Here is a 42,024-nt window from a genome sequence, read left to right on the forward strand (position 1 = left end):
GTTTGGAAAGGGGTCTAATGAGATATGATATTATTTATAAAGTAGCGTATCTCCCATTGATGAGTTAATCAACCTCACATTTTCTTTTATAAAGGCGCACATTATGGCTATAGATATTTTCTTAAAAATCGATGGTGTGAATGGCGAATCCAAGGATGCAGGACACAAGGATTGGATTGACGTTCATAACTTTACATGGGGTGCCAGTCAGCCTGCCACTCTAACCACAGGTGGTGGTGGTGGTGCAGGCAAAGTCAACTTCCAAGACCTAAAAGTAACAGCCGCTATTGATAAGGCAGCTCCTACCGTTCTCAAACACAGTGCCATTGGTCGGCACATCCCCAAAGTGGAAATCTCAGTTTGCAAGGCAGGTGGCGAACAGATTGAGTACTCTAGAATCACACTAGAAGACGTCATGGTAACTGGCGTTGAGTTCGTCGGTTCCAAGGACAATGAAGTTCTTTATGTGAATTACTCATTCCAAGCCGTCAAAATCAAAAACCAATACTGGGAACAAACCGAGCGTGGCGGTCGTGGTGCCGAAACTCAAATGGGTTACGACATCAAACAAAACAAAGCCATCGGCTAATCAGCCATTTCACCTTTTTAAAACACAACCTTATATTAATATTAGGTTGTGTTTTTATATCAGTATAGGTCACCTTATGATTATTGATAACATCACTCACCATATAGAGACACTCATTAGCCAGCTTAAAAAAGATCCCATGAACCTAAATGCCAGACTGGCACTCATTCAATGTTATTGCCTAGAGGCGGATTGGCAAAAAGCCTTGAACACCACCGATAATTTTCTAAAAATCCATAACGACCCACACGTCAAATCCCTACTCAAACAAAACATTCTTTGCGAGATACAGCGAGACGAAGTGTTTAAAAACACCAAAGCACCGCTTGCTTACCCTGATACAGCTTTTCCTAACAATCAGACCCTGTTATTACAAGCCTTCTATGGCGGTAACGATAATATGGTGGATATTTTCAGGCAGCTCATTGATGAGTGCGACTTTTGGGCGACCGTCACCACGTATGACGAACAGAGTTATCAAGATTCATGGATTGACAGTGATTTTAGATTGTCTAGTGTCTTTGAGATATTTGTGGATGCTCATTACTACTGGTTACCCGCCAATAACATCCAATCCATTCATTTTTGGCGACACGAAGTACTAACAGATATTTTGTGGCGACGTGCCAAAATAACCCTGCAAAACCAACAGGAAATCTCAGCCTTTATACCTGCCAGATATCCTATTTTAACCGAGGTATCAGAAGACATCAAACAAAACAAACGCACCCAATGGGAACAAATGTCTAAATTATCATGGGCAAACGGTCAGAAGACATTGACATCAGGCGATGTGGATATCCCCCTGCTTGATATTGATGTCATCACAAGAGGGTAACTAATGGCAAACAATACCGCAAGTATCTATGACAGGCTCATGCAGTACACCTCTGGTGCTAGCATCTCTCACAGTCAGTTAAGAGAGTTTGTGATTCGGGATTTGCTCTCTTTATTAAATACCGCAAGTTACTACACAGACAACCACGCCTATTTTAGCCAAAACGAAACCTATCACTGCGTCATGAATTATGGCATACACCCCTTATCAGGTAAAAGAGCCTCAGAGATTAACTGGCTTGATGTAGAGAGCAACATCACCGCATCCATCAGAGCCTTTGAAAGTCGGATACTGCCAGAAAGCTTGGAGGTAAAATGCCTAACAAAGCACGCCGATGACATCCTACACAATCAAGTAAGCATACAAATCACAGGACTAATACGCTCAAGCCCACATCCCGAGCGATTTGTATTAACCACCAAACTAGACTTAGAAACAGGCAGTTTTAACCCAACATAATATCTAGGAGCATGTCATGAACCGCAACTTTTTGGAAAAATACCATCAAGAACTAAAAAATTTTCGTGAAGCCAGTAAAGAATTTGCCAAAGAGCATCCTGCCGTGGCAGGACATCTTGGGTTATTAGCACCAGAGATAGAAGACCCTTATGTTGAAAGATTGATTGAAGCAGTGAGCTTCTTAACTGCTCGCATCAATCTAAAAATCGATGAGCAATACCCCAAATTTCTAGAACACATCTTTCAAGTCATCCAACCAAGTTTTAATAAGGTCATACCCAGCTGTGCCATCGTCTCTTGTTACACCAATGAGAACACTCCCTTTATCATTCCTGCTCAGAGCTCCGTATTCACGCATGCCAAAAAAAAGAATACAGCTACCTGCAACTTTTCCACCTGTCATCCGCTACAAATCACTCCTTTTCACATCCAAAAAGTCAATTACATCAAGACCTTTAAAAACAATCACCTCTCCCAAGAACGCCAAAAAGCCAGATTAGACATCATTTTTAGCTTTCCAAAAACACTGTCCATTAAGGACATTGACTTTTCTTGTATTCATTTTTACATCAAAAATACCGACCATTATACCGCCACAGAGCTATTATATCACCTATCAACCAAAGCCACTTCTCTTAGTATCAGTCAAAAAGACCATAAAAGCATCTACTCCCCCAAAATTAAGCTTACCGGCATGGATTTTAATCTTGACATATCCAATGATAGAAAAATCAGCCATTTAAAAGATGTGGTGGAATACAGCATACTGCCTGAAAAGACCTTGTTCTTTACCATAAACGATTTACAGGCTATCATAACAGATTGCCTAAAACGACATAAAAAAACCTCCTCTGATGACATGGTGGAGTTTACTTTATCGTTTGGCTTAAGTGACTTTTCTGATAATATCGACAAATATCTCACCCATGATTGTCTAGACCTAAACAGCATGATTATTAGCAATCATTTTATCAAAAAAACACGTTTTGTCATCAACCAAAATACCAACGAACAACACATCGTCATGGACAAAATCAGAGCCAAAGATTTTGAAATTATCTCCATAAAATCCATGGAAGGATTTAATTCAGTCAATACCAAAATAAAATCTTTTGAACCCATCTACAAAGTTGATGGTTATCACACCTTGGAGAACACCCAAGATGTTGGCTTTTATACTGACACCTATCGCTCAAACCAACTAGCCTCTACGAACAACTCCTACAAGGGTAATGAATGCTATGTTACCATCACCAATCAATATCAGCACATCACTCAGCACGACCTAAATCAACTATCGGTTGAGGCTTGGTGTAGCAACCGAAGTCTGGTCAGAGACATCAGCTGGACGCTTGATGAAGATTTGCAGCTCGATGACCGATTCAAGATTACCAAAATCGTCAGGCAGTGTCGTTTCACCGAACCTCTGGACTCACCCTCTCACACTGTCGCCCAGTGGCGACTGATGAATCTAATCGCCTCTAATTTCATCATTGATGATTTGAATAATGTAGAATCACTAACCAACCATATCAAAGACAGTCTGCTGACCATTCATGAAATGTCAAAAAATCAATCTTTTAAAGCACAGATTGATGCAATCATTAGTATTACAGCCTGCAAAACTCACGAAAGCCACAAACGCAATCGCAAGCTCATCCCCTTAAATGGCTTACATTTTGAAATCATCATAGATGAGGCAGTCATGAGTCATGCCCATCCTTATATTTGGGGCTGTGTTTTGCTCAGTCATCTAAAAGGGTATTCGCCCATCAATCATTTTACCAAACTAACATTACGCAATAAAAAAAGTGAAATTATTGCCACATTAAGTTCTTTGGAGTAAACATGTCGCCTAATCCATCCATCCCAACACCGCCTTTAAACACCGATGACATGCAACTGTTTGCTCTACTTAGATACCTACAACTACACGCCAAACTTACCAAAAACATCGGTGATGAAACACAGCTTGGAGAGCATAAGTTGCGCTTTGGACAACTTGCCAAACTGTCATTTCAAGAAAAACAAGTGCATCAAATTGCCACAGAAGGTAAATTTCTCAAAGTCAAGATAAAAGGCTTTGGCATGCTAGGGACAAACGGTGCCCTACCCTTGCACCTATCCGAGACGATTTATGAGAAGAATTTACACGAAAAAGATCATACCTTTAATGATTTTTTAGACATCTTTCATCATCGTCTAATCAGCCTATTTTATAAAGCGTGGCTTAGCTCAGAACCTGCGGTCATGCTTGATAATAAGAGCAACCCTCTATTTAGTGAGCACATCGCTGGCTTTGTTGGCAACCAGCCTTTGGCTGATGAAGGCATGGAGGGACTGTTAAAATACAGCCAGTTTTACTATTCTAGTTTATTACTAAACCAAAATATGCCTACACACAACCTTGTGGAAATATTGCGTGGCTATTTTGATGTTCCCATACAGATTGAAGAGAATATTGGCGAATGGATTCCTGCCGAAGCACACACCACCACCCTTTCTTCTCAACTTTTAGAACCTTTAGGTTCAGAACTTTTGATTGGTACACATTATTTTGATGCCACTCAAAAATTTCGAGTCATCATCGGGCCTGTGAGCACTGCCAAATATTTGGACTTTTTAAAAGGAGGGCATCTATTTGATAAACTCATCAGATGGGTCGTCCGATACACCAAACACAGCCATCAATTTGACATCAAAATCATTGTCGATAAAGACGACATCCACCCCAGTCGCCTAGACACTTCGCACCCACTAGGGCGTAACAGTTGGCTTGGGCAACCCAGAGAAAACCCCCATATCATCATAGATATTGATTAGGGCGTACTATGACTTTTATCATCGCCATACAAGCCAAAGACAGCATCGTGGTCGTCAGTGACACATCAAGTTTCTACATCACTGATGACGGTCGTATAAAGCCACATTCTCACAAGAGACTGCCTAAACTGACACTGGACAGCCATCAAAATGTCCGTACCGCCAATGGCATTAGCCAACTGTCAGACATGGTCTTTGATACCATAGCAAGCAACCAGGAGCTTCATAAGTTAAGACGACAGCTTGCCAAGGTTAGTGATGTTTATTTGGCACATTTTAAAAACTCTCCAGCATTGGTGGAGCAAATTCAGCTAACCACAATATACTGCTCATTACTGCTAGACACAGGACCTAGACTACAGCTAATAAAATTGAATTTTACTACGGAAACCGTTCGCCCTAAACTTGTCGAAGGGTCGGTTTCCGTTATGGTTCGACAGGCTCACCACGAACGGGAACCGTAGTACTTTTTCATTTTGTAGAGTGTATATAGCATACACACCGATAGCATAGAGAGATTCGAGGATAACAGCATAAGCATACTCAGCGCCAAACACGCAGACCCAACAAACATACTCCTAGAATTACAACAGCTCCAAAAAAGCATAAAGCCTGTCAAGGAGTTTGTTGATGAGTTGTCTTGCATATCGCATTACCTAAGACTCATTAAACCTATTTTCAAAAAAACCCACGCTCTTGGTGACAGCAGTATGGATTTTCATGTATACTTTGGTGCATCTACTGGCTATTATTTTGAACACATTCCAAACACCTACTAAGTTAAATCCCAAAGGAGACCATCTATGGTAGCAGGCTCTAAACTACTCATCAACGAACACGGCATCTTCATCACCACCCCAAAAACCTTCCAAGTCAAGAGCAATGAGAAGGTGATGATGAGTGGAGAAAAAGTGTCATTTAGACTACCAAACATCTTATTAAAACCCGATTTATCAGAACTGGAAAAAGTAAAATTGACACCAAACCAACTAACAGCCAGTTTAGGTATTTTGGGTTGTATTGAAAAACAGGGTGGATTTTCTGAATGCGGGGAATTATTTATTGACAACATTAAAATCCAAGAATTTTGGCTGTCACTTGATAATAAAATTTATTACATACCACCAAAGAATATTGCAAACTCAAAGACAATAACTATAGATGGTATTGATTATCAGATTGAAAATGAGTTAACGATTGTTGGAAGCATGGCTGATACCTTGGATTCGTTATCCCAGCAATTTGAGAATCTAAATCAATTAAAGAAAGACTATATTAAATCTCTTTCCAAACTAAAAATAAACCCTTGTAAGTATTAGGGTTGAAGTTTTTAAAAATCTACAAAAATCAGGGTTTGGAAAGAAGTCTATTGCAAGATTTGGTCAGGATAATGCCAATGTGATACTTATGAATGGGTTAAATAGATATTTGATTGTTTTGGAGCATATTCATACCTTAAATTGGGAGCAGGCAGAACTTGCAGAGTTTTATCAAAAAATTTCTGAGTCTCAATTAAATTTTAAGGATTCTGTCTGATGAGCAAAATTGACTATGTATTTTTTAAAGAGACGGGCGTACATAAAGTGATTTTAAAAGGAAAAAAGGTTAGAATGACACCCATTGTGCAATATGGCATATATTTACCCGACCCTTTTAGTAGCACGGTTCACCGAGCATCTTCAGAAAAAATGGGGGATTTTGATGCGTGCATTAATGGGCAATGGTATGGCTATAACATTGGTACAAATGCCAATCAAGGGCTGTCTATTCTTGCCAATGATGAGGTTTATGGTATGCCTTCATCTGGTCTTTGGAGTGTCTCTCAAACCCTTGATTATCAATGGATAGTAAAAGAAGGAGACCCAACAACACAGCATCATACAGGGATAGGGGGATTATGTCCCTTGATTATCAATAAGCTACTTTATGGAGAAAAAAATGTGTATACCAAAAGTGATTTAAAAGATGTTGTATTATATGGAGAGCCTAAACCAGAGCATAAAAAATATCTGTTGCAAAGAAGCTCTAAGAAGTTTCACGATTTAAATCTAGCTTCAAGATCGGGAAAAGCTGGTTTTGGCATTAAGTCCAACGGTCATGTGGTTATATTTTTGGAAGAAGATAAAACCGCAAAAATGAGCTATTATAAATTTAGAAACTTATTTGAAGGTGAGGGCTGTATTAACGCCTTTGCTTGTGATGGCAGTGATTCTGTGTTTTTATATTTAAATAAAAAATGGAAAGTTAGAGCGGCTCTTCATAAAGACAATACCCAAACTTCTGGTATAGGATTTAGAATTGATGATTAATATTAAAATTTTATCACACGCCATTCTTATATCCATTTGGATTATTACCAGTTTTTATTGGGTTAGTGTACTTCATACTCGTTCTGTATATGAATTTATTTGGGTTTGGTGCTCTAAATCAATATCTAATTTTTTTGATTTTTATTATCTTGGATTTTTGTTAAACCTGATGGTCTTAACTCCTGTTGTTTATTTATTGTTGATTTTAAATAAAAAAGTAAAATTATTTTTATTAAAAAGATTTAAAATAATACTTTTTTCTCTTTGTTTTCTTGTGGTTTTATACAATGGAGACTTTATTATTTTTGATGTTAGATTTTATCCATTTAACCCCCATATTAATGAAACTGTCTATTGTGAGTATTTTAATTATTTTTCTGATAACTATTTACAATCTGGGGGTTGTGATGTTCCCAATTAGAAATACAAGGATTTAGAATTGATGATTAATATTAAAATTTTATTACACGCCATTCTTATAGCTGCTTGGATTATTACCAATTTTTATTGGGTTAGTGTACTTGATGGTTCGTCTATTTATACTTTTATTTAGAGTTGGTGCTCCAAGTCCATAGTGAATTTTTTTGAATTTTATTATCTTGGATTTTTATTAAACCTTATGGTTTTAACTCCTTTTATTTATTTACTATTGATTTTAAATAAAAAAGTAAAGTTATTGTTATTAAAAAGATTTAAAATCATATTTTTTATATCTTTGTTTTTGGTCTTTTTAAATACTTTTGATTTTTTGCTGTTTGATACTAGACTTTATCCATTCAATACCCATCCTAATGAAACTGTCTATTGTGAGTATTTTGCTTTTTACTCCGATAACTATTTACAATCTGGCGGTTGTGATGTTCCTGATTAATACCTAAATTTATTTAACATACAAGTGATGTTAAACTTTTGACACCATGAATAAAAAACCGTATTTATGAACGCAAATACAAAACCACCACCGCCCCCAATGCACAAAACCCCAATCACAATAAACAAACAGCAATCTGTCCTCACAATCAAGATGGAGCGATAGAAGTAGCGAAATACATTGTCGGTGAGATTAAGAGAAACGTAAAATCCTTGGTTGCTCAAAAAATTCGTTATTTAATAGAGAGCGAACCTTTATATGTGGGTCAAGTAGATGTTAATGAAATGAATTATATAAATGCCTTAACATTGTGGACAGAAAAAGTTGGGGATAAAAAAGACTGGGATCACAAACCTAAAATCAGCAACAAATCAGAATTGAAAGCTGTCGCTGTTCATCGTGTAAGTGATTTAACTGGCAGGTGCTTAACAAGTCACTACCATAAGTATAGAGATTTTGACTATTTTTATGACGTATGGTCAAACATTCATTATGGCTATGTCGGTCTTAGTGTAGGGTTTGATGAAAACACTCTACTTTTAGGTTCAAATACTCAACAATTTTTTCAATCATTTCTGAAGACAGGTACGCCAGATGATATTACTACAATGAAAATTAGCTTTGAATTGCATAAAAAATTTGGAAAATATGCTGAGAAATTAAAACCACAAGATGTATTAGATATATTAGATAAAACACCCCAATCTAAGTTTCCAACATCTAAAAAAACTCATATTTGTCATGACAAGACTGCTCAGAGATGTAAAAAATGAAAATTGCGAATCATAATATTAAGAAATACAAGAAGTATAGATTTTTGATTTTGATACTGGCTTTGATATCCATGAAAATATTAATAAATTTTTTTGATACAGAATTCAAGATTATTAATCATACACCATATCCCATTGCTTACAATAATTACGAGATAATACACCGTAATTATGACCATGACTTTACAGAATTTGAATATAAAAGCTACAAGACTTATTACGCCATTGAACGCAATGACTCAGCTACTGTTAAATTATATAGAAAATATTGGTTTAGTCAATCTCCATTAGTTGTAAGCTTGAATCTACGATATCATAGCCAATACATAACCAATGAGAACATTAATGATTTGATTGGTGTTAGTTTTAATCAACTTCCTGTCACTAGACATCAGAAACCTCACTGCGGTTACAAAATAGATGTCTACCCAAATCGCAAAACCATTGTGACGCCAACCAATAAGAAATTTTGCATCAAACCGATGTATTATCATGAGAATTTTAATCTTTATGCTACTCAAAATTAAAATCACCCAACAACATGGAGGAGGTGCAATTCGCTATCCCGTCAATAGTCGCAGAGGTGGCACTGCTGTGTCATTATGGACGGAAATGGTTAACACTAAAAAACCTTGGGATCATAAGTGGCAACTTGTGTGAGATAATAGGTTTAACAAAAATAGCAAAATTACTGTACATAGACCAACTCAAAAAGGTACACCCTCTGAAAGTCATTACCATAAATATAAGAATTACGATTATTTCTATGACGTATGGTCAAACATTCACTATGGCTATGTTGGGCTTAGTGTTGGGTTTTCCGAGCAGGCCTTACTGTCAGGATCTTGGGTGCAACAAGCTGGGAGTGATATTATATCTGCATTCAAAGAAAGAAGATTGCCAAGAGCAGATACTCTAGATGACAATACTGCAATGAAAATTGGCTTTGAGCTTTATAAAAAACGTGGTAAATTTGCTGACAAATTAACCCCTGAAGATATATTGAAGATTTTGCATGACACAGATATCAGTAAAATGCCAGAATCAAAACAAATCCATTGGTGCAACAATCCAAGCAACCCAAATAGGATTAAAAAATGAAAAAATTAAATTTAGTAAAATTAATACAGAAATATAAAAAAACTTCTTTTTTTATATTTTGCATCATAACAATGTATTTATACGTAAAATTATCTATATTTTTTTACGATACGGCATTTGAAATACACAATAAAACAGGCAAACAAATTTCTTTCTCAAATTTTCAATACAAACATAAAAATGAAGATAGTTTTGATTTTGAAGATGAGGATGAGTATAAAAGTTTTAAATATTATTATGACATAAAAAGGAATGGAAAATCAAAATCTTTCTTAAATCCAAAGTATCGCCATGAACAAAATCAGGTTTACGTTTCTATTGAAACAAGATATGGCGGAAAAGATTTAACTAACAATAATATTTATGAACGTTTTCATGTAAATTTTTCTACAAAACCAATAGAAAATCATCAAAAACCTTCCTGCTCTTTTAAAATAGAAGTTTATCCTGATAAAACTGTGGTAACACCAACCTATAAGCGGTTTTGCAAAAAGCCGATGTATAACTATGAGAATTTTAATCTTTATGATATTTAGGTGTGATATTTAGTATAATAGACCTCTTGCGAAATTACGATTTTATTGAGCTTGTCAAAATTCTAAATCAAATAAAATCAAGGTTTGCAAGCCAAAATTTTTGAATTTCGCAAGAACTCTAATACAAAACAGTCATAGCTCATATAGACAAACTGAGCAACTCTGTAATAACCATCTTCAATCAAAATTCACTCCCCTATATTCCTTAAGTCTCAAACAACAAAAAAGCCCAAACCTTTCGATTTGAACTTTTTAAAATTTGGAGCGGGAAACGAGATTCGAACTCGCGACCCCAACCTTGGCAAGGTTGTGCTCTACCAACTGAGCTATTCCCGCATGTCAGCGTTTGCTGTATGGGTGCGTATTATATAGCATTTTTGGCAGACGTCAAGCACTTTTTTAAAAATTTTTAAAAAAATTCAAAAAAAATTTAGCCGTTATAAATTTTTAAAAATAAATCAACGACTTAGCACATCCAAAGTCACGCCCCACGACAGAAAGTTATCAATCTCATCAACAAGCCCTGTGAACAGCTTCTCTTTTTGCATGTCCAGCACCCAGTGCGTCGGACTGTGCAGGGTGAATTTGATGTTGGATTTTTGGATGTCGGTGCGAGTGTGGTGAATCGCCACCGCCAAACGCAACAGCAGTGCCAGCTTGGTCATTCTGTCAGTACTGATACTTATCAACGCCTTATGGTCGTTTGCGGTGATTTTTCGGCGATGATAACGTACCATGCCCGCCAATCTGGTCTGCTCCATCTGCGAAAACCCTGCTATCTCGCCAAACTCCAAGATATACGCACTATGGCGATGATAGCTACTATGTCCGATACTCATGCCAATCTCATGCAGGAGTGCCGAGCGTCTGAGCAGGTCGTGGTCGTTTTGGTTTAACCCCAGTGGCTCTTGGGCGACATCAAAAAGCAGACGGGCAGTCTTGGCGACCCGTTTGGCTTGTTTTTTGTCTACATTAAACTTATCAATGAGCTTCATCACCCCACCATCACGGGCGTCATTGCTATCAAAGCGTGAGAGCATGTCATACATAACCCCTTCACGAAGAGCCCCATCAGAGTAGCTCATCGCCTTGACCCCAAAGGCCTCCATCACCGCCAACAGTATCGCCACGCCAGCAGGGAAAATCGCCTTACGATGAGCCTTAACTCCTTGTAAGTCAATATGTTCAATATGCCCAGCATCCATCAAATGCTGTTTTAGAGCCAATACCGCCCCTTTGGTAATCAGTCCATGTTTGATAAGCCCAAGTCCTGTTAATGCCCCAAGCACCGCCTTAATCGTCCCTGATGAGCCAATCACTCGCTCAAAGCCCATTTTCTGATAACGCTTGATGTGCTGAGCCATCTCTTTTTTGGCAGAACGCATGGCATGCCCAAAGGCCTTATCATTTATCACGCCATCTTTAAAAAACTTCTGCGTAAAGCTCACCGCCCCCATCTGTGCCGACTCGGTCAGGAGCGACTGACCACCCTGCCCGATGATAAGCTCAGTTGAACCACCACCGATGTCAATGACAAACCGAAGTTCATCACTAGGGTTTGTGTTCGCCACGCCCAAATAAATAAGGCGAGCTTCTTCACGCCCTGAGATGACTTCAATGGGGCAAGGCAAAATCTGATTTGCCTTGGCAATAAACTCATCGCTGTTGGTCGCCTGCCTTAGGGTGTTGGTCGCAACCACACGCAGACGCTCGCCTGCCACATTATCCAAGCGACCCATAAAGCGAGACAAGCAAGCCAGCCCACGCTCTTGGGCGTCGGCACTTAAATGACCTTGCTCATCCAGTCCTGCCCCCAGTTGGACTTTTTCGGACATGGACGCAATTTTTTTTAGCTCGCCATCTTTGACATAGGCGATTGCCATGTGAAAGCTGTTTGACCCCAAATCAATGGCACATAAGAGTTCATCATCGATGATACTTGACATAACTGTCCTTTGGCTGTATGGCTAAGTGGATAAAAGTGATAAATTTGTCAGATTTATTTTAAAAGATTTAAAAGGCTTTTAAAATTTGGCATTGCCAATATCTGCACACCCATTTTTAATATACTTTTAACATATTTTTAAAAAACTCTAAATCATGGTCACGCCCAATTTTAAAATCATCAAACCAATCGCTCTTTGGGAAATAGGATTTTAAAGGTAGAACCTTGACCCAACACCGAATCGATGTGCAAGCTCGCCCCATGTTTGTGCAGGACATGTTTGACAATGGCAAGCCCAAGTCCTGTCCCACCTGTGGCACGAGAACGCCCGCTATCAACCCGATAAAACCGCTCGGTCAGGCGTACCAAATGCGTCTCTTCAATACCAATGCCATTATCAGCAATGCTTAGCAGTCCGCCATCTGATGTCTCTTCCCACAAAATGCTAATCTCGCCCTGCCTGCCTGTCTCGGTGCTGTCTGTGGGCGTGTATTTCATGGCGTTGATGACAAGATTTAAAATGGCACTGTACAAATACTTCTCAATGCCCAGCACATGACGTTCGGTGTCTAGATGTACGTCTAGCAAATGCCCAAACTCTTTGTTGGTCGCACGGGCGTCATCAAAGACCTGCATGAGCAATCGGGGCATGTCCACCGCCACTTGTTGCTCGCTGTCATCATGTTCTAGTCGTGACAGCATGAGCAGGTCATTGACTAAGTTATTCATCCGCCGTGCTTGCTCGCTCATCAAGGCAAAGCCCCGTTGCCATTTGGGTTCTAGACTTGGAGCGTTTGAGAATGTCTCGATATAGCCCATCAGTACCGTCAAAGGCGTTCGCATTTCGTGCGACACGTTGCCCACGAAGTCAGTTCGCATTTGTTCTAGATGATGAATGTAGGTGTGATTGGCGACGGTCAAAAGCACGTGGTTGTAGGCGTTATTAATCCTAGCGAGTGTAACCTTATAAATCTCGCCACGGTAAATCTGCCCGAAAAATTCAAAGGCTTGTTTGGCGGATTTGGCAGTAGGCTCGGCAGGTTTGGTGGTGTTGGTTAGGTTGGGTTGGTTGGTTGGATTAGCCGATTTGGCAGATTGATAAATGGCGTGAAAAATGTCAGGGAATTTTTCCAAAAATTCATGATTTAAAATCAGCGATGACACCTTAGCACCGATAATCGGCTTATCCACATAAGCAGTTAAGATAAACAGTGCCGATGAGTTATACCACACTATGCGTTCGTGTTCATCTAATATCATCAGCATGTCATCGGATGATTCTAATATCTGATAAAAATCATCGGATAAATCAGGAGCTGCGTCTAACTTTGCATTGACAGCCTTTGCATTGACAGCCGATGACCGACCGACAACATCTGCCGTCGTATCTGTCTTATCAAGCCCTTTCTTATCAAGCCCTTTATCGTCCAACATGAAACTTGCCTTGCTTTTGTTATATCATTTTGATTTTTAAAATATTTTTATTAATCATTGACTAGAAAACCGATAACCCGTCCCACGCACCGTCTGAATCAGCCCGTCCACGCCATGCGGGGCAAGCACCTTACGCAAACGGCGGATATGCACGTCAATGGTACGCTCATCAATATACACATTACCACCCCACACATGGTCTAATATCTGACTGCGACTGTACACTCGCTCAGGATGGGTCATGAAAAATTTTAACAGCTTATACTCGGTGCTACTGACCGCCACAGGCGACTTAGCGACCGACACTCGCTGACTTTTGTCATCAAGGCACAGCTCGCCCACGCTCAGCACTTTATCGGTTGGCATGCTACGGCGTAACACCGCCTTGACACGGCTCACCAGCTCTTTGGTGCTAAATGGCTTGGTCATGTAATCATCCGCCCCAGCGTCTAGCCCCAGTACTTTATTATCTTCTTCGCCTTTGGCGGTCAGCATGATGATGGGAATGTCATCGGTACTGCTGTCCTTTTTGAGCAAGCGACAAAAATCCACCCCCGATGTGCCTTGGGGCAACATCCAATCCAATATCATCAAATCAGGGCGAGCGTCCACAATCTGACGATGAGCCGTCTTGACATCATACGCCGACACCGTCTCAAAATCCGCCATCTGTAACGTCGTGGCAATCAGCTCGTTAATGGCAGGTTCGTCTTCAACGATTAAAATGGTAGGCATGGGTTATCCTTAATTCATACAACAGCCCATATAGGGCATTGCCAAAAAATAACAATGCTATAACAATAACACAAAACATCACAAAAGTGGGTAACTATTTGCAACCTACTCCCCCACAACATCACGCACCACACTCATCTCGCTATGGCGAATGTCCGTACCGCTACTGGTATAGATGACAAGCTCTGCCACGTTACGGGCATGGTCGCCCACCCGCTCCAACGCTCGCAATACCCACAGCGTGTGCATAATCTCGGACGATTTTATCTCATCTTTGTCCTGTAATGCCACCAAAAGCTCGCCATACTCGCTATCTACAAGCTCGTCCATCTGCATGACATCAAAGGCAAAACGGCTGTCATGATTATTAAAGGCTTCCAGAGCGTCCAGCGTCATCATACGCACATTGTCGGCAAGGGTGTGGACATTGGCATGAATGGGCGTGTCATATAGGGCAATGCGAGCGATTTTTACCGCTTCATCGCCAATCCGTTCAAGGTCAATCACCGCCTTACTCATGCTCATGATATACCGCAAATCCACCGCCGTGGGCTGACGCATGGCAACAAGTTTTACCACCTTATCATCAAGCTGTCTTTCATAGTCATTGATTGTCTTGTCCGACTCAATGACCGCCCGTGCCAGCTCCTTGTCGCCATCGGATAGGGCTTTGATGGCTTTACCGACATTACTGATTGCCAAATTGCCCATGGTTAGGAGCAATTCTTTGGCAACGGTTAATTCGTGGTCGTAGGATTTTGAAGTGTGTTTTTCCATTATTTTTTCCAAATTTTAATTAAAAATTATCAGCATTGTTAATTATATTTTTCAAAAAATCATTTTTAAAGTTAAATTTTTTATAATTAACATTTAAATAAAAACAAATCAACCATACCGCCCTGTAATATAATCTTCGGTCGCTTTTTGTTTGGGGTTGGTAAATATCTCTTTGGTCTCACCCATTTCAATCATATCACCTAGATACATATAAACAGTATAATCAGAACACCGTGCCGCTTGTTGCATATTATGCGTAACAATGGCAATGGTATAATCTTCTTTTAAATCATCAATCAAATCTTCAATCGCCCCTGTGCTAATCGGGTCAAGGGCAGACGTTGGCTCATCAAGCAGTAAGACTTCGGGGCGAGTTGCCACGGCACGGGCGATACATAGGCGTTGCTGTTGTCCGCCTGATAAGGACAGCCCTGACGCTTTTAGCTTGTCTTTGACTTCATTCCATAGGGCGGACTTTTTTAGTGCCCACTCCACCCTGTCGTCCATCTCGGATTTTGAGAGTTTCTCGTAGAGTTTTACCCCAAAGGCGACATTGTCATAAATGGACATCGGAAAAGGCGTAGGCTTTTGGAACACCATACCCACTCTGGCACGGAGTAAGTTCACGTCCACCGATTTGTCCAAAATATTCTCGCCATCTAGAATAATCTGCCCGTCTGCTCTCATGCCTTGATACAAATCATACATTCTATTAAACGTGCGAAGTAAGGTAGATTTGCCACAGCCTGATGGCCCGATAAAGGCGGTTACTTTTTTGTCGGCAATGTCCAAATTTATGCCTTTTAGGGCTTTAAAATCGCCATAATAAAAGTCTAATTCACGCACCGACATTTTTGGCACGATGACTTTATCAGTTTGGCGAGTATGGTTATCCACAATGGGGGCGTTTAGGGTCATAAAATCTGCCTGATGATTGGTAAATGAAGTGTGGGTTTGGGTGGGTTTTTCTAATAACGCTGACATGGGATTTTTCCTAATGGGTAATTAAATTTTAAACATATTTAGCATTGCTTATTTGGTATATTTTAGGGCAATGGTAGGAACAAATTGCAATTTGTCCTTTATTGGATTTTGATAATTGGGCAACTGTAATTCGCCCCTACACGTCCAAATTTTCAAATATATCTTTATTAAGCAATGTTAAATTTTAAACTACTTATTTATATTCTTTACCGCCAATAAATCTTGCCAAGATATTTAATGACAAGACAGCAAGGGTAATCAAGAGTGCCGCCGACCACGCCAATTTATTCCAAGTAATATCAGGGTTCATAGAAAATTGATAAATCGTATTTGGCAAATTGGCAATCGTCTGACTCATGTCCATGCTAAAATACAAGTTATTTAAAGCGGTGAACAGTAGCGGAGCGGTCTCGCCTGTAATACGGGCAAAGGCAAGGAGTACACCTGTAATCACGCCTGCTTTGGCGGATTTTAGGGTAACGTGTCCAACGAGCTTGTACTTAGGCGTGCCTAGGGCGTAGGCGGATTCTCTAAGGGCGTTTGGCACAAGGGCGAGCATATTCTCGGTGGTACGCACGACCACAGGAATGACGATAAGAGCCAAAGCGACCGCCCCTGCCCAGCCCGAAAACCCCCGACCGCCCGACACCATGAGAGCATAGACAAACAGACCGATGACGATACTCGGAGCCGACAGCAAAATGTCATTTAAAAAACGAGTGATACCGCCAAGCGTCCGCCCAAATTTGCCATCATTATCGGCAAATTCTGCCAGATAAATCCCTGCCATGAGTCCCACGGGCGTGCCGATAAACAGTCCCGAGAAAGCAAGCATTGCCGAACCAACAATGGCATTTTTGAGACCGCCCACGGTAGCAGGGGGTGGGGTGTTGGCGGTAAAAATGGGCAATTCCATAAAGCCTGTCGCTCCACGAGAAAACAGCGTAATCAAAATCCAAACAAGCCAAAACAGCCCAAACACCATCGCTGACATGGTAAAGCCAATGCCAAGGGCGTTTTTGAATTTGCGTTTTTGGTACAACGTGCCATTCATACGCTCATGGAATTTGGGCGTTGGGGTGGTTGGCTTTTCGTGCGTAAGTGTGGTCATGATAACCTTCTTTTAACCTTTGGGGTTGGTGTATACTTGTTTAACCTCAAAATATACCACCGTAGGGGCGTGCTCTGCACGCCCAACCATATTAGTCTTACCAACAGGCGTGTGCAACACGCCCCTACAACTTTATTAGACTTCTTTCCAAACCCTGATTTTTGTAGATTTTTAAAAACTTCAACCCTAATACTTACAAGGGTTTATTTTTAGTTTGGAAAGAGATTTATTTAAAATTCAAAACTTACCTTTAATCTTATCGCCTTATTTCCCTGCCTTTTTATCAATTTGCATCAGCATAATTTTGGAAATTGACAAGACAATAAAGGTAATGACAAATAAGATTAAGCCTAAATGCAGTAGCGATGATAAATGCAATTCGCTGGACGCTTCGGCAAATTCGTTGGCAAGGGCGGACGTGATGGACACCCCCGATGCGAACATACTGGGCGTGATGTTAAAGGTGTTTCCGATAAGAAACGTTACCGCCATCGTCTCGCCCAACGCACGCCCAAGCCCCAAAATCACACCGCCAACCACGCCTGCTTTGGTGTAGGGCAGGACGATTTTGGTCATGACTTCCCACGTAGTCGCCCCCACGCCATAGGCGGATTCTTTTAGCAGGTCAGGCACGACAGCGAACACATCTCGCATGGTAGCAGCGATAAAGGGGATAATCATGATGGCAAGGACAAGGCTTGCGGTAAATAGCCCAATGTCCATGGGAGCCCCATTAAACAGCGTACCAACCACAGGCAATCCACCCAAATGATGAATGAGCCACGGCTGAACCTTATCGCCAAACCACGGAGCAAACACAAACAAGCCCCACATACCATAAATGATAGACGGTACGCCTGCCAAAAGTTCGATGGCGATGCCTAGGGGTTTTTTGAGCATTTTTGGGCATAGCTCGGTCAAAAACACCGCAATGCCAAAGCTCACTGGCACAGCAATCAAAATGGCGATAAATGACGTAACGAGCGTGCCATAAATCGGAGCCAATGCCCCATACTCGCCCGACACAGGATTCCATTCGCTACTGGTATAAAAGCCCAAGCCAAAGGCTTGCATACTTGGGATTGCCCCGATGACGAGCGATGCTAAAATCCCGCCCAACGACAACAATACAAGCAAGGCAAAAAATTTGGTGGCCAGCACAAAGATGGCGTCTAGCTTTTTTTGTTTATTTAATTGCCCTTTTAGGCTATCGGCATGGGCGGTGTGTGTTGTCATGATTGACCTTTTGATTTTTTAAATTAAATTTTATTTAAAATGCAAAATAATTTGGGAAATGATTTAACCTATTTGTCATTTAGATAATTGATTTAAAATCATAAATAAAAATTCAAATATTTTTAATCCCAAATTATTTTAAATTGCGATTTATGAATTTTAATTAACCCAATTTAATTTGTCATAAGGGCGAAAATATCCCCCTTATTTTTTATTCACATTATTTATTAAACAACGGCTGACCGTCCGCCCCTTTCACGTCCGCCCAACTTGCCTTAAACAGACCGACTGCCGTATCGCTAAATGGCACATAATCCAAAGCTTTGGCAGAGTCATCGCCATTGGCATACGCCCAGTTAAAGAACTCAAGCACGCCTTTGACTTGTTCGGGGTTTTGGGGATTTTTGTGGACGATGATAAAGGTCGCCGCCGCAATCGGCCATGCCCCTTGGGTGTCTGAATTGGTCAGCACTTTGTTAAAGCCTGCTTCTGCCGACCAGTCAATGTCCCCTGCCGCCGCAAAGCTGTCTGCCGATGGCTGAACAAATTCGCCTTTGGCATTTTTTAGGGAGACGTGAGCCATGTTGTTTTGTTTGGCAAAGGCGTATTCAACGTAGCCGATGGAGTTTTTGACACGCCCCACATAGCTTGCCACGCCGTCATTGCCCTTACCGCCCATGCCTGTGGCGGACGTTGGCCACTTAACCGCTTTGTCCACGCCAACTGCACTTGCCCAGTCGGGCGATACTTTGGCGAGATAGTCGGTGAAGTTAAAGGTCGTGCCTGAGCCGTCTGAGCGGAACACGGTGGTAATATTGGCGTCAGGCAAGGTTACGCCTTCGTTTAGGGCAGTGATGGCAGGGTCGTTCCATTTGGTGATTTTGCCCAGATAAATCTTGGCAAGCGTGTCGCCATCTAGCTTTAATTGCCCTGCTGCCACGCCATCGACATTGATGACAGGCACGACACCGCCAATCACGGTGGGGAACTGAATCAGCCCATCAGCGTTTAGCTCGTCCACGGTAAGCGGTGCATCTGATGCCCCAAAGTCCACGGTTTTTTCTTTGATTTGCTTGATGCCGCCTGATGAGCCGATGGATTGGTAATTGACTTGTCCGCCTGTGGCAGAGTTAAAATCAGCCGACCACTTGGCATAGATGGGTTGTGGGAACGATGCCCCTGCCCCTGTGATTTTTAGGCTAGCAAATTCGCCTGTGCTTGGGGTAGTCATCTGTTTATCAGCAGGAGCGGTGGCGGTTTCGACAGGTTTGCCATCGGCACCGATGGGCGTGCCTTCTTTTGGGGTGTTTTTATTGCACCCTGTTAGGGCAAATACGCCTGCCACGCTTAGGGCAAGCAGTTTATGAGTAAAAGATAACTGAACTGACATACAAACTCCGATGTAATGGGAAAATTGGTGCGACTGCTTGCCGATGGCAATTACAATCGCTGTGCGTATTTTGCCGTGTTTGTATGACAGCTTAGTGAATGTTTGATGACAGTTTTATGACAGGGTAAAATAGGTGTGGATGCGGGATGGACAAAGTTAGCAATTTGACATTTTGGTAATTTGGGCAATTTAATAATTTGACAATTTAAAAAAGAACAAACCACCAAATGAGCGAGCCATATTTTTCCAAAATACCACTGCCATATGCTATAATAGTCCCTTTATCCCCCATTTGGCAAACCCTTGGAGAAAACCATGACCGTTGCTACTTTTAATCCCAAAACCAACACCAAACCCCACACCCCCACGTTATCGCAGTTGGATTTGTCTCACTTAGAACAACTACCCAAAGACCCAACCGCCCCCAAAAAAGTCTTTATCGCCACCCAAGGCTGTCAGATGAACGAATACGACAGCCAAAAAATGGGCGATGTGTTAGGCGACAGTCATGGCATGATCGTTACCGACGACATTAATGAAGCTGACGTGCTGATTATGAATACCTGCTCTATCCGTGAAAAAGCCCAAGAAAAAGTATTCTCCGAGCTGGGGCGTTGGCGTAAACTCAAAGACAAAAACCCCCATTTGGTCATCGGCGTGGGGGGCTGTGTGGCGTCCCAAGAAGGCGATAATATCCAAAAACGTGCCCCCTATGTGGACATGGTTTTTGGCCCGCAGACCTTGCACCGCCTGCCCCAGATGTATGATGAGCTGACCGCCAAGACCGCCCGTGCCAAGGCATTGAACGTGGAGCATACCAACACTGGCAAAAACGGCAAAACTCGCATTGGCGTGGTTGATGTGTCATTTCCTAGCATTGAGAAATTTGACTTTTTGCCCGAGCCAAAGGTCGAAGGCTATAAGGCATTTGTCTCTATCATGGAAGGCTGTTCAAAATACTGCTCGTTTTGTGTCGTGCCTTATACCCGTGGCGAAGAGTTGTCTCGTCCGCTCGATGACGTGCTTGCCGAGATTGATAGCTTAGCCGAGCAAGGCGTGCGTGAGATTAACCTTTTGGGGCAAAACGTCAATGGCTATCGGGGCGAGAAAGATGACGGCACGATTTGCCGATTTAGCGAGCTGTTGCACTATGTCGCCCACATTGATGGCATTGAACGCATTCGCTACACCACAAGCCACCCCTTAGAGTTCACCGATGACATCATTGACGCTTATCGGCACATCCCCAAACTCGTCTCGCATTTGCACCTGCCTGTCCAATCTGGTTCTAACGCCATTTTGCAAGCGATGAAACGCAATCACACCATTGATATTTATATCAATCAAATCAATAAGTTAAAAGCCATTCGCCCTGATTTGCATTTATCCAGCGACTTTATCATCGGCTTTCCTAATGAGACCGATGAAAACTTTGCCGACACGCTAAATCTTGCCAAAGAGTTAGATTTTGACCATTCATACAGCTTTATCTACTCAAAACGCCCTGGCACGCCTGCATCCGATTTGCCCGATAATGTCAGCTTTGAGACCAAAAAAGAGCGATTGGCGACTTTTCAGGAAGTCATCAAGGATTCTACCTTTGCCAAGACCCGAGCGATGGTCGGTCAGACCGTGCGAGTACTGGTCGAAGAACGTGCCAACCGCCGAGACGGCTATTTGCATGGCACAGCCGACAACACCCGTTCGGTGATTTTTCGTGGCGGTGATGAACTGCTCGGCAAATTTGTCAATGTCCGCATTGATAAGGCGATTAGCATGCATTTGGTTGAAGGTGAGCTGGTTGAAGTGTTAGGCTAAGTCTCTTGGCTTGGTTCATCTTGGTTTGTTTTGGCTGATTAAGGAGTTATTTTGTCAAACAATAGTCCGACCGTCTCCATCAAGGTGCTACATCTGCCCGTGCAGACAGACGAGCAGGGCAAACCTGCATACCTAGACCTTGCCATGCTCAGCAAAAACTTGCGTGATGACGTTCTGCCCATCACGCAGGACGACGGCCACGGCGAGCATGGCACCATTCCCACGCCCAAACAAATCTTTAAACAGGCAAGTCGCTACGTCCTACATCAGCCGAATGCCCTGCGTGAGCTATCCACCGTCTTTTTCTACCACCTAACCAGTCAAAAAGACAGACAAACACAAAAAACCTATCAACCTCAAAGCGACCGACAAAAATTCCTTGATGAATTTGGTAAAGCCCTTGGTCTTGATGATGACTTTTTTAAAACGCTAGATGACATAGAAAATAAAAATACGGACAACAAAACCACCGACGGCAAAACAGACAATAAAACAGAGAGCCAAAGTACAGACAAAACCACAGACAGCAAGGATAAAACCAAACACAGTCTCAACAGCCCCAACAGCCACACCAGCACCGCCCCCATCTTTTTGACGGGCAAGACAGGCAGTGGCAAAACCCACATCATCAAACAGCTGTGCAAAATGTTTGATGTCAATTTTTTGGCGGTCAATGCCCCAAGTATCAGCAACGCAGGCTACAAAGGCATGACGTTGGCAGACATCGGGGCAAGCCTACTACAAGCGAGCAACAAGAACATCGCCAAAGCAGAGCATTCGGTCATCTTTTTTGATGAGTTTGATAAATTATTCATCAATGATGGTCTGATGTTAGGGGCGTATCATCTGTCTTTGGTGACTGAGATTTTGACCATCATCGAAGGCACGACCCCCTTTCCCGTCAAAGACAGCGACAATGGCGGTATTGACAGCAGTCGCATGCTCTTTGTCCTAGGCGGTAGTTTTAACATCCATCAGCGTAATGAGAGAGCCCCCATCGGCTTTATGAATGCCAAAACCTAACAAGGCACGCCCGACCACCAGCTTAGGCTCACCGACTTTGGCTTGCCTGATGAGCTGGCAGGGCGTATCGGCACCATCATCACCCTAGATGACATCAGCCAAGAGCAGATGATTGACATCCTAAAAAACAGCCCAACATCGCCCTTTGTCGCCTTTAAAAACAAACTTGCCATGATAAGCTGTACCGCCAGTATCAGTGATGCCGTACTGTCCGACATGGCAGACAAGCACCATGATGCCATTGAGAAGTTTGGCGTGCGTGGACTCTATCAAGCCTTTTACCGCCTGCCCCAAATCAGCGACATCCTACACGAAGCACCTGACCATCCCCACTCGCATTATCACATCACGCCCACAGGCTTTGACCGCACCGACCACCCCAAGGTAGAGCTAGAAGTGACCGTTTCCCCACCACCGCCCAAGCCATCACCATTTGACCTGTATGATGACATGCCGTTTTGATGGTTAAATGTTTTTCAAAGCGTGATACATCAAACACTCATTGTCATGACGACACCCAACAAAAAACCCAAAGTCATGCTTTGGGTTTTGTGCTTGGTATTTTGACTAAAAATACGATATCAATATTCAATAATCACTTTCATCGCCTTATTTTCTGACGCATGTTTGAACACGTCATAGGCTTTTTCCATCTCATCAAATTTAAAATGGTGCGTGGCAAGTTTGTCCATCGGCAATTTACTGCATTCACAGGTCTTTAACAACATGCCTGTGGTGTTAGCATTGACAAGCCCTGTGGTGATTTTTAGGTTTTTAATCCACAGTTTTTCAAGCTCAAAGTTCACCGACGTGCCATGTACGCCCACGTTGGCGATATTACCGCCTTCTTTGACAGTCTTTTGGCAAATGTCCCATGCATCAGGAATGCCCACCGCTTCGATGGCACAGTCCACGCCACGTCCGTCCGTGATGGCACGAATGGCTTCTACGGCATCCGCCACGCCCGATGATGAATTGACCGTGTGGGTCGCTCCCATCTCTTTTGCCATCGCCAGACGGTTATCGTCCATGTCCACCATGATGATGGTCGCAGGCGAGTACATTTGTGCTGTTAGTAGCACGCCCATGCCCACAGGCCCTGCCCCCACGATGACGATAGAATCCCCTGGTTTGACATCGCCATACTGCACGCCAATCTCATGCCCTGTCGGCAGAGCGTCTGACAAGAACACCGCCACGTCTGTGTTTAGGTTGTCGGGCAGATGATACAAGGAGTTGTCGGCAAATGGCGTACGCACATACTCTGCTTGCGTACCGTCAATCATATATCCCATAATCCAACCACCGTCAGCACGGCAATGGGCATAGAGCTGTTTTTGGCAGTTTTCGCACGAACCACAGCGAGACACGCACGAGATGATGACTTTATCGCCTTTTTTGAAGTTTTTGACGGCTGAACCAACTTCTTCCACAACACCCACGCCTTCATGTCCTAGGATGCGCCCTGTCCACTCGCCAGTCTTGGCACGAGCAGTCGCTTCAATCTCAGGGTTTTTGCCTTTCCAAATCCCCAAATCCGTCCCACAAATCGTGGTCTTGGTCATGCGAATCACCGCATCGGTGGGGTCAATAATTGCTGGCGTGGGTCGCTCTTCAAAACGAATGTCATCGGCTCCATAATAGGTCATCGCTTTCATCGTGGCAGGCTTGGTCATGATTGTCTCCATTTACTGATATTTATCAAAATAACCAATAAAAATCATCAGTCATCATTGATAAAGAAAATATTCTTACCAATCATCATTTTCATTTGACAAAATAATCATTGGCAAACCTAGAAATTTATTTGTCTGATAAATTCCTTAGGGCATGTTAAATGTTGATATTTGCCATGAAAAATGAGAGAAATCGCACGTTTTTCAAGGAAAAGTCCGCAGTTGATATTGAAATATCAACAAGGATTTTGACGATGAAAAACAAGATTTAGCCATTTTTCATGCAAAAATTGATTAAATCATCAAACTTTATCAATTCCAATAAAATGTTATCAATGTTTAACATGCCCTAACTCTAATGTAGCAAAATTTTTGGGGAATTTCCAATGAAATTTTTATGACAATTTAAAGATTTTCCTAATAAATCATTTGGGTAATTTTTTATGCCATCGTATTTGTATTTTTTGTTATGTTATATTATTTTATTTTAAAAAATGAATGATAAAGGGTGTTTTTAAAAATATGAAAATTTATTTTAAATTGGGATAATTTTTTATAAAAATGACAATTTTAAAAAAACAAAATTCCCCTTAAAATCATTTTTTATCATTTAAACCTAAGAAACTTTAAAATTACTACAAACATAATGATGTTTAGGTGTAGGGGCGTGCTGTGCATGCCTTGTGTAGTAACGTCATCAAAGGGTGTGCTCAGCACACCCCTACAAACCCGTGGTAAATATTAAGTTGGCTGGGCATATATAAGCAATTCATTTATCAAGGGCAAATTGCAATTTATCCTGCAAGCCCATTCAAAACTTTATAAAATTTATGAAAATGACAATTTTAAAAAGGACATGTTCGCCACGTCCTTTTTAAAATTGTCAAATTTGTCAAATCCACAAAAACCGATTTTGGATAGCCCCACCTACTGCTTTTTATCCATCGCATTAAACACAGGCGGTAGCTCCTTTTGGGCTTCGTGTTCTTTTTGGATTTCGCTGGCGGTGAGACGGTCGGGGGATAAGCCTTTGATGATGGACAAATCCGCCACGTTTTTGCGTTTGCGATTAGATAGGCTCACTGGCACCATGCGGGCAAATTCAAATAAGTACAGATACTCTTCTTCGTCGCCATCAAACTCATCTTCTTCGTCAGGGCGGATACTGGCGATTTTGGCAAGGTCAGCCACCTGCTCACGTTCATCTGCCGTCAAAGCGACTTCTGCCACGCCAAGCCCCGTGATAAAGCCCCCTGCCCAGTCTTTTAATGCCAAAAACCGCTCGGACAACTCATGCTCATCATCAGGCACCAGTGGCTCATAGCCATAGGCATCATCTTTGTCTTTTAAGGCAAAACTTACGTCTTCACCATACTCCGCCAACAACTCCAACGCCCGCTCATCAGGCAGGGCAAAGCTAAGCTCAGTCAATATCGCCGACCATCCTGCCACGTCCGTGGGATGACAGGCGGTCATCAAGGCACTCATGAGACCATGTAGTTCACTGATAGAGACATCTGTCCATGTGCTAAACGCTTCTGTCCAGTCATTAAATCCTGATAAATCATCACTCATAAGGCTCTCGCTGTTGGTTACTGTTGGTTAAACTGCCCTATAAATGCCGTCATTTTGGCAAAAGTCAAGGGTGTTTTGTGTTTTTAAAATCTCATGCTACAATAACACACCAATCATCGCTGAACAATCGCTTATCGCCCATTATCCTAGGAACACCCATGCTAACCCAATTACAACTCTTAGAGCAGACCATCACCGAGCTAAAAGCACGCTACAACATCACCGCCACCGAACTTGCCAATCTCAAACACAAATTGGCACATGATGACAGCCCCCGTCAAATCAGCCAGTTACAGCTTGAAATCAGCCAAAGCAAAGACGAAAACAACGCCTTGCACGCCCGTATCAAAGAGCTACTGTCCGCCCAAGATGAGCTGGACAAACGCCTAGATGAGCTTAGCCAAGACAACGAACGCCTAGCCAAACAAAACAAGGATCTTGCCGAGAAAAACGCCCTTGCCATCAGCCGTGCCGAAGTCATCCAAACATGGCTTAGCAAAATTGACAACCAAAATCACCAATAAAAATCAACAAGGACACACTCATGAACATTCATTCTGCCATCAAATTCGGTGCCAAAAACAACATCAAAGTCAGCCCATCGCATGAGACATCTGCCCCAAGCGAGCCGAGCAAGACCGCCGAGCAAAAAACACAACAAAACCCAAACCCAAGCCAAAGTTCAAACCCAAGTTTAAGCTCAAACCAAAATCTAAGCCAAAATCTAAGCCAAAATCTAAGCCAAAATCTAAGCCAAAACCAAAATAATCAAAATACAGAAAATTCAGCCCCTGCCAAACCTGCCACGCCCACGCCTGCCCCAAAAGCAAGCGACAGCACGCTTGGCAATATTGGCAATACCCCTGCCACGTCCCACGCCACACCCACAACATCCAAAGCCCCGGCCAAACCTGCTGACAAAGCGGACAAGCCGAGCTTTAAGGCGGTTGATTTGAGCATTGCAGGGTCATCACACCGCATTACCTGTCCTGTCGATGAAGTGGCACAGTTAGAGCAAGCAGGGGCATACATCAATGACAAAATCCGTGAGCTTCGCCGTGCCGTCAAAGGCAAAAATCCCAGTAACGAAGAGCTGTTGGTACTGACTTGCTTGGAGCTGTACGACCAATGTCAAAGCCTAAAAAACGACCGCAAAAATCAACTGCTAGACAACGAACGTGCCAAAGCCCTGATTGAAAAAATCACCAAAGACGCCCGTTCGGTGTTGTAAAATGCTTATAAAGTGATATTAAAAAATGGCGTGTTAAAACGCCATTTTATTTTTTATAAATTAAACATCTTTTAAAGATTTTTTAAAAAACCTTTTAAATCAACCATAATCCCGCTCGCCAAATATCGCCGTTCCCACTCGCACCATCGTTGAGCCGTGGGCAACTGCCTGCTCCATGTCGCCACTCATGCCCATAGACAATGTGTCAAAGTCGGGCAAGTCAAAACGCCCTTTAATGTCATCAAATATCGCTTTGGTACGGACAAATGCGTCCGTGCCGTCTTTGCTTGGGATAATCATCAGTCCACGCAAACGAAGTTTTGGCAAGCCCATCACGGTCTGTACAAGCTCATCTAATTCATCAATATGACAGCCTGATTTGCTCGCTTCATCGTCGATGTTAATTTGGATAAGCACGTTTAGGGGTGGGCGGTCATCTGGGCGTTGGTCGCTTAGCCTTTGGGCGATGATGTCTCGCTCCACCGTTTGCACCCAGTCAAAATGCGTGGCGATGTCTTTGGTTTTGTTCCGCTGAATGTGTCCGATGTAGTGCCATGTTATCGACAGATGTGCCAGTTCGTTGATTTTTATCAAGGCTTCTTGTAAGTAATTTTCACCAAAATCACCCTGCCCTGCCTGATACAGCGTGGCAATGTCCGATGATGGCTTGGTTTTTGAGACGGCAAGTAGCACCGCTTTGGGGTTGGCTTGGTATGTGTCATTAATGGCGTTTAGACGTTCTTTGACTGCCGTATGCCGTTTGATAAGTGCGTTGGATGATGAATGATGGGGAGCTTGTGTCATGGTTTTTCCTTAAATCTTTGTATTTTAGCAGAAAATCCCCACAAATGGCATAAACTTTGGCATAAAATGGATTGTAATATCTGACGGGACGTGGTTTAATGGCAAAGCAAAATATTGTATAATAAGCCCATAATTTATCTAGTTTATTCATTTTTAAGGCAATCCCATGTCAGCTCCTAGTATTGAAGACCTACTGCGTTTTGTGGTAAAAAATAAAGCGTCCGACTTGCACTTATCGGCAGGACTACCGCCCATGATTCGTGTGGATGGTGAAGTGGTGCGTATCAACACCCCCGAGATGGACCACTCTACCGTGCATAAGCTCATTTATGACATCATGAATGACAAACAGCGTGCCGACTACGAAGAGTTTTTAGAAACGGACTTCTCGTTTGAAATCCCTGGTTTGACTCGTTTTCGTGTGAACGCCTTTAACCAAAACCGTGGTGCTGGTGCGGTATTTCGTACCATTCCATCCAAGGTTCTAACCATGGAAGATTTGGGCATGGGTCCTGTCTTTAAAAAGGTCTCTGACTTTAAGCGTGGCGTGGTGCTGGTCACAGGCCCGACAGGTTCGGGCAAATCAACCACACTGGCGGCGATGATTAACTACATCAACGAAAGCCGTAAAGAGCATATCCTAACCATTGAAGACCCCATCGAGTTTGTCCACGAGTCCAAAAAATCACTCGTGAACCAACGTGAAGTACACCGTGACACCCTAGGCTTTGATGCCGCCTTGCGTTCAGCACTGCGTGAAGACCCTGACATCATTCTGGTCGGTGAGATGCGTGACTTGGAGACCATCCGTCTTGCCTTGACCGCTGCCGAAACAGGACACTTGGTGTTTGGCACACTCCACACTAACTCTGCCGCCAAGACCATTGACCGTGTGATTGACGTATTCCCTGCCGCCGAAAAAGACATGATTCGTGCGATGTTATCCGAGTCCTTGCAAGCAGTTATCTCGCAAGCCCTACTCAAAAAAGTCGGGGGCGGTCGTGTGGTGGCTCATGAGATTATGCTTGGCACACCTGCCATTCGTAACCTTATCCGTGAAAACAAAATCGCCCAAATGTACTCTGCCATCCAAACAGGGGCAGGCGAAGGCATGATTACCCTTGACCAGACGTTAAAGAACTTGGTCGCGTCTCGCACCATCACCAAAGAGACGGCACGTGTCTATGCCAAACAGCCAGAAGCATTCTTATAAGGAGCTTACATGGATTTTGATAAACTACTACAAGTGATGATTGCCAAAAACGGCTCTGACCTTTTTATCACCGAAGGCGTTCCCCCGTCACTCAAAGTCAATGGTACCATTTTGCCCATGACCAAAACGCCACTGACCGCTGAGCAGACCATGGCACTGGTGACCAGTATCATGACCGAAGCTCAGAAAAAAGAGTTCCATGAGACCAACGAGTGCCAATTTGCCATCTCTGATAAAGCCGAAACCGCTCGTTTTCGTGTGTCAGCAATGATTCAACGTAACAAGGCGGCGATGGTGTTGCGTAAGATTGAGACGCAAATTCCCACGACCGAAGATCTAAAACTACCGCCGATTCTAAAAGAGCTTGCCATGAAAAAGCGTGGCATTATCCTACTTGTCGGTGCGACAGGTACAGGTAAATCCACCACGCTGGCTGCCATGATTGGACATCGTAACGAGAACTCTCGTGGTCACATCATCACCATCGAAGACCCGATTGAATACGTCCATCAGCACAAAGGCTGTATCGTCACTCAGCGTGAAGTGGGTATTGACACACTCTCGTTTGAAGAAGGGCTAAAAAACACCCTACGTCAAGCCCCTGATGTTATCCTTATCGGCGAGATTCGTAACCGTGAAGTCATGAGCTATGCCATCCAATACGCTGAGACGGGTCACTTGGTATTTGCCACACTCCACGCCAACAACGCCAACCAAGCCATCGACCGTATCATTCACTTTTTTGAAGCGGACAGACACGGACAGTTATTCATGGACTTGTCACTCAACTTGCGTGCCATCATCGCCCAACAGCTTATCCCAACCCCTGATGGCAAAGGTCGTCGTGCCGCCATCGAGATTCTACTAGGCACACAGCTCATCGCTGACTACATCCGTAAGGGCGAGATTCATGAGATTAAGCCTGTGATGAAACGCTCTCGTGACATCGGCATGCAGACCTTTGACCAAGCGTTGTTTGACCTGTATGAATCAGGGCAAATTACCTATCAAGACGCACTCAAACACGCTGACAGCCCGAACGACCTACGCTTACAAATCAAACTGGAAAGCAAAAATGCTGCCGCGGTCGAAGAAGAGTCTGCCAAACTCTCTATTGATATGGGCGACTACTCATAACCTGGCGATAGGCAAACAAAAAGACTGGCATGACCAGTCTTTTTTTATAACTCTTAGCCTAGCTTTTATTGGCAGGGTCAAGGGTTTTTTGACACTCTTCGTTATCGCACACGCCATGCAAGACCAGTGAGTGCCCTGACAGCTTGAAGTTATACTTTTCAGCGATTTTCTCTTGCTCATCTTCGATGATGGCATTATGAAACTCTTCAATCTTACCACAGACATCACACACCAAATGGTCATGATGCTCTTCTTGGGCAATCTCAAACACCGATAGGTTATTTTCAAAGTTATGACGCTCAACAATACCTGCCTGTTCAAACTGGGTCAGCACACGGTACACCGTCGCCAAGCCGACATCTTCGCCCTGCTCGGCAAGTGCCTTGTACACGTCTTCGGCACTCATGTGGTGGTGTTCTGCGTTCTCTAATAGCTCTAAAATCTTCATGCGGGGCAAGGTTACTTTCAGACCTGCCTTGCGTAAATCTTTGTTAGTAAATGCCATGTTCATCACCTTTTAAATCGTGGACTTAGTCGCTGATTATTGATTTTATAAATCATCACAGCTCTTTTGATTATCATTTGATAATCAGTTACAAGATAAGTGTACTTTAACACACTTTTGATAAAATTTCATCCATCAATTGAGGATTTGTGGACAAAATGCCTGATTTTTGGGATTGGTTTTTTTAATCTTGCTACAACGTCAGCAAAAACGCCGTCAATGCGTCCATCTCATCAGCGGTCAGCCCTAGCGGTTTGATGAGTGGGTCTAAGTGGTCAGCGTGGGCAATGGGTGGGGCGGTGCTGGTGGGTGGTATGTCCATGCCTGTGTTATAAATCGCCACCACGCCACGCAAATTGGTAAACAGTCCATGATGAAACCACGGTTTTGATGTGCTAAGGTTTCGCAAAGACGGGGTTTTAAATTTACCAAAATCGGCAGGGTCGCCTGTGATTTCATATTTGCCAAAATCTTGGCGGGTGCGTCCCGCTAAGGTTTGATTGAGATTGTGAAAATCGCCATCGCTCATCGCTTGCCCAAAATGACAATTCATGCACCGCCCCTTGGTGCGAAATAGGTGTAAGCCCAACAGTTCGGCATCACTCAAAGCCGTGATGTCGCCCTTTAAAAACTCATCAAAACGGGTGGGCGTGGGGGTCAGCGTGTGTAGATAGGCAGTCAGAGCGTGGGCGACTTGATTGATGTCAATGGCGGTCATCTGCCTCCCAAACACCGTCCGAAAGTGTGGCAGGTATCCTGCATTTGCCAAGCGGTTTGGCACGCTGTCTAGCGTGATGTCCATCTCGTTGGGGTCGGTTAGGGGCATAAGTACTTGCTCATGCAAGGTCTTGGCTCGTCCGTCCCAAAAAAAGGCGTGTTGTGGGCTATCTAATCCCAGATGTGTCAAGGATTGGCTGTTGCGGGTGCCTTGTCGGTCATATACGCCAAGCGATACGGGACGTGGGTCGGCAAAGGCGTGGTGCGGGTCATGGCAAGTGATACAGGCGATTTGTCCGTCTGATGACAAGGCGGTTTCAAAAAATAACCGTTTGCCAAGCTCGCTTAGGGGTGTGGGCATGGGTGGCGTGCCAATGGGGGCAAGCTCTGCCCATGCCACGCCGTCATCAATGGTTGGTGCCAACCATTGGTCGGTAGGTTTGGCATAAGCAAGGCGTAAACATTGTATGTCGCATTCGCCTGATGATGTGTGAGCTACTGCCTGACAGGTGCTAAACATGATAGCCAACACCACAAAAACCACTCGTAACATTGCGATAAATCAGCTTGTTATGTTTGGTGGGTTATTATAAACCTGTTTTATAAAACTGTAAAGCGAATGATTATCGTATGCTTTTTGGCTTGACAAGATTTAACAGTTTGAGTCCGCCTTGCACGCCTGATACGCCATGTTCACGCCTTGTATGATGGACGGATAGGCATTTTCGCCGTGGGAGTGGTTGGGGTTGAAGTGGAAAGTTACATTAGCGTAGGGCAGTTTGTTTTTTAAAAGTTGGCTCATCATATAGGCGTCGCTATTTTCTAGCATGGTGGTGGAGGCTTTGGGGCTTCGGTGTCGGGCATTTAGCTCGTGTTCGCCGAGTGTGATAAGGACGTTTTTGATGTTGGGCGTGGCGATAATTCCCTTTTGATGAGCCAAAATGCTTTTGTCATTCCACCAAATAGACGGACTGACGATGACATAATTATCAAAACTCTCGCTACGAGCCATGAGCAGATACAGCCCAAACAATCCACCATAAGAATGCCCGATGAGCGTGCGGTGATTGGGGTTAATGCCAAATTCTTTATCTAGCATGGGGGCAAGTTCATCAGCGATAAAAGCATGAAAATAATCCGCCCCACCAAATGCCGTCTGCTCGCCTGTTGGAGCAGGGTAGCTGTCGGACGGTGGCGTATAGTCGTGTGTGCGGTTTGGTATGTCAAAGGCTCGCCCTGTGGGGTAGCCGATGCCCACAACCATGAGCGATTTGGGATTTTTTTCGCTCGGCTTGTCGTGATTCATTTGAGCGATAGAGCTTGCCACCCCAAAAAACGCATTGCCGTCTAGCACATAGATGACAGGATAGCCGTTGGCAGGTCTTTTGCCGATGGTGGCGACTTGTATCAGGTAATTTTATCGGTGTAGCTAGAATACACCACTTTTTCATGACTGTTTAACATGGTGGCAGGTTGCCATGCGTGGGCGGTTGGCATGATACCAAGCAAACCCCATGCCATCATCAGCATTATAATGTATTTTTTCATGATTGCTCACAAATTGTTCAAAATCAAAACTAGGGCGTGTTGAACTTTTGTATTTGCAATGAAAAATGAGAAAAATCGCACGTTTTTCAAGGAAAAAACGCAGGCTGATAGTCATTCTATCAGACAAGTTTTTGACGAAGAAAAACAAGATTTAGCCATTTTTCATGCAAAAACGATTAGTTTATTTCTAAAACATTTCTATATTGTAAATAGTGTTATAAAGGTTCAACACGCCCTAAACACTCGCCCCCACACTTCTTGCCAAGGCGATACCGTCCTCAATAGATAGGTAGGTTTTTTTACTGGGCGTATCTTTAAAGACCACGTCGCCGTCTTGGAACACCACGCATTCGTCCACGGCAATCTGTTGCCATTTTTCATTGGTGGTCAGCGGTATGGTAACCAGTATCGTCACTTTATCCTTACTGGTGGTGACATCGCCAAAGTTGACACTCATCTCGCCATCCGACAGATGAGCTTCGCCAAAGGGGGCTTTACGAGTGAGATAAAAGAGCAGACTGCCTGCGTACGCCAGTTGCCAGTTGCCGTTAGAAATCAAGCAGTTAAATAGCCCATTGGCGGATAGATAACGGCATTGTGCGGTCAAAAAAGCAAATAAGGCTTCATCGGACGGACGGGATTTAAAAGTGGCTTTTAAGCGGTTTAAGAGATAACAAAACGCAAGCTCGCTGTCGGTTGTACCTACGGGCGAATAATGCTCGGCATTACCGTTGTCATGCAAGCGTTCGGTGCGACGGATAAAGCTGTCAGTCATCTGTCCATTATGAGCAAACGCCCACTGCTCGCCCCACACTTCACGCACAAAGGGGTGAATATTAGACAGGTTATTTTTCTCGCCAATGGTCGCCCGTCTGATATGAGCGATGACATTCATCGCCTTGATGGGATACTGATTAATTAAATCCGCCACAGGCGATAGGTGCGACGGCTGATTGTCATGGAACTGGCGTAAGCCTATCTTGCCCGTCTCGCCACGCTCAAAAAAGGCGATACCAAACCCATCTTCGTGATGGTCAGTCCCCCCGCCCCGCTGGCGAAAGCCTGTAAAACTAAATCCGATGTCGGTGGGGGTGTTGCAGTTCATTCCAAGTAGTTGGCACATGGTTTTACCTAGTTTTTATGAATTAAAAATATCCAAAGGTTTGATTTTAAATTGCAAAGACGTGGGGTCGGGCGTACCGCCTTTACGCTAGGCGGTAAGCCTGCCGATGATGAGACTTCCTTTTGGGCTAATCTATACATCGCCTTGGGCGTAGTGGTTGATGACTTCATTGATGTTTTTTAGGCAATAATCAATCGTGCCGTCCCCACAAAAACGACTCACCAAAAACCACTCGGCACACAGCATACCACGCCCTTTGATGATATCGCTGATGATGAGATATTTGTTGGCACTCAAAAATTCTAGCAGTTTTTGGGTGTCGCTACTGGGCAATTCGGTTAAATACCACCGTCTTTTGTCTTTTAATAGGGCTTGCTCTTCTTCGGTGGGGGTAATCTCGCCTGTAAATTGCTTGAGTGTTTTGGCGATGTCATCATCAAATCCCCACATTTGCTGATAGGTGCTTACCGCTCGTTTGTCTATTTGATTAAAATTGGCGGACAAATCTGCTTTTTTTAAAGAAATGTTTTCACGATAAATAATATCATCAATCTTAATGGTTAATTGAATTTGTAAGTCGGCTTTTTTATATTTTTGGGTCAAGTCAAATTGCTCGGCACTAATGCCAAATTGTGTGGCTTTGTTTTTATTTAGGCGTGTAGGAATGTGCATGGCGTTAAGCGTTTGAATATTATCGGTGTTATAGCCCATTATGGTAAGCCATGCTTGGACGTGAGTGTCATTTTTATAATCATTGAATTTGGCGACAATGGTTTTTTCATTATCAAATCCGCCTTTTGCAGTGACCGAACCCAATTGTTGTTTGTCATTAAACATTGTAGTTACCCTAATATTATTTGATGTTTTTTAAAATGGCTTTTAAAACAGGAATTGCCACACTATTACCAAATTGCTTATAGGCTTGGGCATCTTTTGGATTGATGATAAAATCATCGCCAAAGCCTTGCAATCTGGCACATTCTCGGGGGGTAAGTTTGCGAATGTGTCCGTCTATGTGATATAGTCCCGTTTTTGCCCCAATGCCCCCGCCATGTGCCGATAACGTAATGGCATGACCGTCCGTGTGATAAATGCGCTCGCCTTGTCCACCTTTACCGACAATGCCAATTTGAATGGGTTTGTTTGGCAATATTTTATTACCATGTTTATCAAAACTGGCTTGATAATTATTTTTAAAAATAATATCATCGCGCTGTATTGGGGCAATGTTGGGATTATTTTGTAGAATATCCAAAACACAAATAGGAGAATTGTCGCCAACAGGAAAAGTAAAGTCATTTTGGTTTAGGCTATCATGAAATCCGATAATATAAATTCGCTCTCGGTTTTGGGGTACGCCAAAATGCGATGCGTTTAATACTTGATAATGCACACGATAGCCCAAGTCATTTAAATGAGCCAATATCACGTTTAGGGTGTTGCCATTATCATGCTTGGCAAGGTTTTTGACATTTTCTAATAAGACGATTTTGGGGGTGTGGTGTTTTATGATGCGCACAATATCAAAAAACAACGTCCCACGCACGTCATCAAAGCCTTTTTGTTTGCCAGAGATAGAAAACGCTTGACAGGGAAATCCTGCACACAAAATATCGTGGGCAGGAATGTCGTGTTCGGCAATCTGGGTGATGTCGCCATGTGGCATGATGCCATAATTGGCGTGGTAAGTGTGGCAGGCGTGGCGATCTATCTCGCTGGCAAACACGCAAGTCGCCCCAAAATGGCTTAGGGCTTGATGAAAACCGCCAATACCTGCAAACAAGTCAATAAAAGTGCTTTGGGCTAAATTCATGAGCGGACAGCACGCCCCCAATGAAAACTCGCCAACCGTTTCATCAAATCAGGATTTTTGACCATGATATCATTACCTGTGCGTCCTTGTTCACGGTTATAATAAATCACGTTTAGGCGTAGTAGCCAAAAAATCGTGGCAGAGTAGGCAAGCATGATGGGCAGGGCGGTTTTTTCGTTGTCCGTTAAGGGGCGAATGCCATCATAGCCGTCTATAAAGGCAGTCATTTTATCGGTGTTAAAATTCACGCTCTCGCCATCTGTGGCATTGCCCCAAGTCGTACAAAAATCGTTAATGGTAATGGCAATGTCCATCAAATAATGCTCCACCGACACTTCGGTAAAGTCCAAAAGCCCCGTAAGTGTAGCCGTATCGCCCGAAAAATCCCACAAGGTATTATCGGTAAACATGTCCAAATGACACAATCCCCTTGGCAAGTCATGGGGCAAATTGGCATAGGCTGCCCAAATGTCATTCATGAGACGGGCTTCATCGGTGGGCATATAGGCGGTTTCACGCTCTTTGACCCTTGCCCAGTCGTACAGTGGCACGCCGTAGTTTTCGGCAGGTTGTAGTGTTTGTAAGGTCTCATGAAGTGTCGCCAACGCTTGCCCCATGGCGTGGCACATGGCGGTGTCGGTGTCGGTGGGGTGTGAGCCTGAGAGTCTTGGCACGACTAGGATTGCCTTGTTTTCGTATCGCATGACGCAGTCGCTACCGATGTCATCGCCTGTGGCGGTGAGTTTGACAAGTGGTGGGGCGATTGGCAATTTGTCTTTTAGGGCGTGCATGACCGTTGCCATTTTGATGATATCGGCAGGGACACGCTCTTCAAATAGCGTGAACACATAGCTAAACTCATCGCCCACGTCGCTGTCGGTTTGGATAAACCAGTTGGAATTTTTAATGCCTTGGGTGATTGGAATGGCACGCTTGAATTTTACGCCAAACAAACCACAAAACGCAAAAAATTCATCATCAGATAGGTGGGTATAGACGGACATGGGTTAGCCTTTTTTGTCAAATAAAATCTTTATTTTAAAACTTTTTGCAAAAATTTACGACTATTTTTTGACTTTTTAAGTATTTATACCCAAGCGGTTGCCCTTGTTTTTAACCATGATAACGTTTATCATAACCAAACACCCCAATCTACCCAAAATCCACCAAACAAGGAACACCCCATGACCCAATCCGCCCCCAAAACCAAAAAAGACATTTTAGCCGAATTTGACCACATCATCGCCACAGGCGAGCTTAGCCAAATCATTCCCTTTTTGGACGCTCACAAGCAAGGCAACGTAAGCGAGCTTAAAAAACAGCTCAACAAAGCCCGCCGATATTATCTGGACTGGTATGAAGTCAAAGAAAACGGCAGAACGGTTGGCACAAGTGTGCGTGGCACGCCCAATCAAGAGCGAATGCTGTTTTGTTTGGCATTGGCGTTATTATCGCCCAGTGATTTTAATGGGCGTTGGCTTGATTGCTTTACACAGGTGTTACGGTATATGTCCGACCCTGATTATTATAAAAGTTTGGATAACAAAAACAATACCATGCCCATGGTTTTTGACATCATCAAGCATTTTGATTTTAAAGAACTGTTTAATATCTATATGGCAGAATGTGTTAAAAGAGAGATAATGTGGGGATTAGATTATCCATTATTAAGACGATTAGAAAATGCCAAGCTGATAGATCATCACCCCCAACTATTTGCCATGACAATCGCTAGATTTACAATGCCAAATGATATGCCTAAAAAGAAATTAAGCATTGATGAATACCGAGAATTTGTCTTTTCATCAGACATTATGATTCGTGATGTCAAATTATTATTTGAATATGAAACTCATGTGAGTTGGACGACATTTGGTTATTTAGACAGGCAGACATTTAAAGAATATAAACACGGTTAATTTTGGCTTTATTTTATTCCCGAATTTGTCAAACAGGGCAGATTAGACCGTCAATTTGTTCTACAAAAATGCCTAGAAATCCAAACAGGACTTTGGAAAACAACCAGCAAAGGTTTTTTTAAAGAAGTTTTTAAAGCACTCTCCCCAACCATAGATGAGCTTATCACATATCAAGAGCAGATTTTTGTTTTATTGCACAGTGATTATAAACCTGCGGTTAATTTTGCCATTGAACTTATCAAACAAATCATTCTTGATGAGCGGTTTTTATTAGATGAATTTATAGAATTCGTTAGTCCTGTGATGATGAATGCCGATTTTAAAGGCGGTATCAAATCGCTACTTGTGTCCTTTGATAAATTATTAAAAACCAAACCGCATTTGATTAAGCATTTGTATCCTATCATCAGCTCGGTGTTATTTGTCAATGAATTAGCCTTACAAGAGCGAGCGGTAAAAATACTTGCCAAATACGCCAATGAAAAAGCCTTAGATGATGAATACGACAATCTACAAAATGCCTTGCACGCCATTTATGACACCTTACCAAATGACATTAAATCAGGATTGGCCCCGATTTATACACCCATACTGGATAATGGCGAGCATGATTCATCAAATGACGTATCTGATGAACCATTTGATAATGACACAGGCACAGATTATTATTATGATAATAGCGTCAATATTGATTATTTTGCCGATGAGCGAAAAATCACGCTTTATGATGATTTTAATGAGTTGATATTTAATTTTGGGCAATTAGAACATGGCGATAACCCCATAGAGATTGAGATTTATATGGCAAGTTATTTATCCTTAAAACAACAAGGCAAATTCCCAAGCGATGATAACACCCAACTAAAATCAGTATTGGATAAATACCGTCATCAGTGGTCAAATAATTATATATTTGTAATATTTAAAACAGAATTTTTAAATCATATTTATCAAAATAAAGATGAAAAAATCGGCACTCATCAATATAAATTTTTAAACTCTTATCACGCCATAGTGAAGCAGTTTATTGCACTTGATAAGATAAATGACGGCAAAAGTGATGATCCCTTATCGCTATTATCCACGCCAACCCATGCACCTGCTTATATAGAGCCTGCGATATTGGTAGAGCGACTCATCGCCTATCAGAAGGCGGGGGTAGAGATTGATTTGACCGATTATGCCATAGCATTGGCTCGCACGCCACGAGCGAGTATAGAGCCTGCCCTTGATTTATTACCCCAAATCACAGATGAGCTTATCCGTGAGAGCTTGGCATTTGCCTTTGGACAAACTGAATTACCCAAGACCATTCCGCCCCAAGCAATCAGCGAAAAGTTTGGTTATGAAAAAGGCGAGCATTATCAAGCATGGCGGGGCATATTTGCAACCGTAGCCAAAACGCATTATCCCAATATAGAGCTGGATTATTCTCATGAATATGCCAAAATATTTGATAAGGTGGTGGTTAATGATGATATTGAAATAGCCCCTTATCGTTATACCGCAATAGACTATATGAGCTATGGAGAATTTCAACGTCGATTATTAAAAAATAATATTAAAGATAAAAGCCGTTTGGTGAGTTTTGAATTATCTCAATTCAATAGACCTTATTCAAGTGATATACAGCTAATAAAATTGAATTTTACTACGGAAACCGTTCGCCCTAAACTTGTCGAAGGGTCGGTTTCCGTTATGGTTCGACAGGCTCACCACGAACGGGAGCCGTAGTACTTTTTCATTTTGTAGAGTGTATATCGTTATTGTTTTTCAGACATTGGCAGACCGCCATATTCGATATTTGATGACAATGCAATGATATTGTTGCCAAAATATCTAACTATCGTCAATTAAACTGAAAGCGACAAATTTTTATCAGCGACTGAATATTGTGATACAGAAATTTTTGGTAAAACTTCTATTCCTGTTTTACAACTTATGATGAGCGATGATTATCCTTATAATCCTTATACCCAGTTTATCATGACGGCGTGCTGTTTTGCCAAAGACAAAGCCATAAGATTGGCGGTGGTGGATTTGATGAGTTTTGCCATTGGTCATCGCAGATTGGATATTGATGCCTTTGCCCGTCATAGTAGCGAATGGATCAATCATAGCTCCGCCCCATTTAATCGTTATGTAGAATGTATCCAAAGCCTGTCTGAATATGGTGGTGATTATGCGGTCATTGTCAAAGAGATTATTGGAAAGACGTTATTAAAACTTTGTTTTGATGATAAATTACCGACCAATTTTAAAAAGTATTTGGAGCTGTATTATTTATTATTGTCCCAATCCAATACCAAAGCCGATGATGATATGATGATAAAGCTACATGAATTTGTGGCAATATCAGGGAGCGTCAAGGCAATCGTAAATAAAATTGGTAAATTATAATTAAACTTCCTGCAAAACTAGGTTTTCCGTTCGCCCTGAGCTTGTCGAAGGGTAGCGGAAAACCGTTATGGGCAGGCATAGCTCACCACGAACGGTTTTCTTCAATTGGAGTTTTGCAGGAAGTCTGTTAGTTAAAAGGATAAAAACATGAGCCTTGCCGACATTGATATCAGTTATCAATCCCCCAGCCGATTGATAAAAAAACCAACCTTTGATGAATTGGTATTATCTCATCATACCGACATCGAAGATCTAGCCGACATTCCGTGCTTTTTTTGGGGCGAAATCACCGAGCCACTGCCGACCGCCAAAGCCTTGATGTGCCTAAGCCGTGTGGTGCGGTCAAGTTTTGCCCCCATACCTGTATCATTAAGAGACCCGATTATCAGTGCAGGGCGAGACGAATTACGCTTTGAAGGCTTTTCATCGTGTAATGGGGTGTATGCCCGTTTGGATTTGTTATCGGACGGCATGGACGGCGAATTTATCGCACATGGCACGACCAATGTGGATTTTAATGAACCGATGATAAATGCCCTAAATGCCGTCAAAAAGAATGAACTTATGATGATGAGCGTGGGCGATAAAGAAGTTAATATCAGCACCGATGTGGGTAACATCAAAGAGAAAAAAGTGAAATTGCCCGACCGCTGGATAAAAGGGCTAACCAGTGTGCAGGTCTATATGGCGGATATGGTGGAGATATTTAGATTAAATAAAATGCAAAGTATGCAGTTTTTTAATGCCATACCCAAATCCAAAAATAACGCCACGCTGTATTTGACTTATAAATTAAATAAAGTCGTGATAAGTCCCATTTATGCCAAAGGGAGCATAAAAGTGGGTGGTTTGGAGCGACTTCGGTTATTAGAAAATCTGGTGCCGTATATTGATAGCATGGTGTTTTTTCAAAATATCAATGATGATAAAGACAGCCAGAGTATGGCAATACAGATTTATATGAAACACATGCGACTGACATTGGCAATCTCACCGCACAATCATCGGGGGTTTTCGGGGGAAGGGAATATATTGCAACAGATAACACATGAATTGCCAACAGAATATATTTATGCCTTTAATCATGTATTAAAAAGTAATGAGAATTTTGACCCAACCACATTAGCCATAGACAATGATTTGTATATTGACGATGTTAAAAGTTTGACCACGCATTTATCTATGATTGGGCTGTTGGGATTTGATTTGTATAGCGACAGTTATTATTATCGCCGACTGCCTTTTAACATGAATAAATTATTATCGCTAAACCCCCGCCTAAATAACGCCAAAAAACTCATCAAAGACGATAATATCACGCTCGTTCATCATCGTCCTAATGATACCCTTGCTCATGTCAAAAGTGGTGAGCATACCTATACGGTGGTCATCACAGACACCCATGCCAAATGCACCTGCCAATGGTATGCCAAACATCAGATCAAGCGTGGGTTGTGTAAGCATATTTTGGGCGTGCAGATGATGATAAATGCGTTGTGAAGTCATTAGATGAATGGGGTGGATTGCAATTTGTGCTTGGTAATCAAGAATGGAGCATGAAATTTTGGCATTGTTCAATTAAGCTTTTTAAAATATGGACGTGTAGATACC

Annotated in this window: 41 protein-coding genes, 1 tRNA gene and 1 pseudogene; 23 read left to right on the forward strand and 20 right to left on the reverse strand. The window is 42.6% G+C overall.

All coding sequences use genetic code 11. The features are described from left to right. Positions 1-103 precede the first annotated feature (103 nt). The 12 genes from B5J94_RS07670 to B5J94_RS07735 all read left to right on the forward strand — a co-directional run bounded on the left by B5J94_RS07670 (position 104) and on the right by B5J94_RS07735 (position 10,299). Positions 104-589 carry an Hcp family type VI secretion system effector gene (locus B5J94_RS07670; RefSeq protein ID WP_062500990.1) on the forward strand — a complete coding sequence of 162 codons (486 nt, stop codon included), beginning with the start codon at positions 104-106 and terminating at the stop codon, positions 587-589. Between the two features lie 76 nt (positions 590-665). After that, positions 666-1,427, forward strand: coding sequence for a type VI secretion system accessory protein TagJ (locus B5J94_RS07675; protein ID WP_062500993.1), 762 nt, complete (start codon positions 666-668; stop codon positions 1,425-1,427). Positions 1,428-1,430: 3 nt separating this feature from the next. Continuing rightward, a complete protein-coding gene (locus B5J94_RS07680; protein ID WP_062500995.1) occupies positions 1,431-1,886 on the forward strand; it encodes a type VI secretion system baseplate subunit TssE in 456 nt (151 codons plus the stop codon). A 16-nt stretch (positions 1,887-1,902) separates the two neighbouring features. After that, positions 1,903-3,732, forward strand: a complete 1,830-nt coding sequence (gene tssF / locus B5J94_RS07685; protein WP_062500997.1) for a type VI secretion system baseplate subunit TssF — start codon at positions 1,903-1,905, stop codon at positions 3,730-3,732. A gap of 2 nt (positions 3,733-3,734) precedes the next feature. Further along, entirely contained in the window at positions 3,735-4,709 is a 975-nt protein-coding gene (gene tssG, locus B5J94_RS07690; RefSeq protein WP_062500999.1) for a type VI secretion system baseplate subunit TssG, read from the forward strand. A gap of 8 nt (positions 4,710-4,717) precedes the next feature. After that, on the forward strand, positions 4,718-5,173 hold the full coding sequence (locus B5J94_RS07695; protein WP_079364041.1) for a hypothetical protein: 456 nt from the start codon (positions 4,718-4,720) through the stop codon (positions 5,171-5,173). Positions 5,174-5,512: 339 nt separating this feature from the next. Further along, positions 5,513-6,028 (forward strand): hypothetical protein, encoded by a 516-nt coding sequence (locus tag B5J94_RS07700; RefSeq protein ID WP_079364042.1) that lies wholly within the window; start codon positions 5,513-5,515, stop codon positions 6,026-6,028. A gap of 216 nt (positions 6,029-6,244) precedes the next feature. Then, positions 6,245-7,018 carry a hypothetical protein gene (locus B5J94_RS07705; protein ID WP_062501127.1) on the forward strand — a complete coding sequence of 258 codons (774 nt, stop codon included), beginning with the start codon at positions 6,245-6,247 and terminating at the stop codon, positions 7,016-7,018. Beyond that, complete coding sequence (locus B5J94_RS07710; protein ID WP_062501125.1) at positions 7,011-7,439, forward strand: hypothetical protein; 429 nt, start codon at positions 7,011-7,013, stop codon at positions 7,437-7,439. Before B5J94_RS07705 ends, B5J94_RS07710 begins: the two co-directional genes overlap by 8 nt. A 662-nt stretch (positions 7,440-8,101) precedes the next feature. After that, on the forward strand, positions 8,102-8,662 hold the full coding sequence (locus tag B5J94_RS07720; protein WP_062501121.1) for a polymorphic toxin type 44 domain-containing protein: 561 nt from the start codon (positions 8,102-8,104) through the stop codon (positions 8,660-8,662). 687 nt (positions 8,663-9,349) lie between these two features. Further along, entirely contained in the window at positions 9,350-9,763 is a 414-nt protein-coding gene (locus B5J94_RS07730; RefSeq protein ID WP_079364043.1) for a polymorphic toxin type 44 domain-containing protein, read from the forward strand. Further along, positions 9,760-10,299, forward strand: a complete 540-nt coding sequence (locus B5J94_RS07735; protein WP_062501116.1) for a hypothetical protein — start codon at positions 9,760-9,762, stop codon at positions 10,297-10,299. The genes B5J94_RS07730 and B5J94_RS07735 overlap by 4 nt, the downstream gene beginning before the upstream one ends. Positions 10,300-10,559: 260 nt before the next feature. On the opposite strand, the gene B5J94_RS07740 is transcribed toward B5J94_RS07735, so the two are convergent. From B5J94_RS07740 to pstS, 9 genes are all read right to left on the reverse strand, one after another. After that, a tRNA-Gly gene (locus B5J94_RS07740) sits at positions 10,560-10,635 on the reverse strand. A gap of 122 nt (positions 10,636-10,757) precedes the next feature. Beyond that, on the reverse strand, positions 10,758-12,245 hold the full coding sequence (locus B5J94_RS07745; protein ID WP_062500546.1) for a Ppx/GppA phosphatase family protein: 1,488 nt from the start codon (positions 12,243-12,245) through the stop codon (positions 10,758-10,760). A 179-nt stretch (positions 12,246-12,424) separates the two neighbouring features. Then, the gene (locus B5J94_RS07750; protein WP_062500548.1) at positions 12,425-13,678 is read right to left on the reverse strand and encodes an ATP-binding protein; all 1,254 of its coding nucleotides are present in this window, start codon (positions 13,676-13,678) and stop codon (positions 12,425-12,427) included. A gap of 54 nt (positions 13,679-13,732) precedes the next feature. Beyond that, positions 13,733-14,413, reverse strand: a complete 681-nt coding sequence (phoB, locus tag B5J94_RS07755; protein WP_062500550.1) for a phosphate regulon transcriptional regulator PhoB — start codon at positions 14,411-14,413, stop codon at positions 13,733-13,735. 105 nt (positions 14,414-14,518) lie between these two features. Beyond that, positions 14,519-15,190, reverse strand: coding sequence for a phosphate signaling complex protein PhoU (gene phoU / locus B5J94_RS07760; protein ID WP_062500552.1), 672 nt, complete (start codon positions 15,188-15,190; stop codon positions 14,519-14,521). 108 nt (positions 15,191-15,298) lie between these two features. After that, complete coding sequence (gene pstB / locus B5J94_RS07765) at positions 15,299-16,174, reverse strand: phosphate ABC transporter ATP-binding protein PstB (RefSeq protein WP_197035901.1); 876 nt, start codon at positions 16,172-16,174, stop codon at positions 15,299-15,301. Between the two features lie 193 nt (positions 16,175-16,367). Further along, a complete protein-coding gene (gene pstA / locus B5J94_RS07770) occupies positions 16,368-17,285 on the reverse strand; it encodes a phosphate ABC transporter permease PstA (RefSeq protein ID WP_062500554.1) in 918 nt (305 codons plus the stop codon). Between the two features lie 264 nt (positions 17,286-17,549). Further along, positions 17,550-18,521, reverse strand: a complete 972-nt coding sequence (pstC, locus tag B5J94_RS07775; protein WP_062500414.1) for a phosphate ABC transporter permease subunit PstC — start codon at positions 18,519-18,521, stop codon at positions 17,550-17,552. Between the two features lie 220 nt (positions 18,522-18,741). Beyond that, positions 18,742-19,911: a phosphate ABC transporter substrate-binding protein PstS gene (gene pstS, locus B5J94_RS07780; RefSeq protein WP_062500416.1), complete on the reverse strand. Its 1,170-nt coding sequence runs from the start codon at positions 19,909-19,911 to the stop codon at positions 18,742-18,744. Between the two features lie 315 nt (positions 19,912-20,226). Between pstS and miaB the strand changes: the two genes are divergently transcribed. From miaB to B5J94_RS07795, 3 genes are read left to right on the forward strand one after another with little or no spacing between them, the layout of a single operon-like run. Beyond that, positions 20,227-21,729 carry a tRNA (N6-isopentenyl adenosine(37)-C2)-methylthiotransferase MiaB gene (miaB, locus tag B5J94_RS07785; protein WP_062500418.1) on the forward strand — a complete coding sequence of 501 codons (1,503 nt, stop codon included), beginning with the start codon at positions 20,227-20,229 and terminating at the stop codon, positions 21,727-21,729. A gap of 51 nt (positions 21,730-21,780) precedes the next feature. Beyond that, a complete protein-coding gene (locus B5J94_RS07790) occupies positions 21,781-22,752 on the forward strand; it encodes an AAA family ATPase (protein WP_062500420.1) in 972 nt (323 codons plus the stop codon). A gap of 42 nt (positions 22,753-22,794) precedes the next feature. Further along, complete coding sequence (locus tag B5J94_RS07795) at positions 22,795-23,214, forward strand: hypothetical protein (protein ID WP_062500422.1); 420 nt, start codon at positions 22,795-22,797, stop codon at positions 23,212-23,214. 119 nt (positions 23,215-23,333) lie between these two features. On the opposite strand, the gene B5J94_RS07800 is transcribed toward B5J94_RS07795, so the two are convergent. Continuing rightward, on the reverse strand, positions 23,334-24,428 hold the full coding sequence (locus B5J94_RS07800) for a zinc-dependent alcohol dehydrogenase family protein (RefSeq protein WP_062500424.1): 1,095 nt from the start codon (positions 24,426-24,428) through the stop codon (positions 23,334-23,336). 927 nt (positions 24,429-25,355) lie between these two features. Further along, positions 25,356-26,003: a UPF0149 family protein gene (locus tag B5J94_RS07805; protein ID WP_062499971.1), complete on the reverse strand. Its 648-nt coding sequence runs from the start codon at positions 26,001-26,003 to the stop codon at positions 25,356-25,358. 158 nt (positions 26,004-26,161) lie between these two features. Between B5J94_RS07805 and B5J94_RS07810 the strand changes: the two genes are divergently transcribed. Further along, a complete protein-coding gene (locus B5J94_RS07810) occupies positions 26,162-26,527 on the forward strand; it encodes a hypothetical protein (RefSeq protein WP_062499973.1) in 366 nt (121 codons plus the stop codon). Between the two features lie 20 nt (positions 26,528-26,547). After that, entirely contained in the window at positions 26,548-27,234 is a 687-nt protein-coding gene (locus tag B5J94_RS14500; RefSeq protein ID WP_211271067.1) for a cell division protein ZapA, read from the forward strand. Positions 27,235-27,333: 99 nt separating this feature from the next. Here B5J94_RS14500 and B5J94_RS07820 read toward each other — a convergent pair whose 3' ends face one another. Then, a complete protein-coding gene (locus B5J94_RS07820; RefSeq protein WP_062499975.1) occupies positions 27,334-28,038 on the reverse strand; it encodes a YggS family pyridoxal phosphate-dependent enzyme in 705 nt (234 codons plus the stop codon). A 166-nt stretch (positions 28,039-28,204) separates the two neighbouring features. Here B5J94_RS07820 and B5J94_RS07825 point away from each other — a divergent pair, with 166 nt between their 5' ends. Both B5J94_RS07825 and B5J94_RS07830 read left to right on the forward strand, forming a co-directional pair. Next, positions 28,205-29,251, forward strand: coding sequence for a type IV pilus twitching motility protein PilT (locus B5J94_RS07825; RefSeq protein WP_062499977.1), 1,047 nt, complete (start codon positions 28,205-28,207; stop codon positions 29,249-29,251). A 9-nt stretch (positions 29,252-29,260) separates the two neighbouring features. Next, entirely contained in the window at positions 29,261-30,388 is a 1,128-nt protein-coding gene (locus tag B5J94_RS07830; RefSeq protein WP_062499979.1) for a PilT/PilU family type 4a pilus ATPase, read from the forward strand. Between the two features lie 58 nt (positions 30,389-30,446). Here the strand turns inward: B5J94_RS07830 and fur are convergent, their stop codons facing one another. The 8 genes from fur to B5J94_RS07870 form a co-directional block, all read right to left on the reverse strand. Next, complete coding sequence (fur, locus tag B5J94_RS07835; RefSeq protein WP_062499981.1) at positions 30,447-30,893, reverse strand: ferric iron uptake transcriptional regulator; 447 nt, start codon at positions 30,891-30,893, stop codon at positions 30,447-30,449. A 193-nt stretch (positions 30,894-31,086) separates the two neighbouring features. Next, on the reverse strand, positions 31,087-32,163 hold the full coding sequence (locus B5J94_RS07840) for a cytochrome-c peroxidase (protein WP_062499983.1): 1,077 nt from the start codon (positions 32,161-32,163) through the stop codon (positions 31,087-31,089). A gap of 99 nt (positions 32,164-32,262) precedes the next feature. Next, a complete protein-coding gene (locus B5J94_RS07845; RefSeq protein WP_079364044.1) occupies positions 32,263-33,021 on the reverse strand; it encodes an alpha/beta hydrolase in 759 nt (252 codons plus the stop codon). After that, entirely contained in the window at positions 33,018-33,158 is a 141-nt protein-coding gene (locus tag B5J94_RS14195) for a hypothetical protein (RefSeq protein ID WP_156471064.1), read from the reverse strand. Before B5J94_RS14195 ends, B5J94_RS07845 begins: the two co-directional genes overlap by 4 nt. A gap of 235 nt (positions 33,159-33,393) precedes the next feature. Next, positions 33,394-34,281 carry a class II glutamine amidotransferase gene (locus B5J94_RS07855; RefSeq protein WP_079364046.1) on the reverse strand — a complete coding sequence of 296 codons (888 nt, stop codon included), beginning with the start codon at positions 34,279-34,281 and terminating at the stop codon, positions 33,394-33,396. Between the two features lie 132 nt (positions 34,282-34,413). After that, positions 34,414-35,118, reverse strand: a complete 705-nt coding sequence (locus tag B5J94_RS07860) for a PDDEXK family nuclease (RefSeq protein WP_079364047.1) — start codon at positions 35,116-35,118, stop codon at positions 34,414-34,416. Positions 35,119-35,134: 16 nt separating this feature from the next. After that, on the reverse strand, positions 35,135-36,094 hold the full coding sequence (gene dcm, locus B5J94_RS07865; RefSeq protein ID WP_062500727.1) for a DNA cytosine methyltransferase: 960 nt from the start codon (positions 36,092-36,094) through the stop codon (positions 35,135-35,137). Further along, positions 36,091-37,098, reverse strand: coding sequence for a homoserine kinase (locus B5J94_RS07870; protein ID WP_062500725.1), 1,008 nt, complete (start codon positions 37,096-37,098; stop codon positions 36,091-36,093). Before B5J94_RS07870 ends, dcm begins: the two co-directional genes overlap by 4 nt. 180 nt (positions 37,099-37,278) lie before the next feature. On the opposite strand from B5J94_RS07870, the pseudogene B5J94_RS15195 reads away from it, so the two are divergent. The 4 genes and pseudogenes from B5J94_RS15195 to B5J94_RS07890 form a co-directional block, all read left to right on the forward strand. Continuing rightward, a pseudogene (locus B5J94_RS15195) lies at positions 37,279-38,328 on the forward strand (DUF6493 family protein); the annotation flags it as partial. Then, positions 38,320-39,747 carry a DUF7824 domain-containing protein gene (locus B5J94_RS15200; protein WP_458118223.1) on the forward strand — a complete coding sequence of 476 codons (1,428 nt, stop codon included), beginning with the start codon at positions 38,320-38,322 and terminating at the stop codon, positions 39,745-39,747. The pseudogene B5J94_RS15195 and the gene B5J94_RS15200, both read left to right, overlap by 9 nt. 189 nt (positions 39,748-39,936) lie before the next feature. Beyond that, positions 39,937-40,413: a DUF7825 domain-containing protein gene (locus tag B5J94_RS07885; RefSeq protein ID WP_255216954.1), complete on the forward strand. Its 477-nt coding sequence runs from the start codon at positions 39,937-39,939 to the stop codon at positions 40,411-40,413. 147 nt (positions 40,414-40,560) lie between these two features. Next, positions 40,561-41,913, forward strand: a complete 1,353-nt coding sequence (locus tag B5J94_RS07890; protein ID WP_062501666.1) for an SWIM zinc finger family protein — start codon at positions 40,561-40,563, stop codon at positions 41,911-41,913. Positions 41,914-42,024: the final 111 nt, after the last annotated feature.

Source organism: Moraxella lacunata, assembly GCF_002027545.1.
Classification (GTDB): domain Bacteria; phylum Pseudomonadota; class Gammaproteobacteria; order Pseudomonadales; family Moraxellaceae; genus Moraxella; species Moraxella lacunata.

Bases quoted from the DNA above. Each gene is read 5' to 3' on its own strand.
- B5J94_RS07670 (WP_062500990.1), top strand. From the start codon at position 104: ATGGCTATAGATATTTTCTTAAAAATCGATGGTGTGAATGGCGAATCC.
- B5J94_RS07675 (WP_062500993.1), top strand. From the start codon at position 666: ATGATTATTGATAACATCACTCACCATATAGAGACACTCATTAGCCAG.
- B5J94_RS07680 (WP_062500995.1), top strand. From the start codon at position 1,431: ATGGCAAACAATACCGCAAGTATCTATGACAGGCTCATGCAGTACACC.
- tssF (WP_062500997.1), top strand. From the start codon at position 1,903: ATGAACCGCAACTTTTTGGAAAAATACCATCAAGAACTAAAAAATTTT.
- tssG (WP_062500999.1), top strand. From the start codon at position 3,735: ATGTCGCCTAATCCATCCATCCCAACACCGCCTTTAAACACCGATGAC.
- B5J94_RS07695 (WP_079364041.1), top strand. From the start codon at position 4,718: ATGACTTTTATCATCGCCATACAAGCCAAAGACAGCATCGTGGTCGTC.
- B5J94_RS07700 (WP_079364042.1), top strand. From the start codon at position 5,513: ATGGTAGCAGGCTCTAAACTACTCATCAACGAACACGGCATCTTCATC.
- B5J94_RS07705 (WP_062501127.1), top strand. From the start codon at position 6,245: ATGAGCAAAATTGACTATGTATTTTTTAAAGAGACGGGCGTACATAAA.
- B5J94_RS07710 (WP_062501125.1), top strand. From the start codon at position 7,011: ATGATTAATATTAAAATTTTATCACACGCCATTCTTATATCCATTTGG.
- B5J94_RS07735 (WP_062501116.1), top strand. From the start codon at position 9,760: ATGAAAAAATTAAATTTAGTAAAATTAATACAGAAATATAAAAAAACT.
- B5J94_RS07745 (WP_062500546.1), bottom strand. From the start codon at position 12,245: ATGTCAAGTATCATCGATGATGAACTCTTATGTGCCATTGATTTGGGG.
- B5J94_RS07750 (WP_062500548.1), bottom strand. From the start codon at position 13,678: ATGTTGGACGATAAAGGGCTTGATAAGAAAGGGCTTGATAAGACAGAT.
- phoB (WP_062500550.1), bottom strand. From the start codon at position 14,413: ATGCCTACCATTTTAATCGTTGAAGACGAACCTGCCATTAACGAGCTG.
- phoU (WP_062500552.1), bottom strand. From the start codon at position 15,190: ATGGAAAAACACACTTCAAAATCCTACGACCACGAATTAACCGTTGCC.
- pstB (WP_197035901.1), bottom strand. From the start codon at position 16,174: ATGTCAGCGTTATTAGAAAAACCCACCCAAACCCACACTTCATTTACC.
- pstA (WP_062500554.1), bottom strand. From the start codon at position 17,285: ATGACCACACTTACGCACGAAAAGCCAACCACCCCAACGCCCAAATTC.
- pstC (WP_062500414.1), bottom strand. From the start codon at position 18,521: ATGACAACACACACCGCCCATGCCGATAGCCTAAAAGGGCAATTAAAT.
- pstS (WP_062500416.1), bottom strand. From the start codon at position 19,911: ATGTCAGTTCAGTTATCTTTTACTCATAAACTGCTTGCCCTAAGCGTG.
- miaB (WP_062500418.1), top strand. From the start codon at position 20,227: ATGACCGTTGCTACTTTTAATCCCAAAACCAACACCAAACCCCACACC.
- B5J94_RS07800 (WP_062500424.1), bottom strand. From the start codon at position 24,428: ATGACCAAGCCTGCCACGATGAAAGCGATGACCTATTATGGAGCCGAT.
- B5J94_RS07805 (WP_062499971.1), bottom strand. From the start codon at position 26,003: ATGAGTGATGATTTATCAGGATTTAATGACTGGACAGAAGCGTTTAGC.
- B5J94_RS07810 (WP_062499973.1), top strand. From the start codon at position 26,162: ATGCTAACCCAATTACAACTCTTAGAGCAGACCATCACCGAGCTAAAA.
- B5J94_RS14500 (WP_211271067.1), top strand. From the start codon at position 26,548: ATGAACATTCATTCTGCCATCAAATTCGGTGCCAAAAACAACATCAAA.
- B5J94_RS07820 (WP_062499975.1), bottom strand. From the start codon at position 28,038: ATGACACAAGCTCCCCATCATTCATCATCCAACGCACTTATCAAACGG.
- B5J94_RS07825 (WP_062499977.1), top strand. From the start codon at position 28,205: ATGTCAGCTCCTAGTATTGAAGACCTACTGCGTTTTGTGGTAAAAAAT.
- B5J94_RS07830 (WP_062499979.1), top strand. From the start codon at position 29,261: ATGGATTTTGATAAACTACTACAAGTGATGATTGCCAAAAACGGCTCT.
- fur (WP_062499981.1), bottom strand. From the start codon at position 30,893: ATGGCATTTACTAACAAAGATTTACGCAAGGCAGGTCTGAAAGTAACC.
- B5J94_RS07840 (WP_062499983.1), bottom strand. From the start codon at position 32,163: ATGTTACGAGTGGTTTTTGTGGTGTTGGCTATCATGTTTAGCACCTGT.
- B5J94_RS14195 (WP_156471064.1), bottom strand. From the start codon at position 33,158: ATGAAAAAATACATTATAATGCTGATGATGGCATGGGGTTTGCTTGGT.
- B5J94_RS07855 (WP_079364046.1), bottom strand. From the start codon at position 34,281: ATGTGCCAACTACTTGGAATGAACTGCAACACCCCCACCGACATCGGA.
- B5J94_RS07860 (WP_079364047.1), bottom strand. From the start codon at position 35,118: ATGTTTAATGACAAACAACAATTGGGTTCGGTCACTGCAAAAGGCGGA.
- dcm (WP_062500727.1), bottom strand. From the start codon at position 36,094: ATGAATTTAGCCCAAAGCACTTTTATTGACTTGTTTGCAGGTATTGGC.
- B5J94_RS07870 (WP_062500725.1), bottom strand. From the start codon at position 37,098: ATGTCCGTCTATACCCACCTATCTGATGATGAATTTTTTGCGTTTTGT.
- B5J94_RS15200 (WP_458118223.1), top strand. From the start codon at position 38,320: ATGAATGCCGATTTTAAAGGCGGTATCAAATCGCTACTTGTGTCCTTT.
- B5J94_RS07890 (WP_062501666.1), top strand. From the start codon at position 40,561: ATGAGCCTTGCCGACATTGATATCAGTTATCAATCCCCCAGCCGATTG.